At 65.2% G+C, this 57,671-nt stretch carries 54 protein-coding genes, 1 other RNA gene and 1 pseudogene (1 of these 56 running past the window's edge); 42 read left to right on the forward strand and 14 right to left on the reverse strand.

The genetic code is table 11. The features are described 5' to 3' along the window. Both EXR94_04255 and EXR94_04260 read left to right on the forward strand, forming a co-directional pair. The coding region (locus EXR94_04255; protein ID MSR01940.1) for a two pore domain potassium channel family protein at positions 1-191 on the forward strand (191 nt) is incomplete at its 5' end. 817 nt (positions 192-1,008) lie between these two features. After that, positions 1,009-1,323, forward strand: a complete 315-nt coding sequence (locus EXR94_04260) for a DUF3047 domain-containing protein (GenBank protein ID MSR01941.1) — start codon at positions 1,009-1,011, stop codon at positions 1,321-1,323. 39 nt (positions 1,324-1,362) lie between these two features. On the opposite strand, the gene EXR94_04265 is transcribed toward EXR94_04260, so the two are convergent. Beyond that, positions 1,363-1,623 (reverse strand): hypothetical protein, encoded by a 261-nt coding sequence (locus tag EXR94_04265; protein ID MSR01942.1) that lies wholly within the window; start codon positions 1,621-1,623, stop codon positions 1,363-1,365. 237 nt (positions 1,624-1,860) lie between these two features. Between EXR94_04265 and EXR94_04270 the strand changes: the two are divergent. The 36 genes and pseudogenes from EXR94_04270 to guaA all read left to right on the forward strand — a co-directional run bounded on the left by EXR94_04270 (position 1,861) and on the right by guaA (position 41,042). Continuing rightward, positions 1,861-2,234, forward strand: a pseudogene (locus EXR94_04270) (IS3 family transposase). Positions 2,235-2,600: 366 nt separating this feature from the next. Beyond that, complete coding sequence (gene aroA, locus EXR94_04275) at positions 2,601-3,911, forward strand: 3-phosphoshikimate 1-carboxyvinyltransferase (protein MSR01943.1); 1,311 nt, start codon at positions 2,601-2,603, stop codon at positions 3,909-3,911. Continuing rightward, a complete protein-coding gene (cmk, locus tag EXR94_04280) occupies positions 3,908-4,573 on the forward strand; it encodes a (d)CMP kinase (GenBank protein MSR01944.1) in 666 nt (221 codons plus the stop codon). The genes aroA and cmk overlap by 4 nt, the downstream gene beginning before the upstream one ends. Before the next feature lie 119 nt (positions 4,574-4,692). After that, positions 4,693-6,399: a 30S ribosomal protein S1 gene (locus tag EXR94_04285; protein MSR01945.1), complete on the forward strand. Its 1,707-nt coding sequence runs from the start codon at positions 4,693-4,695 to the stop codon at positions 6,397-6,399. A 114-nt stretch (positions 6,400-6,513) separates the two neighbouring features. Continuing rightward, positions 6,514-8,067, forward strand: a complete 1,554-nt coding sequence (locus tag EXR94_04290; GenBank protein MSR01946.1) for an acyl-CoA carboxylase subunit beta — start codon at positions 6,514-6,516, stop codon at positions 8,065-8,067. A gap of 11 nt (positions 8,068-8,078) precedes the next feature. Next, a complete protein-coding gene (locus EXR94_04295; protein MSR01947.1) occupies positions 8,079-9,578 on the forward strand; it encodes an acetyl-CoA carboxylase biotin carboxylase subunit in 1,500 nt (499 codons plus the stop codon). Positions 9,579-9,581: 3 nt separating this feature from the next. Next, positions 9,582-10,820: a class I SAM-dependent RNA methyltransferase gene (locus EXR94_04300; GenBank protein MSR01948.1), complete on the forward strand. Its 1,239-nt coding sequence runs from the start codon at positions 9,582-9,584 to the stop codon at positions 10,818-10,820. Then, on the forward strand, positions 10,817-11,329 hold the full coding sequence (locus tag EXR94_04305; protein ID MSR01949.1) for an acetyl-CoA carboxylase biotin carboxyl carrier protein subunit: 513 nt from the start codon (positions 10,817-10,819) through the stop codon (positions 11,327-11,329). The genes EXR94_04300 and EXR94_04305 overlap by 4 nt, the downstream gene beginning before the upstream one ends. 110 nt (positions 11,330-11,439) lie before the next feature. Beyond that, positions 11,440-11,883 (forward strand): 50S ribosomal protein L13, encoded by a 444-nt coding sequence (locus EXR94_04310; GenBank protein ID MSR01950.1) that lies wholly within the window; start codon positions 11,440-11,442, stop codon positions 11,881-11,883. After that, positions 11,880-12,281, forward strand: a complete 402-nt coding sequence (locus EXR94_04315) for a 30S ribosomal protein S9 (protein MSR01951.1) — start codon at positions 11,880-11,882, stop codon at positions 12,279-12,281. The genes EXR94_04310 and EXR94_04315 overlap by 4 nt, the downstream gene beginning before the upstream one ends. A gap of 173 nt (positions 12,282-12,454) precedes the next feature. Next, positions 12,455-13,375, forward strand: coding sequence for a 30S ribosomal protein S2 (gene rpsB, locus EXR94_04320; GenBank protein MSR01952.1), 921 nt, complete (start codon positions 12,455-12,457; stop codon positions 13,373-13,375). A 101-nt stretch (positions 13,376-13,476) separates the two neighbouring features. Next, on the forward strand, positions 13,477-14,394 hold the full coding sequence (gene tsf, locus EXR94_04325) for a translation elongation factor Ts (protein ID MSR01953.1): 918 nt from the start codon (positions 13,477-13,479) through the stop codon (positions 14,392-14,394). After that, positions 14,394-15,104: a UMP kinase gene (locus EXR94_04330; protein MSR01954.1), complete on the forward strand. Its 711-nt coding sequence runs from the start codon at positions 14,394-14,396 to the stop codon at positions 15,102-15,104. Before tsf ends, EXR94_04330 begins: the two co-directional genes overlap by 1 nt. Then, positions 15,101-15,655 (forward strand): ribosome recycling factor, encoded by a 555-nt coding sequence (locus EXR94_04335; protein MSR01955.1) that lies wholly within the window; start codon positions 15,101-15,103, stop codon positions 15,653-15,655. The genes EXR94_04330 and EXR94_04335 overlap by 4 nt, the downstream gene beginning before the upstream one ends. A 71-nt stretch (positions 15,656-15,726) precedes the next feature. Further along, complete coding sequence (uppS, locus tag EXR94_04340) at positions 15,727-16,404, forward strand: di-trans,poly-cis-decaprenylcistransferase (GenBank protein ID MSR01956.1); 678 nt, start codon at positions 15,727-15,729, stop codon at positions 16,402-16,404. A gap of 16 nt (positions 16,405-16,420) precedes the next feature. After that, positions 16,421-17,302 (forward strand): phosphatidate cytidylyltransferase, encoded by an 882-nt coding sequence (locus tag EXR94_04345; protein ID MSR01957.1) that lies wholly within the window; start codon positions 16,421-16,423, stop codon positions 17,300-17,302. Next, a complete protein-coding gene (locus EXR94_04350) occupies positions 17,302-18,393 on the forward strand; it encodes a 1-deoxy-D-xylulose-5-phosphate reductoisomerase (GenBank protein MSR01958.1) in 1,092 nt (363 codons plus the stop codon). Before EXR94_04345 ends, EXR94_04350 begins: the two co-directional genes overlap by 1 nt. Positions 18,394-18,399: 6 nt before the next feature. Next, a complete protein-coding gene (gene rseP, locus EXR94_04355; protein MSR01959.1) occupies positions 18,400-19,767 on the forward strand; it encodes an RIP metalloprotease RseP in 1,368 nt (455 codons plus the stop codon). 27 nt (positions 19,768-19,794) lie between these two features. Continuing rightward, positions 19,795-21,030 (forward strand): membrane dipeptidase, encoded by a 1,236-nt coding sequence (locus EXR94_04360; protein MSR01960.1) that lies wholly within the window; start codon positions 19,795-19,797, stop codon positions 21,028-21,030. Between the two features lie 51 nt (positions 21,031-21,081). Then, positions 21,082-22,176 carry an NAD-dependent epimerase/dehydratase family protein gene (locus tag EXR94_04365; protein ID MSR01961.1) on the forward strand — a complete coding sequence of 365 codons (1,095 nt, stop codon included), beginning with the start codon at positions 21,082-21,084 and terminating at the stop codon, positions 22,174-22,176. Between the two features lie 130 nt (positions 22,177-22,306). Next, positions 22,307-22,567 carry a 30S ribosomal protein S15 gene (gene rpsO / locus EXR94_04370; GenBank protein MSR01962.1) on the forward strand — a complete coding sequence of 87 codons (261 nt, stop codon included), beginning with the start codon at positions 22,307-22,309 and terminating at the stop codon, positions 22,565-22,567. A 111-nt stretch (positions 22,568-22,678) separates the two neighbouring features. Then, entirely contained in the window at positions 22,679-24,760 is a 2,082-nt protein-coding gene (locus EXR94_04375; protein MSR01963.1) for a polyribonucleotide nucleotidyltransferase, read from the forward strand. Beyond that, the gene (locus EXR94_04380) at positions 24,757-26,016 is read left to right on the forward strand and encodes an insulinase family protein (protein MSR01964.1); all 1,260 of its coding nucleotides are present in this window, start codon (positions 24,757-24,759) and stop codon (positions 26,014-26,016) included. Before EXR94_04375 ends, EXR94_04380 begins: the two co-directional genes overlap by 4 nt. Positions 26,017-26,047: 31 nt before the next feature. Beyond that, a complete protein-coding gene (gene ald, locus EXR94_04385; protein ID MSR01965.1) occupies positions 26,048-27,160 on the forward strand; it encodes an alanine dehydrogenase in 1,113 nt (370 codons plus the stop codon). A gap of 3 nt (positions 27,161-27,163) precedes the next feature. Beyond that, a complete protein-coding gene (locus tag EXR94_04390; GenBank protein ID MSR01966.1) occupies positions 27,164-27,601 on the forward strand; it encodes a dUTP diphosphatase in 438 nt (145 codons plus the stop codon). A gap of 63 nt (positions 27,602-27,664) precedes the next feature. After that, positions 27,665-28,699, forward strand: coding sequence for a rod shape-determining protein (locus EXR94_04395; GenBank protein MSR01967.1), 1,035 nt, complete (start codon positions 27,665-27,667; stop codon positions 28,697-28,699). Position 28,700: 1 nt separating this feature from the next. Beyond that, the gene (locus tag EXR94_04400) at positions 28,701-29,519 is read left to right on the forward strand and encodes a rod shape-determining protein MreC (protein ID MSR01968.1); all 819 of its coding nucleotides are present in this window, start codon (positions 28,701-28,703) and stop codon (positions 29,517-29,519) included. Further along, positions 29,516-30,013: a rod shape-determining protein MreD gene (gene mreD / locus EXR94_04405; GenBank protein ID MSR01969.1), complete on the forward strand. Its 498-nt coding sequence runs from the start codon at positions 29,516-29,518 to the stop codon at positions 30,011-30,013. The genes EXR94_04400 and mreD overlap by 4 nt, the downstream gene beginning before the upstream one ends. Beyond that, the gene (gene mrdA / locus EXR94_04410) at positions 30,010-31,860 is read left to right on the forward strand and encodes a penicillin-binding protein 2 (protein ID MSR01970.1); all 1,851 of its coding nucleotides are present in this window, start codon (positions 30,010-30,012) and stop codon (positions 31,858-31,860) included. The genes mreD and mrdA overlap by 4 nt, the downstream gene beginning before the upstream one ends. Then, positions 31,860-33,095, forward strand: coding sequence for a rod shape-determining protein RodA (rodA, locus tag EXR94_04415; protein MSR01971.1), 1,236 nt, complete (start codon positions 31,860-31,862; stop codon positions 33,093-33,095). Before mrdA ends, rodA begins: the two co-directional genes overlap by 1 nt. A 106-nt stretch (positions 33,096-33,201) precedes the next feature. Continuing rightward, positions 33,202-34,077: an acetyl-CoA carboxylase carboxyltransferase subunit beta gene (locus tag EXR94_04420; protein ID MSR01972.1), complete on the forward strand. Its 876-nt coding sequence runs from the start codon at positions 33,202-33,204 to the stop codon at positions 34,075-34,077. Further along, positions 34,074-35,327: a bifunctional folylpolyglutamate synthase/dihydrofolate synthase gene (locus EXR94_04425; protein ID MSR01973.1), complete on the forward strand. Its 1,254-nt coding sequence runs from the start codon at positions 34,074-34,076 to the stop codon at positions 35,325-35,327. The genes EXR94_04420 and EXR94_04425 overlap by 4 nt, the downstream gene beginning before the upstream one ends. Further along, positions 35,293-36,672, forward strand: a complete 1,380-nt coding sequence (locus EXR94_04430; GenBank protein MSR01974.1) for a histidine--tRNA ligase — start codon at positions 35,293-35,295, stop codon at positions 36,670-36,672. The genes EXR94_04425 and EXR94_04430 overlap by 35 nt, the downstream gene beginning before the upstream one ends. Positions 36,673-36,704: 32 nt before the next feature. Beyond that, on the forward strand, positions 36,705-38,156 hold the full coding sequence (locus EXR94_04435) for a proline--tRNA ligase (protein ID MSR01975.1): 1,452 nt from the start codon (positions 36,705-36,707) through the stop codon (positions 38,154-38,156). 99 nt (positions 38,157-38,255) lie between these two features. Beyond that, complete coding sequence (lysA, locus tag EXR94_04440; protein MSR01976.1) at positions 38,256-39,485, forward strand: diaminopimelate decarboxylase; 1,230 nt, start codon at positions 38,256-38,258, stop codon at positions 39,483-39,485. A 6-nt stretch (positions 39,486-39,491) separates the two neighbouring features. Next, positions 39,492-41,042 (forward strand): glutamine-hydrolyzing GMP synthase, encoded by a 1,551-nt coding sequence (gene guaA, locus EXR94_04445; protein MSR01977.1) that lies wholly within the window; start codon positions 39,492-39,494, stop codon positions 41,040-41,042. Here the strand turns inward: guaA and EXR94_04450 are convergent. Continuing rightward, positions 40,953-41,495: a PTS sugar transporter subunit IIA gene (locus tag EXR94_04450; GenBank protein ID MSR01978.1), complete on the reverse strand. Its 543-nt coding sequence runs from the start codon at positions 41,493-41,495 to the stop codon at positions 40,953-40,955. The genes guaA and EXR94_04450 overlap by 90 nt on opposite strands. A 105-nt stretch (positions 41,496-41,600) precedes the next feature. Here EXR94_04450 and dusB point away from each other — a divergent pair, with 105 nt between their 5' ends. The 4 genes from dusB to ssrA all read left to right on the forward strand — a co-directional run bounded on the left by dusB (position 41,601) and on the right by ssrA (position 44,716). Further along, complete coding sequence (gene dusB, locus EXR94_04455; GenBank protein ID MSR01979.1) at positions 41,601-42,584, forward strand: tRNA dihydrouridine synthase DusB; 984 nt, start codon at positions 41,601-41,603, stop codon at positions 42,582-42,584. Beyond that, positions 42,581-43,336, forward strand: a complete 756-nt coding sequence (gene larB / locus EXR94_04460; GenBank protein MSR01980.1) for a nickel pincer cofactor biosynthesis protein LarB — start codon at positions 42,581-42,583, stop codon at positions 43,334-43,336. Before dusB ends, larB begins: the two co-directional genes overlap by 4 nt. A gap of 3 nt (positions 43,337-43,339) precedes the next feature. Then, entirely contained in the window at positions 43,340-44,266 is a 927-nt protein-coding gene (locus EXR94_04465) for a hypothetical protein (GenBank protein ID MSR01981.1), read from the forward strand. Between the two features lie 88 nt (positions 44,267-44,354). Then, positions 44,355-44,716: a transfer-messenger RNA gene (ssrA, locus tag EXR94_04470) on the forward strand. 134 nt (positions 44,717-44,850) lie between these two features. Here ssrA and EXR94_04475 read toward each other — a convergent pair. The 12 genes from EXR94_04475 to EXR94_04530 form a co-directional block, all read right to left on the reverse strand. Continuing rightward, positions 44,851-45,990 carry a 5-(carboxyamino)imidazole ribonucleotide synthase gene (locus tag EXR94_04475; protein ID MSR01982.1) on the reverse strand — a complete coding sequence of 380 codons (1,140 nt, stop codon included), beginning with the start codon at positions 45,988-45,990 and terminating at the stop codon, positions 44,851-44,853. Next, the gene (gene purE / locus EXR94_04480; GenBank protein MSR01983.1) at positions 45,987-46,457 is read right to left on the reverse strand and encodes a 5-(carboxyamino)imidazole ribonucleotide mutase; all 471 of its coding nucleotides are present in this window, start codon (positions 46,455-46,457) and stop codon (positions 45,987-45,989) included. Before purE ends, EXR94_04475 begins: the two co-directional genes overlap by 4 nt. A 26-nt stretch (positions 46,458-46,483) precedes the next feature. Beyond that, positions 46,484-49,147: a pyruvate, phosphate dikinase gene (locus EXR94_04485; protein ID MSR01984.1), complete on the reverse strand. Its 2,664-nt coding sequence runs from the start codon at positions 49,145-49,147 to the stop codon at positions 46,484-46,486. Continuing rightward, a complete protein-coding gene (locus EXR94_04490; protein ID MSR01985.1) occupies positions 49,147-50,544 on the reverse strand; it encodes an amidophosphoribosyltransferase in 1,398 nt (465 codons plus the stop codon). The genes EXR94_04485 and EXR94_04490 overlap by 1 nt, the downstream gene beginning before the upstream one ends. A gap of 2 nt (positions 50,545-50,546) precedes the next feature. Then, positions 50,547-52,706, reverse strand: a complete 2,160-nt coding sequence (gene purL, locus EXR94_04495; GenBank protein MSR01986.1) for a phosphoribosylformylglycinamidine synthase subunit PurL — start codon at positions 52,704-52,706, stop codon at positions 50,547-50,549. Between the two features lie 113 nt (positions 52,707-52,819). After that, positions 52,820-53,008, reverse strand: coding sequence for a hypothetical protein (locus EXR94_04500; GenBank protein MSR01987.1), 189 nt, complete (start codon positions 53,006-53,008; stop codon positions 52,820-52,822). A 143-nt stretch (positions 53,009-53,151) separates the two neighbouring features. Further along, a complete protein-coding gene (gene purQ, locus EXR94_04505; GenBank protein ID MSR01988.1) occupies positions 53,152-53,853 on the reverse strand; it encodes a phosphoribosylformylglycinamidine synthase subunit PurQ in 702 nt (233 codons plus the stop codon). Continuing rightward, entirely contained in the window at positions 53,853-54,104 is a 252-nt protein-coding gene (gene purS, locus EXR94_04510; protein ID MSR01989.1) for a phosphoribosylformylglycinamidine synthase subunit PurS, read from the reverse strand. The genes purQ and purS overlap by 1 nt, the downstream gene beginning before the upstream one ends. Beyond that, complete coding sequence (gene pssA, locus EXR94_04515; protein MSR01990.1) at positions 54,101-54,946, reverse strand: CDP-diacylglycerol--serine O-phosphatidyltransferase; 846 nt, start codon at positions 54,944-54,946, stop codon at positions 54,101-54,103. Before pssA ends, purS begins: the two co-directional genes overlap by 4 nt. A gap of 55 nt (positions 54,947-55,001) precedes the next feature. After that, positions 55,002-55,925 (reverse strand): phosphoribosylaminoimidazolesuccinocarboxamide synthase, encoded by a 924-nt coding sequence (locus tag EXR94_04520; GenBank protein ID MSR01991.1) that lies wholly within the window; start codon positions 55,923-55,925, stop codon positions 55,002-55,004. Next, positions 55,922-57,364 (reverse strand): adenylosuccinate lyase, encoded by a 1,443-nt coding sequence (locus EXR94_04525; GenBank protein ID MSR01992.1) that lies wholly within the window; start codon positions 57,362-57,364, stop codon positions 55,922-55,924. Before EXR94_04525 ends, EXR94_04520 begins: the two co-directional genes overlap by 4 nt. Next, positions 57,361-57,671, reverse strand: partial view of a PDZ domain-containing protein gene (locus tag EXR94_04530; protein ID MSR01993.1) — the 3' end only. 1,117 nt of this gene lie beyond the right edge of the window; only the last 311 of its 1,428 coding nucleotides appear in the window; its start codon lies off the right edge, out of view — the gene reads right to left on this strand; its stop codon occupies positions 57,361-57,363. The genes EXR94_04525 and EXR94_04530 overlap by 4 nt, the downstream gene beginning before the upstream one ends.

Genomic DNA, 57,671 nt, shown 5'->3' on the forward strand with positions numbered 1-57,671 from the left:
TGGCGACGGTCACCACCGTCGGGTACGGTGATCGCTTCCCGGTGACTAGCGAAGGCCGATTGGTCGGCGGGCTGCTCATGTTCAGTGGCGTTGGGTTGTTCAGCACGCTGGCCGGCCTCGTCGCGAGCTGGTTGGTGACCCCACCCCAGCCACCCGGAGACGGTACCCCAGAGAACCGGGCGTCGACGTGACAGTCGGAGTTTGTGGGTGATCAGAGGTGGTCGCCGCGTGACTGACGCCAGGATGGCGCCACGACCTGAAAAAACGTTAGGCGGTTACTGTGCCCGTACTGTGCCCGTCCGTGCTTGATTTGGGCACCGCCGGGGCTTGTGGAAAACCTCCCACTACCAGCCATCATGAGCGCGTAACCCCTTACTGGTGTTAGCGTAAGCTCGACACCCAGGCAGTCGGTGTTTGTCGGTGTTCGACGGGTGAATCGGACTTAAAATCCCTCGGGGGCAACCCCATCCGGGTTCGAGTCCCGGCCCGAGCATTCGAGTTACGCGTTTTGTCCACATGGGATTTTGGGTTACTGTGCCCGTACTGGTGGGTCGGCCGAACGGTCGGTGCGGTCTCATGGTTCGGCGTCAACATTGGGGAGCCGTTCAAGGCGCTGGTGTACGGGGCGCTCCGTTAGGCGGTCTCGGGGACGATCGATGAGTGACACCTGACCAGCAGCCGGAGCGAGACCATGCCCTTCACCCCATGGGGAGCGGGAGGCAGCGACCCTCGTCGCCTGGCACCAGCGGACTGGACGTCAGGGCTCAGGAGAACCCCCGGGAAAGCCGGCGCCGGAAGTGTCATCGCAGGATTCGCGCTGCTCACGGTAGTTGGTCACGGGCCCGGTCGGTGGCGTGGGCTGGAGGACGTCGCGTTTGCGACCCTCGAGTGGGTCAGTTGGTTCAACACGGCCCGCCTGCTGGAGCCGCTGGGGTATCTTCCGCCCGCGGAGTTTGAAGCGCAGTTTCACCGCACCCGCGAGGCGAACGCCCTGGCGGGGGCACTCACATACGAGCTCTCCGGGAAACCCGGGGCGATTCACTCGAGCCAGGCACGGGGTTCCGCTGCCCGTTGCCGGGCTGGGACACGCGCGAAACCCATGTCGTGGTTCGCTCCGGCAGACATGATCTCGGCCGGTGGCTCCGCGAAGACTGCAACATCCGGGTTCATTGTGCGCAATACGTCGGTGGCAGGCCGCCTGTCAGGATCGCCCATGTCTGGCTGATCGCCAACACGATTTTCCACCAGGGTGCCGGCGATGCCCGCCTCGGCGAGATCATTCTCGGCGCCCGCGGCAAGGGCAGGCGGACGCGGGTCCTCTAGGAACCGCCGCGCGTCCGCTGCTCTCAGTCGCTCAGTCGCTCAGGCCTTGGCTGGCGGCATGAGACGAGCCACGATGAGCTTGCTGATCACCATGATCGCGGCACCCGCCGTGACCGCGCCCATGTTGTTGTAGACTGCGGCGAGCGAGGTTCCCGCCGCCGGAATCGCCTCAAGATTCTTCGCAAACATGTTGAGGGCGATCGCTCCGGCGTAAATCCGCACGGAATCCTCCCGCGCCGCATCCCACCCGACGACGAGTCCGACTACCAACAGAATGGCGGCCAACTGCGGGATCGTCACGAAGGCTCCGGCTACACTCGCCAGTACACCGACCCAAACAGCAATCTTTCCTGGGGTCATCTCTTCTCCGACGTTGGGGTTTGCGTGAGCGCTTGTCGCGCTGTAGTGTGTAAAATGTACGGCGTGAACCGGGGCTTGTCAAACGGGGACGGGTGCGACGGCCTCAAAGGCTGCCGCGCTGAGTGTTTGAATCGCCCCGGGATTGCCGGAGACTCCATTCCATGAGAGGTGGGAGTCATGCCACGATCCTCACGGTATCCGCCGGAGGTGCAGGAGCGGGCGGTGCGGTTGGTGCGAGAACAAGCCGGTGCCCATGGGTCGCAGTGGGCGGCGATCAGCTCGATCGCGGGGAAGTTGGGATGTACCGCGGAAACATTGCGTCGGTGGGTTCGGCAGGCTGAGCGTGATGCCGGCCAGCGCTCGGGCCTGACGACCGACGAGCGCACTCGCGTGACGGCGTTGGAGCGCGAAAACCGCGAACTGCGCCGGACGAATGAGATCCTCCGCAAGGCGTCGGCCTATTTTGCCCAGGCGGAGCTCGACCGCCGCGGGACGTGAAGGTGGCGTTCATCGACGCCCACCGCACGACGTACGGAGTCGAGCCGATCTGTGCGGACGGCGACCGATATTTTCGGGCCAGCGACTCCGGAAGGAGCGTCGCCACCAGGGCATCGAGGCCGCTCAGGTCGGCCACCGGGACCTTGAACCGGATCGAAATCGTTTCGAGGATCTGGCGGTTGACGGCGTAGCCCCGGGGCACAACGCCGAGCCCAATGCACTCGCGCTCAACCGACCTTAGTTCGGTAGCCTGGGCCGGGGTGAGCACGCCGGCCGACACCAGCGGCTCGATCAGCCAGAGATCCTGGGGACCCTGGCCGGCCGAGGGAGGCGGGGCCGGCATTTCAGCGGTGATGGATCCGGTCCCCGGGTGGCTCACGAGGTCTTGGCTCGCATAGTTGGTTATTCTTAAGTACTTGATGCAGAACGGTCTAGCTAGCGGCAGCCGAAGCCGACCCCGGAGCCTGATGACCCGCTCGACCTTGATTATCGTCCCGGGAGACAAAAGCATTACCCACCGCGCCCTCCTGCTGGCCGCCATGGCCCGGGGCCCGAGCGTGATCGAGGGGGCGCTGGCCTCGCAGGATGCCCGCTCGACCGCGCGGGTCCTTCGCCAACTGGGGGCCGGCGTCGGCTCGATGGTGGCCGGCCGCCCGCTCACGGTCGTCGGTCGCGGTCGTCTCCGAACTGCCGCCGGCCCGCTCCACTGTGGCAACTCCGGGACTACCGCGCGGCTCTTACTTGGACTGCTCTCGGCTCACCGGTTTTCGACCGCGCTGACCGGCGACCGCTCGCTCCGCCGTCGCCCGATGCGACGGGTCACCGAGCCGCTGTCGCTGATGGGGGCCCGGTTCACGCCGCCTAACGCTGACCGGCTGCCCCTCGAGGTTCGCGGCGGTACCCTCGGCCCCCTCGACTGGGAGTTGCCGGTGTCGAGCGCCCAGCTGAAGAGCGCCTTGCTCTTCGCCGGCGTCGCCGGCAACGTCCGGGTGGCGGTCCGAGAACCGGCCGGGCTCTCCCGGGACCATACCGAACGAATGCTCGAGGGCCTCGGCTTTCCGATCGGAACCGAAGGAGGCTGGATCGTGCTGCGCGGCGGTGGTCCGGTGCCTCCCTTCGAAATGACGGTCCCCGGCGATCCGAGCTCGGCGGCCTTCCTGATCGGCGCCGGCCTGATTGGCAAGCGGGCGGTGACGGTGGGTCGCGTCGGCCTCAACCCGACCCGGCTGGGGTACCTCGAGGTGCTCCGTCGGATGGGCGCCCGGGTCACCGTGTCGGTCGAAGGCCAAACCCTCGGCGAGCCGTTCGGCACCATTCACGCCGAGCCCGGCGAGCTCCGCGGAACGGTGGTCGGGGCCGAGGAGATTCCCCGGTTGATCGATGAAGTGCCGTTGCTGGCGGCCCTGGCCGCCCGGGCGGAAGGGGCGACCCGATTCGACCAAGTCGGCGAACTCCGGGTCAAGGAGAGTGACCGTTTGGCGCAGATTGCCGGCAATCTCACGACCCTCGGGTACCGTGCCACCGGGGTAGGGAACACCCTGACCGTTCACGGCAGCGACCACCCACCCCGCGGGCGGGTCACCACCGACGGCGACCACCGGATCGCGATGGCCTTCGCGGTGCTCGGCACGGTGCCGGGTGCCCGGGTCGTCCTCGACGACCGCGACTGCGTCGCGGTGAGCTTCCCCGGCTTTTTCACCACGTTGGACCGGGCCAGAGGACGCCGATGAGCCGCGTCATCGCGATCGACGGGCCGGCCGCCTCCGGAAAGTCCTCGACGGCGGCCGCGGTGGCCAAGGCCCTAGGCGCGCTCCACCTCGACTCCGGCGCCCTCTATCGGGGGCTGACTCGGGTGGCGCTCGATGAGGGAACGACTGATCCGGACGGCGTGCTCGAAGCGGCCGCCCGGCGCCAGTTGGTGCTCCGCCTCGACGGCGCCGAAATCGCCCCCTACCTCGACGGGGCGCCTGCGGAGCCGCTGATTCGCTCGCCTGAGGTAACGGCCGGAGTGTCCGAGATCGCGGCCATTGGCCCCTGCCGCGACTGGGTCAACGCCAGGCTTCGGGCCGCCGGGGGCGGTGACCGAGTCTTGGTCCTCGATGGCCGGGACATCGGCACTGCGGTCTTCCCGGACGCCCGGCTCAAGGTGTTCCTGACCGCTTCTCCCGAATCCCGGGCCCGACGCCGGCTGGCCCAACGGGGTGAACTGTTCGACGCCCAGAGCGTAGCTCGCGAAACGGCCTCTTTGGCTGCCCGGGACGCCACCGATTCGAGTCGCCCGATCGCTCCGCTCCGCCAGGCCGACGATGCCGTCGAAGTCGACACCACCCACCTGACCTTTCGTGCCCAGGTCGACCTGATCGTCGGCCTTGCCGCTAAGGTCTTGTCCTAGATCGACTTCCGCTCTATAATACCCGGCTATTCCCGACGCGCTCCGAGTGGCGTTCGGGGCAACCACCACCCTTATCCGGGCCCAGGCGTTTGTCTGGCGGGCCCCGCGAGTCTCCTCCTATGTCCAAGCGCACCAAAGGCGCGTCGCAGTTTGCCACCGCCACCGGGCTTCGGGTCCGGACCGACCTGTACGACGAGACCTATTCCGACTCCGACTACGAAACCATGCTCTCGATGTACGAGGGCACGATGGCGCAGATCGTCGAGGGCGAGATCGTCAAGTCGAAGGTTCTCCGGATCACCGACAACGCGGTCATCCTCGACGTCGGCTTCAAGTCCGAGGGGTCGGTACCCCTCGATGAATTCAAAGAACCGCCGCAAGTCGGCGAAGAAGTCGAGGTCTTCCTCGAGCATCTCGAGGACCAAGAAGGCGCCGTCGTGTTGTCGAAGAAGAAGGCCGACTTCATGCGGGTCTGGGAAAAGATCCGAGTGGCCCACGAGAGCGACCAGCCGGTGCAGGGAACCTTGATGAAGAAGATCAAGGGCGGCGTGGTGGTCAACGTGATGGGTGTCGACGCCTTCTTGCCGGGATCGCAGATCGCCCTTCGCCGGGTGCCGAACATTGACGAACTCCTCGGCCAGGACTTCGAGTTCAAGATCATCAAGCTCAACAAGCGGCGGCGGAACATCGTCGTGTCGCGCCGGGTCATCCTCGAGAACGAGCGGGCCAGCAAGCGCGAGCACCTGATGAAGGAGCTCCAGCCCCAGCAGGTCCGGAAAGGCATCGTCAAGAACATCACCGACTTCGGCGCGTTCATCGATCTCGGCGGAGTCGACGGCCTTCTCCACATCACCGATATGTCCTACGGGCGGGTGTCGCATCCAACCGAGTTGGTCCACATCGGCGCCGAAATCGACGTCAAGATTCTCGACATTGATTGGCAGCGCGAGCGGATTTCGCTCGGTATGAAGCAGCTCCAGCCGTATCCGTGGAAGGACATTGCCGAGAAATATCCGGTCGGCACCCGGGTCCAGGGCAAGGTCGTGTCGATCACCAATTATGGTGCGTTCATCGAACTCGAGGCGGGCATCGAGGGCTTGGTCCACATCTCGGAAATGAGCTGGACCCGGAACGTCCGCCACCCGTCAAAGATCGTGTCGATCGGCGAGACGATCGAGGCCGTGGTGCTCAAGGTCGACGAGACCGAGGAGAAGATCTCGCTCGGGATGAAGCAGACCGAACAGGATCCGTGGATGATTCTGCCGCAGCGGTATCCGGTCGGCACCCGGCTCGCCGGCAAGGTTCGCAACTTGACCAGCTTCGGGGCCTTTGTCGAAATCGAAGTCGGGATCGACGGCCTGATCCACATCTCCGATATGTCCTGGACCAAACGGGTCCAGCACCCGTCGGAAGTGGTCAAGAAGGGCGATGCCGTCGACGTCGTGGTGCTCAATATCGATGCCGAGAACAAGCGGATTTCTCTTGGACTCAAGCAGGCCGAGGAAGATCCGTGGCTCAAGATCAGTGAGAACCTGCCGGTCGGCACCATGATTCGGGGCCGGATCGTCCGGATGATGGACAAGGGCGTGGTCGTCGATTTGGGGAACGACCTCGAGGGCTTCGCCCCGATGTCGCAGCTCCTGTTCCCCGACGTCCAGAACCCGGCCGATGTGGTCAAGGAAAATCAGGTCGCCGACGTCGAGGTTCTCGAAGTCGACCCGATCCATCATCGGATCGTCGTGGCCGTCAAGGAGTACACCGACGACGAAACCGGCGCGCCGCCGAAGCAGGCGCCGTTGCCGCCCATCACCGATTCTGAGATGTAGGGCCCGGCACTCGGCACTTGGCACTCGGCGGGCGGCGTGCAGGTGGGCGCCGCCCGTTGGGCGTTCGGGGGCCTTTCCTTTCCACGATGCGTTGGGGCGCTTTACTTTCTTGCTATGACTAAGTCTCGGCAGTTGCTCGAGGATCTGCACCGCCGCCAGTCGGCCGCGGAAATGGGCGGCGGAGCTGCCCGGATTGCCCAGCAGCACAAGAAGGGCAAGCTCACCGCGCGGGAGCGGCTCGATCTTTTGCTCGACGAGGGGAGTTTCGTCGAGCTCGACCGCTTCGTTACCCACCGGGCCACCGACTTCGGCTTGGCCGATCAGGTGGTCCCCGGCGACGGGGTGGTCACCGGGCACGGCCGGATCGACGGCCGGCTCGTCTATGTGTTTTCCCAAGACTTCACGGTGTTCGGCGGCTCGCTGTCCGAGACCCACGCCGAGAAGATCTGCAAAGTCATGGATCTCGCGGTTCGAAACGGCGCGCCGGTCATCGGCCTCAACGATTCCGGGGGAGCCCGGATTCAGGAGGGCGTCGCGTCGTTGGGCGGGTACGCCGACATCTTCCTGCGGAACACCCTGGCGTCGGGCGTGGTGCCGCAAATTTCCGCCATTCTCGGGCCCTGTGCCGGTGGGGCGGTCTACAGCCCCGCCATCACCGACTTCATCTTCATGGTGCGGGGCGTGAGTTACATGTTCGTCACCGGCCCGAACGTGGTGAAGACGGTTACCCACGAGGAAGTGACGTTCGAAGACTTGGGTGGCGCCGACATCCACGGTGAAGTGTCGGGCATTGCCCACCGGGTGGCGTTGTCGGAACCGGAGTGCTTGGCCTCGATTCGCGAACTGGTCGGTTTCCTGCCATCCAACAACCTCGACGACCCGCCCAACCGGCCCACCGACGATCCCGACGACCGGCGAGAGCAATCGTTGCTCGACGTCATTCCGGAATCGCCGGCCAGTCCCTACGACATGCATGAGGTCATCCGGGCTATCGTCGACCACGGGCAGTTCTTTGAGATCGCTGGGGGATTTGCCGGCAATATTCTGGTGGGCTTTGCCCGGCTGGGTGGTCGGTCGGTTGGGATCATCGCGAACCAACCGGCAGTGCTGGCCGGTGTCCTCGATATCAACAGCTCCACCAAAGCGGCTCGCTTCGTCCGGTTCTGTGATGCCTTCAATATCCCGATTATCACGTTGGTCGATGTACCCGGGTTTCTGCCGGGCGTGGCGCAGGAACACGGCGGGATCATCCGGCACGGGGCTAAGCTCCTCTACGCCTATTGCGAGGCCACGGTGCCGAAGTTGACGGTCATTACCCGGAAGGCCTATGGGGGCGCCTACGACGTGATGAACTCGAAACACATCCGGGCCGACCTCAACTTGGCGTGGCCCACCGCGGAAATCGCCGTGATGGGCCCGAAGGGGGCGGTTGAAATTCTGTTCAAGGACGAGATCGCCAAGGCCGCCGATCCGGCCGCCGAAACCCAGAAAAAGATCGCCGAATACACCGCGACCTTCGCGAATCCGTACAAAGCCGCGGCCCGGGGGTTCGTCGACGACGTGATCGACCCCCGCGATACCAGGCCCCGCTTGATCGATGCGCTGCGGGTCCTCGCGACCAAACGCGACCGCAATCCCCCGAAAAAGCATGGCAACATTCCCCTGTGACCGGCCAACCGATGCAGATCACCAGGGTGTTGGTTGCCAACCGGGGCGAGATCGCGCTCCGGATCATTCGCGCCTGTCACGAAGAAGGTCTCGAGGCCGTGGCCGTGTACTCCGATGCCGACCGGTCCACGCCGTACGTCCGAGCCGCCGACGCCGCCGTCCCGATCGGACCGGCGCCAGCGGCGCAGAGCTACCTGCTGATCGATCGGATCATTGAGGCGGCCAAGGCCTCCGGGGCCCAAGCGATTCACCCGGGGTTTGGCTTCTTGTCGGAGCGGGCGGCCTTTGCCCAGGCGGTGGCGGATGCCGGCCTGGTGTTCATTGGTCCGCCGGCCAGCGCCATCCGGGCCATGGGCGACAAGACCGAAGCCCGCCGCCGGATGGAGGCCGCCGGGGTCCCGGTCGTGCCCGGCGCCATGGCGGCTCTCGAAGACTCGGTCGTCGCCGCGGAGCTCGCCAAGGTGTTAGGCTATCCTGTCTTGGTCAAAGCGGCTGCGGGCGGCGGCGGCAAGGGGATGCGGGTGGTCCGCGCCGAGTCCGAACTGGCCGGGGCGCTCACCTCGGCCGCCTCCGAGGCCCTGAAGGCATTCGGCGATGCGGCGGTGTACCTCGAAAAGTTCATCGAACGCCCCCGCCACGTTGAAATCCAGGTCCTGGCCGACCACGAGCGGACTATCCATCTGGGCGAACGCGAGTGCTCGGTCCAACGCCGGCACCAGAAACTGTTGGAGGAGGCCCCGAGCGTGGCGGTCGATCCCGCCCTGCGGGAGCGGATGGGAACCGCGGCGGTGGCGGCGGCCAAAGCGGTCGGCTACCGAAGTGCCGGCACTTGCGAGTTTCTGCTGGCCGCGGACGGGTCGTTCTATTTCCTCGAGATGAACACCCGAATTCAAGTCGAACACCCCGTCACCGAATTGGTGTATGGCGTTGATCTGGTGCGCCAGCAACTCCGGATTGCCCGGGGTCTCCCGATGACCGTGGCGGCCGGCCCCCTGATGCCGCGGGGCTGGTCCATGGAATGCCGGATTACCAGCGAGGATCCCTCCAATGGATTCCTGCCGTCGACCGGGAGGATTTCTTACCTCCGGGCCCCGGCCGGTCCCGGAATCCGGTGGGACAGCGGGGTCGAGACCGGTGACGAGGTCACGCTCTATTACGACTCGATGCTGGCCAAGCTGATCGTCCACGGCGCCGATCGCGAGGACGCCATCGTCCGGATGGAACGCGCCCTCCGGGAGTTGGTCGTCGTCGGGGTCGCCACCAACCAGTCGTTCCACCTCCGGCTGTTGGCCGACCCGGAGTTTCGGGCCGGCCGGATCGACATTCAGTTCCTCGAACGGCGCCCGGATTTGGCGCTCTCGGCACCAACCGACGACACCATCGGCCGTCTGGCGGTGGCGGCCGCGCTCGCGGAGCATGACCGACGGCAACAGCAGAAGCCCGCGGTGTCGGTCGATGGCCAGGGCCGGAGCCTGTGGTCGGCCGCCGGTCGTCGCGAGGGGCTGCGGTAGGTCGTGGAAGAGGTCGTCCGAATCGAACGGATCGCCGCGGGCGGCGACGGGGTCGGGCATCTGGCCGACGGCCGGGCCGTCTTCGTGCCGCGGGCGGCCGCGGGCGATCTGGCCCTGATCTCCATTACCAGGCAGGCCACCCGATTCGCCCGGGCAAGAATCCGGGAGTTGGTCGAGCCGGGGCCGGACCGGATCGAGCCGCTCTGCAGCCACTATCGGGATGATGACTGCGGCGGCTGCCAACTCCAGCATTTGAACGCCGCGAGCCAGCGGGAGGCCCGGCGGCGGATTGCCGGGGACGCGCTCCGCCGGATCGGCAAACAAACGGTCGAGGATCCGGTCCTCACCCCCGCCGCCGCGGATTGGGGCTATCGGACCAAGATCACCCTGACGCGCGGAACCAGCGGCCGGCTGGGGTTCCACCGGGTCGACCGCCCCGACAGCGTTTTCCCGCTCGATCGCTGCCCGGTGGCCGCCCCGGGAGTCAACGACCTCTGGGTTCGGTTTCGCCAATCGCGGGGCTTGTGGCCCGCCTCCCTGGCCCGGGTCGTTCTCCGGTTGGACCGAACCGGCGGCGAGCACGTGATCATCGAAACCGGTGAGGGCCCGATCTGGACCGGCGGCAAGACGCTCCAGGCGGCCGTCCGCCGGGCCGCATCGCTCACCGTGTGGTGGCGCCCGTTTGAGGGCGCCGTCCGGGCGGTCGGCGGATCCGACACGGCCTACCCGGCCGCCGCGTTTGAACAGATCAACCCGGCCATGGGCGACCAGGTCCGGGCCGCCGCCATCGCGGCGTTAGGCAACGTGACCGGCCAACGAATCTGGGATCTCTATGCCGGTATCGGCGAAACCTCGGCGCTGCTGGCGGAACGCGGCGCCCGGGTCCAAAGCGTCGAGTGGGACCGCCGGGCCGTCGAAGAAGCCGAACGCCGGCACCGCGAAGCCGGCCTGACCGTCGACCGGGTCGTCGGGAGCGTCGAAGCCGCCGTGGCCTCGCTCGGCCACCCCGACCAAGTCATCACCAACCCCCCCCGGACCGGCATGGACCCCCGCGTGATCGAAGCCCTCAAAACCCGCGCCCCCGCCCGAATCGTCTACATCTCCTGCGACCCCGCCACCCTCGCCCGCGACATCGCCCGTCTCGCCTCGAGTGCCGAGTTCCGAGTGCTGAGTGCCGAGTGTTACGACCTCTTTCCCCAAACCGCCCACGTCGAATCCGTGGCCGTGCTGGAGCGAGTATGAAATACGTGGTGACCATCGCCGGGCACCAGGTTGACGTCGACATCGACGGGGAGCAGGTCCTCGTGAACGGTACGCCCCACCATGCCGAGCTTCGCCCCGTGTTCGGCACCCCGGTCATGAATCTCCTGCTCGACGGCCAATCGTGGATCATCCCGATGGAAGCCACCGGCCGCGGCACCTGGGCCATTCAACGGCGCGGTGATCGGTTCGATGTCGAGGTCGTCGACGAGCGGACTCGGTACATCCGGTCCCTGGTGGGAGAGGGCCGCGCCAACCTCGGGCCCGCCGCCCAAAACGCCCCGATGCCAGGCCTCGTTGTCAAGGTTCAAGTTGAGGTTGGGCAAGAGGTTACCGCCGGACAGCCGGTCCTGGTGCTCGAGGCGATGAAGATGGAGAACGAGCTCAAAGCGGCCGGCCCTGGTGTCGTCGACCAGATTCTCGTCAAGCCCGGGCAAGCGGTCGAGAAGGGGGCCGTCCTGGTCACCTTCCGGCCCCTCCAGACCGCCTGACCGATCCGGTCTTCGGATCGGGAACTCTTGACCTAAGTCCGTATCAGGCGCTATTATCCGCAGCTCCGCCACACGGCGGATTTCACGCTATTTCGGGAAGTCTCAGGGCCATGAAGACCTTTTCGGCCAGGACCCAGGATGCCAGCCACGATTGGCACGTCGTCGACGCGAGCGGAGTTCCGCTTGGTCGGTTGGCGAGCATGGTCGCTCAGCTCATTCGCGGGAAGCATAAGCCCACCTTTACGCCGCATATCGACGGGGGCGACTTCGTCGTCGTCGTCAACGCCGACAAGGTGAAGTTCACGGGCAACAAGCTCGAGAACCGGCAGATCTTTCGCCACACCGGCTACATGGGCCACGAGCGGTTTACTCCGCTCAAGGTCATGATGGCCAAGCATCCGGACCGGGTCATTGAAAAGGCCGTGTTCGGCATGCTGCCCAAGAATTCGCTCTCCAAGCAGCGGCTTCGCACCAAGCTCAAAGTCTACGCCGGCGAAACCCATCCGCACGCCGCGCAGGCTCCGAAGGCCTTTCTGATCAAGGTGACTGCATGACTCCGACTCCCGAACTTCGCTGGCACGGCGTCGGTCGCCGCAAGACCAGTGTCGCCCGCGTGTATTTGAAGCCCGGCACCGGGAAGTGGGAGGTCAACGGCCGGACGTTAGGCGATTACTTCCCGCGTCCGTCGCTGGTCCAGCACATCCAGCAGCCGTTCTCGGCCACCGACACCCTCGGCGCGTTCGACGTCATGGCCCACTGTGACGGCGGCGGCGTCACTGGCCAGGCCGGCGCCATGCGGCTCGGGATTGCCCGCGCCCTGCTCGCCGTCGACGGCGTCCATCGCACGAAACTCCGGGCCGGCGGGCTGCTGACCCGGGACGCCCGGGCCGTTGAACGCAAGAAGCCCGGCCGCCCCGGCGCCCGGAAGCGGTTCCAGTTCAGTAAGCGATAACAGCTCGGCACTCGGGGCTCGGCACTCGGCTCATTCCGCCGAGTGCCGAGCCCCGAGTGCCGAGAACCCCACACATCGCCGGATCGGTTGCGGGGTGCCCCTCAGGGGTTCGCGGCCGAAACGATGGCGGTGGCGGATCAACCCAACCATTTGGAAGGAATTCGGTACTTCGCATGGCATTGCCGCAACTGCAGGAACTGCTCGAAGCGGGCGTTCATTTCGGTCACCAGACCCGGCGCTGGAACCCCAAGATGCGCCGGTTCATCTTCGCCGAACGATCGGGCATCTACCTCATTGACCTTCAGAAGACCCAGGCCCAGATCGCCAAGGCCCAGGAGCTTTTGCGCGGGGTCGTCATGAAGGGCGACAGCGTGCTGTTCGTGTGCACCAAGAAGCAGCTCAAGGCGCTGGTCCAGACCGACGCCGTGGCCTGCGGTGCGCTCTACGTGACCGAACGGTGGTTGGGCGGCACCTTGACCAACTTCCAGACCATCAAGAAGCAGATTCGTCGCCTCCGCGAGCTCGAGCAGGGCGCGTCGGACGGTGACTTCGACAACTATACCAAGAAGGAAAAGCTCCTGTTCGAACGGGAGCGGGTCAAGTTGTCGCGGTATCTCGAAGGCGTGAAGAACATGAGCCGCCTTCCAGGTGCCCTCTTCGTCGTCGACGCCAAGAAGGAGCGGATCGCCATCCTCGAAGCCAACAAGCTTGGGATCCCGGTCGTGGCAATTGTCGACACCAATGCCGACCCCGACGTCATCACCATCCCGATTCCCGGCAACGACGACGCCATTCGGTCGGTCGGATTGATCACCCAGGCCCTCGCGGACATTCTCCGCGAAGCCCGGGTGGCTGCCCCGGCCCGAGAGGGAGGCGAGGACGGTGACGCCCAGACCTACAGCACCGGCGAAGGAACCGAGGGCGATGCCGACGACCGGCGCCGCCGCCGATCGGCCGGGACGGCCGCTCCGGCTGCCGCGGCTCCCGGTGGCGCCCCGGGTGGGGCGGCCGCCGCGGCCCGCAAGCGCCGGCCGAAGCCGGAAGCCATCGCGGCCCGCCTCAAGACCGAGGCTGACCCGCCGGTCGAAGGGTAAGGGACATCGCTCGGTTTGTCGGGTTCGGAAGAGGCACCCCGCCGCGCAATGACCCTTGGGTTGTTCGCGGCGGCATCGTAATCAGGACGTGACCCGGCACGATGCCGGATCCGGTCGAAGACAAACATCTCAACGAATGCTTGGCGGTCATGAGCTATAAGGCGAATTCCAAAGACATCAGTGAACTCCGGGCCCGCACCGGCGCCGGGATCGGCGATTGCAAGGCGGCGCTCGAAGAGTCAGAGGGCAATATGGAGAAGGCCGGCGAGTCGCTCCGCAAGAGAGGCATCGCCAAAGCGGAGAAGCGGGCCGGCCGGACGGCTACCCAGGGACTCGTGGTCATCGAGTTGGCGGCCAATGGAGCCTCCGGCGGGATGGTTGAGCTCAACTGCGAGACCGATTTCGTGGCCAAGACCGATGACTTCCTGGGGCTTGCCAAGGACCTCGGCACCCACGTGGCGGAGCATGCCCCGGACGGCATTGGCGTCGCCGGTTCGATCGACGCCCAGCCGTTCCGGGATAGTACGGTCTCGGTCGCCGTCAAGACGGTTTCCGGGAAGACCGGCGAGGCGATGACGTTGGCTCGGTTTGCCCGGTTCTCGGAGGCGCACGGCGTCGTGGTGTCCTATCTCCACCACAATGGCCAGGTGGGCGTGTTGCTCGACGTCGAAGGCTCCGCCGGCGAGGCGCTGACCACCCTGGCCAAGGATGTGGCGCTGCACATCGCCTCCGCCGATCCGATGGGCATCTCGGACGCCGATATCCCGGCGGAGGTGCTGGGACGCGAGCGCCGGATCTTCGAGGAGCAGGTGGCGGCTGAGGGCAAGCCGGAGGCCATTCGAGGCAAGATCGTCGATGGCAAGCTCCGGAAGTTCGTCGCCGAGCGGACCCTGACGGGACAGCCGTTCGTGAAGGACGAGAGCCAGACGGTCGGCGAAATGATTCAGGCCGTCGCCAAGCAGCTCGGCGGGACGATCGTCGTCAAGCGGTTTGCCCGGTTCAAGGTGGGAGAAGGCTGATGGCGTTGGCCTACCGCCGGGCTCTCCTCAAGATCTCGGGAGAAGCTCTGGCAGGCGATCGCGGCCAGGGCCTCGACTATGGCGTCGTCGAGGGCTTGGCCGGCCAGATCAAGGGCGTCCACGCTCAGGGTATTCACGTCGGGCTCGTGGTCGGCGGCGGCAACATCGTTCGGGGCACCCACGCCAGCAAAGAGGGGCTCGATCGGGTCAACGCCGACTATATGGGCATGTTGGCCACCGTGATCAACGCCTTGGCGCTTCAGGATATCTTGGAGAAAATGGGCGTCCAGACTCGGGTCATGACGGCAATCCGGATGGAATCGCTGGCCGAGCCGTATATTCGCCGGCGGGCCGTTCGGCATCTCGAAAAGGGCCGGTTGGTCATCTTCGCCGGCGGAACCGGGAATCCGTTCTTCTCGACCGACACGGCGGCCGTGCTCCGCGCCCTCGAAATCGAAGCCGAGGTTATTCTCAAAGCCACCGGCGTTGACGGGATCTACACCGGCGACCCGAAAAAAGATCCCAACGCGACCTTCATCCCAGAGCTGTCGTTTCAAGAGGCGATCGTGAACGGCTACGCGGTCATGGATGCGAACGCATTCGGTCTCTGTAAGGACAACAAGTTGCCGATCGTGGTGTTCAACATCAACAAACCCGGTGCCATCGCTCGGGTCCTCTCGGGCGAGCGGGTTGGGACAATCGTGCGATGAGTACCATCCCGGATTTCGTGAAGCATGCCAAGGAAGGCATGCAAAAGGCCGTCGAGAACGCCAAGAAGGAGTTCACCGGCATTCGGAGCGGCAGGGCCAGCACCCATTTGCTCGATGGGGTTCGAGTCGAGGCTTACGGCGGGCATGTCCCGATGAACCAGGTCGGACTGGTGTCGGCGCCGGAGCCCCGGATGCTGACCGTCCAGCCGTTCGACAAGTCGCTGATCATCGCGATCGAAAAGGCGATCCGGGAGTCGCAGCTCGGGCTCAACCCATCGACCCAGGGCAACCTGATCCGGATTCCGATTCCCGCGCTGTCGGAAGAACGGCGGAAGGACCTGGTCAAGGTCATTCATAAGTTGGCCGAAGAGGCTCGGGTGGCGATTCGCCACGCCCGGACCGAGGCGCTTCAGAAGGTCAAGAAGATCGAGCGCGTCTCCGAGGACGAGAAGTCCCGAGCTGAAAAAGACGTCCAAAAAATTACGGACGAGCATACCAAACTGATCGATCAGCTGATTCATACCAAAGAAGCGGAGATCATGGAGGTTTGACCGCCTCTGCGGACGAGCTGCTCGCACGCCTCAAGGTCCAGGGCGCCATACCCGGGCATGTGGCCGTCATTATGGACGGAAACGGCCGCTGGGCCAAACGACGGGAACTTCCGAGAACCACCGGGCACCAGGCCGGCATGGCCTCGGTGCGCCGGATCGTCGAATCCGCCATCGAGGCCGGGGTCGAAACCCTCACGTTGTTCGCGTTCAGCCAAGAAAACTGGCAGCGGCCCCCCGAAGAAATTGATGCCCTGATGGCCCTGCTGGAGGAATATGTGTCGACCCAGTCGACCGAGCTTCGCGGCCAGGGCGTCCGGGTCCGGATGCTGGGCGATCTGTCCCGCCTGTCGGAGACGGCCCGTCGGGCGGTCGACTTCGTTGAGGGCGTCACGGCGGCCGGCGAAACCCTCGCCCTCAATATTTGTATTTCCTACGGGTCCCGGGCCGAGTTGGCGCACGCGGCCAGGCTCATTGCCGACGCAGTCGCGGCCGGCCGGTTACGGCCCGACGACGTGACCGAGGCGACCATAGCCGAGCGCCTGTACACGGCCCCATGGGGCGATCCGGATCTGCTGATCCGGACCTCGGGCGAGTTCCGGATTTCGAATTTTCTGCTCTGGCAACTGGCCTACGCCGAGCTGTACGTGACGCCGACCCTCTGGCCGGACTTTGGGCGGGAGGACTTCTTCCTGGCCCTGCTCGACTACCAGCGGCGCGACCGCCGTTTCGGGCGCGTCGCCACCTCATAACCTGACGGGCGGACCCATGTCGAATCACCTCCAGCGGGTCCTGTTCGCCGTGGTGGCCATCCCGATTGCGATCGGGATCGTCTACTGGGGCGGGTTACCGCTTGCGGTCCTGGTGGCGATGATCGCCGCGCTCGGAGCTCACGAACTCGTGTCCATCGCCAGGCGCCAACAAATCGAGCCGTTGTGGCGCCACGCGTTGATCTTCAGTGCCCTGATTCCGCTCGGGGTCTGGGTCAGCTACGGCGGAGCCTTGCTGGCATGGGGAGGAGGGGACTGGGCCGCGGCCCTGCCGTCGACCTCGTTTGCCTTGGCTGGCACGGTCATCTGGGTCATGACCGCCACGCTGATCCGTCGCGGGCCCTCCGACCGACCGTTAGGCGCCGCCAGCGTCACATTGCTGGCGCCGTTGTATTGTGCCGTCTTGCCAAGTTTCCTGCTGGGCATTCGGTATGCCACCGGACCGGGCCGGAGCTGGCCGGCCACCTGGGCGGTGTTCTTCCCACTGGTGGTCACCTGGATCTGCGACAGCGCCGCGATGTATGCCGGCCGGTCCATCGGCGGTCCAAAGCTCGCTCCGACGGTCAGCCCCGGAAAAACCCGAAGCGGGTCGGCAGCCGGTCTGGTTGGGGGCGTGCTGGCGGCGGTCATCTTTAATCGGCTGGCGATGGGGCCGTCGGGCTTCGCGATCTCCGATTTCCAGGCGGTCGTCTTCGGGGCAGTGCTGTCGGTGGCGGCGCAAGTCGGCGATTTGGCCGAGTCGCTCTTCAAGCGAGAGGCCGGCGTCAAGGACTCGAGCCATTTGATTCCCGGGCATGGTGGGGTCCTCGACCGGTTCGACGCCTTGTATTTCGTGGTCCCCGTGGCCGCGATGCTGTATCGCCTGTTCGGCGTCCTGTAGTGCGGGGCGTCGCGGTCCTCGGCTCGACCGGCTCGATCGGGCGCGCCACCCTGGAAGTCCTCCGCCGTCATCCTGACCGGTTTCGGCTGGTGGCGCTCACGGCCGGTAGGGACCAGGCGGCGCTCGACGCCCAAGTGGCCGAGTGGCGTCCCACTTATGCCGGTCTTGCCAACGGAACGCCGGCCGCGCTGATCGAGGCCGCCACCCGGCCCGATGCCGACATCGTCGTCAACGCCGTGGTCGGGTTTGCCGGACTCGAGGCGACCCTGGCGGCGCTCAGGGCGGGGAAACGGGTCGCCCTCGCCAACAAGGAATCCCTGGTCGTGGCCGGCGAGTTGGTCGAACGGGCCCGGATCGAAGGGGGCGGCGAACTGGTCCCGATCGACTCCGAGCACAGCGCGGTGTGGCAGTGCTTGGCCGGCGCCAGAAGCCAGGCTTGCCGGCTCATCCTGACCGCCTCAGGCGGCCCGTTTCGGAACTGGCCTGCCGACCGGGTGGCAGCGGCATCGGTCGCTGAGGCACTCAATCACCCAACCTGGCGGATGGGCAGCAAGATCACCGTCGACAGTGCCACGCTCGTGAACAAGGCCATGGAGGTGATCGAAGGCCACTTCCTGTTCCAACTGCCGTATGACGCGATCGAGGCGGTGGTCCATCCCCAGAGCATCGTGCATGCCTTCGTGGAGTTTGCCGACGGGAGTGTCCTCGCGCAGATGGGGTTTCCCTCGATGGAGCTCCCGATCCTGTACGCCCTCACCTATCCCGAGCGGGTGGCGGATGCGGGCGTCCGCCGATTCGATCCAGTGGCAGCGGGGTCGTTGACATTCGAGCCCCTTCGGGTTGACGTCTTCCGGGCCTTTGCGGCGGGGATCGCCGCGGGGCGGGCGGGGGGAACGGCGCCGGCGGTCTTCAACGCGACCAACGAGGTGGCAGTGGCGCGGTTCCTCGAGGGCCGGTTAGCCTTCGGGCGGATCGCCGAAGTGATCGAGGCCGTACTGGCCCGGCATTCGGTGGGTCGGGTCAATCAGTTGACGGACGCGCAGGCAGCCGATCGCTGGGCTCGGGTCGAGGCTGCCAAGGAAATCGGATAAATCGGGATGGGGTTAACGGTCATTTCGACCCTCGTGGTCATCGGGGTCTTGGTCTTTGTGCACGAGGCGGGTCACTTTCTCGCGGCGAAGTGGGCCGGGATATATGTCCACCGATTGTCGCTCGGACTCGGCGCCCCGATCAAGTGGTTGTCGTTCCGCCGCGGCGAAACCGAGTACTCGGTGTCGTGGCTCCCGCTCGGCGGCTACGTGAAGATGGCGAGCGCGTTGGAGGAGGGGGCCGGCGGCTCGCTCGAGGGCGGGAAGGAGGCCGGTGTCGAGGTCCCTCCGGACCGGATGTTCGAGTCGAAACCGGTGTGGGTCCGGATGGTGGTGATCTTGGCGGGGGTCGTCATGAATGCCGCCTTTGCCTGGCTGATCCTGGCCGGGGTCCTCTACGTCAATGGAGTCCAGGTCACCCCGGTCACGGCCATCGGCTCGGTCGATACGGCCGGACTCCCGCCGGGTTCGAGGGCCCTTGCGAGCCTCACGTTAGGCGATACGATCGTGACCGTCGACGGGACGCCGGTCCGGTCGTGGGAAGCCTACCTCCGCCGGGTCGTGGAACCGGTCGGCGACTCGGTCCGGGTCGGCCTCGCGAGCGGCCGGACGGTTGCCATCGCGGCCGGGTCGATGGATGATCGCCGAGCCACCGCGCGAGCGATCCGGCCCTTCCTCCCTCCGGTCATCAGTGACGTCGTCGCCGGCCGGCCGGGTGCCGAGGCGGGTCTGGTGGTTGGCGATACCATCCTCGCGTTCGACGGCGCCCCGGTCACCCAGTGGTTGGACATGGTGGGCCAAATCGAGTCGCGGGCCGACCGGGAGACCGAGATCTTGGTGGGCCGCTCCACCGGCCGGGTGACGATCCGCGCCACTCCGGGATTGGAGCAGGTCAAGGACTCGGTGACGGGAGCCACCCGCGCCGTTGGCCGGCTGGGCATTGCCGGGCCGGCGCAGCCGGAAGCCCGGGAGCCGGTGGCGCTCGGGGCCGCCCTTCTTCAGGGGGGCAAGCAAACCTGGTTCGTAGCGACCCGGATCGTCGGCACGGTCCAGGGCCTGTTCGCGGGCCGAATTTCGACTCGGGAAGTCGGCGGACCGATTGCGATCGGGATTGCCGCCGGCGAAAGCGTAAGGCGGGGCGGGGAGGACTTCCTGTTCTTCATGGCGCTGATTTCCGTCAACCTGGCCGTGATCAACTTGCTGCCGATTCCGATTCTCGATGGGGGCCAGTTCCTTTTCCTGCTCGCCGAAGCGGTAATGCGGCGGCCGGTCACCGGTCGGGTTCGGGAATGGCTGACCATGGCCGGATTCGTGGCGATCGCGATGCTCATGGTACTGGCCTTCTCGAATGACATCCGCCGTTTGCTTGGCTTCTAACTAAAGTTCTCCGGAGGAATTCCCATGATGGCGCGATGGACGGTGGTGCTGGTCGGGCTCTTGGTCGGGGGCGTCGTGCCCGGTGCGGCGCAAACCGACGCCGCGCTGGCGCGCGCACGGCGCATCCTCAGGGCCTCGCCGCTCGTCGACGGCCACAATGACCTCCCGCTCGTGATCCGGGAGGACGCCAATGCCCCCGGCGATGTCGCCGCCTATGACCTTCGGCGCCGAACCACCGGCGACACCGATCTCGAGCGGCTCCGCCTCGGACAAGTCGGGGCCCAATTCTGGTCCGTGTACATCCCCGGCGAGATCAAAGACTCCGGGTATGCCAAGGTCCAGCTCGAGCAGATCGACATCGCCCGTCGAATCATCGAGCGGTACCCGGAGGCGTTGACGCTCGCCACGAGCGCCGGCGACGTGAGGGCGGCGTTTGCTCGGGGCAAGATCGGCTCGCTCCTCGGGATGGAGGGCGGCCATGCGATCGAGAACTCGCTCGGCGCGCTCCGGGCCTACTATCGGCTCGGCGTGCGCTACATGACGCTGACCCATAACGTCACCCTCGACTGGGCCGACGCCGCGATGGACGCGCCCCGTCACAACGGGCTGACGCCGTTCGGTAAGGAAGTGGTTCGGGAGATGAACCGGCTTGGCATGATCGTCGATATTTCCCACGTCACGCCGAAGGTGATGCACGACGTCCTCGACATCGCCGAATCGCCGGTGATGTATTCGCATTCTTCGGCCAAGGCGTTGACCGACCATCCCCGGAACGTGCCGGACGACGTGCTTCGGCGTTTGGCCAAGAACGGCGGGGTCGTCATGGTCACCTTCATCCCGGCGTTTGTATCCCAAGCGGTGGCGGATTGGGATCTCCAGGTCCGCGAGGTGACCAAGGGCAATCCCTCGCTGTCCGACGTCGAGCGGATCAAGACCGAGTACGCCAAGACCCACCCGAGGCCGGTAGCCACCCTCAAGAATGTGGCCGATCACATCGACCACGTCCGGAAAACCGCGGGGGTCGATCAAGTTGGCATCGGAAGCGACTTCTACGGCAGCCCCGACATGCCGCAAGGCCTCGAGGATGTCTCCAAGTTTCCGGACCTGTTCGCGGAGTTGATCACCCGGGGCTGGACCGATCGGGACCTGGTCAAATTGGCCGGCGGGAACATCCTTCGGGTCCTCCGGCAGGTTGAAGTGAATGCGGCCCGCATCCAGGCCCAGCGACCGCCCTCGACCGCCACGTTCGAACGGATGCGCTAGCCCCCACCCGGCTGTGTTGACGGCTGCGACGTTTCGAACCAAGTTACCCCGATGACCCACACTCGTCGCGACTTCGTTCGGATCGCCGCCGGCGCCGGGATCCTCGGTGCCGGCATCCTGATCCCGCGCTTCCGCCGGGCCCCGCTCAAGATTCTCATTTTGGGTGGGACCGGATTCATCGGCCCCTATCAAGTTCAGTACGCCCTCGATCGTGGTCACACGGTCACGCTGTTCAACCGGGGCCGCACCAACCCCGGGCTCTTCCCGACGGTGGAAAAGCTGATCGGTGACCGGGCCACCGATCTCAAGTCACTCGAAGGGCGGCAGTGGGACCTCGTGATCGACAACTCCGCCACGGACCCGCTCTGGGTCGAGCGGTCGGTGGCGCTGTTGCAGAACTCAGTCAAACGGTACTGCTTCGTGTCGACCCGGTCGGTGTACTTCGACACCAGCCGGGTGCCGATGACCATCGACGCGCCCGTCTGCACGCCCGAGAACACCCCGGTGGAGGCGGGCAAGCCGCTCCCCTACTGTCTGGCCAAAGCCCTCTCGGAAAACCTCGTCCGGAAGTACTTCGGCGACCGGACGCTGATCGTCCGGCCGTCTCTGGTCGTTGGCCCGGGCGACCTGACCGACCGGTTTACCTATTGGCCGGTCCGGATCGAGCGGGGCGGGGAAATCCTCGCGCCCGGCGACGGGAACGACTACGTCCAGATCATCGATGCCCGGGATTTGGCGGAGTGGATGATTCGGCTGGGGGAAATGGGCACCACCGGGACCTATAACGCATTGGGCCCGAAGACGCCCCGGCTCTTTTCCGAGGTCCTTCACGGCATCAAGGCGGTGACTACCTCCGACGCGACCTTCACTTGGGTTGACGCCGACTTCCTCGAGAAGCACCAGGTGCGCCCCTACCAGGAAATGCCGGTCTGGATGCCGTCGAAAGGCGCCCGGGCCGGGTTCGGGCGGTTCGACATCAGCCGTGAGGTGGCCCTCGGTCTGACCTTCCGCTCCCTGGCGGCCACCACCCGGGACACCCTCGACTACTACCACGCCCAGCCCGCCGACCGCCAAGAGAAGCTCAAAGCCGGCATCACCCCGGCCCGGGAAGCCGAAGTCCTCCAAGCCTGGAAAACCCGGCCCTAACCCTCCGCCGAGCGCCGAGTGCCGAGTGCCGAGCCCGTCCCCTTGCCTCCCGGCCCCTCGTGCCCTATACTTAGGGGCTACAAGCACTTACGCAATTACACCAAGCCAGAGAGCAGCCGAGGAAAGCAGAATGGGGTACGACAAGCAGGGCATCATGACGAAGCACCGCCAACACGAAACCGACACTGGGTCGGCCAAGGTCCAGGTGGCCCTTCTCACCGAGCGCATCAACTCTCTCACGGATCACTTCCGGGCCCACGCCAAAGACCATCACGGTCGGCGGGGTCTGCTCAAGATGGTCGGTCAGCGGCGGCGTCTCTTGACGTACCTTCGCAACACCGACTTGGTGACCTACCGAGCGCTCATTCAAGATCTCGGGCTCCGACACTAAGCATCCATCACGACACGGGGGCGTCCACGACGATTCGGGACGCCCTTGGTGTATTGGTGGGTGCTCAGGGTGGACGTCCGTCCATCCTGATCACTGACGAGGAATATCGCTGTGCATCGCATTGAAACGACGTTCGCCGGCCGGCGTCTCATTCTCGAGACGGGCCGCCTAGCCAAGCAAGCCGCAGGATCAGTACTGGTTCAGTTCGGGGACACGGTGGTACTCGCCTCCGTCACGGTCAGCCCGAACCAATCCCACCTTCCGTTCTTCCCGCTGACGGTCGAGTATCGCGAAAAGACCTACGCCGCAGGCAAGATCCCCGGCGGGTTTCTGAAGCGGGAGGGTCGCCCGTCGGACAAGGAAATCCTGGCCGCCCGGATCATCGACCGGTCGATCCGGCCGCTCTTTCCTGAAGGCTTCAAGAACGAAATTCAGGTCTTCATTACGGTGGTGTCGGCCGATCAAGAACATGATGCCGACGTATTAGGCGCGTTTGCCGCCTCGGCGGCGCTTTCGATTTCGCCGATCCCGTGGAACGGCCCGTTGGCCACCGTCCGGGTGGGCCGGGTCGACGGCAACTGGATCCTGAATCCGACCTTCCACCAACTCGAGTTTTCGGACCTCGATATCTCGGTCAGCGGCAGCGGCGAGTTCGTCGACATGGTAGAGGGCGGCGCGCTGGAGGTCTCCGAGGCCGATGTCCTCGAAGCGCTCCGGGTGGCCCAGAAGGGAATCGTCGAGCTCCGGGGTCACATCAAAACCCTGGTGGCCAAAGAAGGCCAGAAGAAGATGTCCTGGGTCAAGCCGGAGTACGACAAGGCCGTGACCAAGCGGGTCAAGGAACTGGCCGAAAAGGACATGACCAAGGCTATCAATCACAAGGACAAGGCTGGGCGGGCCGCGCAGTTGAAGGCTGTTCGCCAGGCGGCGATGGCCACCATTGCCACCGAGTTCCCCGAGAAGATCAAGGACGCCGAGCACGAGTTCGAGGAAATCGAATACCGGGTCATGCGAGCCCAGGTCCTCGACAAGGGTGAGCGGATCGATGGCCGCGCTCTTGAGACGGTCCGCCCGATCTCGATCGAAGCCGGTTGGTTGCCGCGGGTCCACGGCTCGGCCCTGTTTACCCGGGGTCAGACCCAGGCGCTGGTGGCCGTCACGTTAGGCACCTCCGACGACGAGCAGCGGATCGACTCGATCGACGTCCCCGGCGAGTCGACGAAGTCGTTTATGCTCCACTACAACTTCCCGCCCTACTCGACCGGCGAGGTCCGGCCTCTTCGCGGCACCAGCCGCCGTGAAATCGGCCATGGCGCGTTGGCGGAACGGGCCCTCCAGGCCCTGTTGCCGGACTTCGATGCCTTCCCCTACACCCTGCGGGTCGTCTCGGAAATTCTCGAGTCCAATGGGTCGTCGTCGATGGCCACCGTCTGCGGCGGATCGCTGGCGCTGATGGATGCGGGTGTGCCGATGAAGGCCGCCTGCGCCGGTGTGGCTATGGGACTGATCATGGAAGGCAAGAAGGTGGCGGTCCTGACCGACATCCTCGGCTCGGAAGACCACTTGGGCGATATGGACTTCAAGGTGGCCGGTACCGAGAAGGGCATCACGTCGATCCAGATGGACATCAAGGTCGAAGGCCTCAGCCTGGAATTGTTGGCGGACGCGCTCGAGAAGGCCCGTCGGGGCCGGCTCCACATCCTCGGCGAAATGAAGAAGGCCTTGGCGGCGCCTCGCGCCGATCTGTCGCCCTTCGCGCCCCGGATCTTTACGATCATGATCAAGCCCGACAAGATCGGCGATGTGATCGGACCGAAGGGGAAGACCATCCGCGGCATCCAGGATGCCACCGGCGCCAAGATCTCGATCGAGGACACCGGCTTGGTCACCATCGCGGCCGTCGGCGGGGAAGCCGGCGACAAGGCCCGGGAAATGGTCATGGCGCTCGTGGCCGAGCCCGTGGTCGGGATGATCTACGAGGGGCCGGTCAAGAGCACCACCGCCTTCGGTGCCTTCATCGAAATCATGCCGGGCGTCGAGGGGTTGCTGCATATCAGCGAACTCCAGCATGCCCGGACGGAAAAGACCGAAGACGTCGTCAAGAAGGGCGATGTCGTCCGGGTCCAATTGCTCGAGGTCGATGAGCGGGGCCGGATGCGGTTGTCCCGGAAGGCGCTGTTGCCGAAGGAGTGACCGTGGTCCGGGAGCAACTCGACGAGCGGCTCTTCCGAACCACGGCGCCGAACGGGCTCAACGTCCTCACCGAACACCTGCCCGGGCTTCGTTCAGCCGCGGTGGGGATCTGGGTTCGCTGGGCCAGCGGCCATGAAGGACCCGAGCAGATGGGCGTCGCCCATCTGCTCGAACACATGGTATTCAAGGGCACCGAGCGCCGAACGGCCAAGGAACTGGCTCAGGCGCTCGAGGTCCGGGGTGGCTCGCTCGACGCGTATACCAGCCGAGATCACACCAGCTACCAAGCCCATGTGCTCGACCAAGACCTCTCCCTCGCCGCTGACATCCTCACTGATCTGGTCCGCGCCCCGCTGATCCGGCCCGAGGATCTCGAGCTCGAACGCAATGTCGTGCTGGAGGAAATCAAAGGGGTCGAGGATACCCCCGACGACCTGGTGTTCGACCTCTTTGCCGCCCACCTCTGGCCCGAGCATCCCTACGGGTATTCGATTCTCGGCACCCCGGAGACGGTGGCACGGCTGACGGCCGCCGACGTCCGGAGCTATCACGCCGCCGGATACTACCCAGGCAACGTGGTCATCGCCGCGGCTGGGAATGTCGACCATGACGATTTGATCGAGGATCTGATCCGGTTGGGCTGGTTCGAGGGTAGCGGTTTTGTGGCGGCCAAACCGCCCGTGGCGCCGGCGCCCGCCGTCCGGTCCCGGCACCACCAAGTGGCCAGGGACTCGGCCCAGACCCACATCGTCTTCGGGACCGATACCTTCGAAAGCCGGGATCCGCGGCGCTACGGCATGGCGGTCTTGACGAACGTATTTGGCGGGGGCATGTCAAGTCGTTTGTTTCAGCGGATCCGCGAGGATCTCGGCCTGGCCTACGCGATTTCCGCCTTTCACCAGCCGTATCGGTCGGTCGGCCTCGTGGGGATCTACGTCGCGACCCAGCCGGGAACGGCGGCGGCCGCCAAGGAAGCGATTCAGGTGGAGTGTGCCCGCCTGGCCCGCGAAGGTCTGACGCCCGAAGAGCTCGCCGGCGGTCGCCAGCAGCTCAAGGGTCAGCTGATGCTGGCGCTCGAGAACCCCGGGAGTCGGGTCCACCGACTGGCGGGATTTGTCTTGAACGATGATCGTTATCGCAAGCCGGACGAGATCCTGGCGGCCATCGACCGGATTGAAGGCGACGAGGTCAACCAACTGGCCCGGGAGTTCTTTGATCCGGCCCGGTTGGCGGTGGTTGAATTGGGTGGGGAATGAGCCGAGAAATACTTTCCAGTCGGGGGATACCATGGTGATCGGCGTACCAAAGGAGATCAAGACCAACGAGAACCGCGTCGCGCTGGTGCCGGCGGGCTGCGAATTGCTGGTCGACCAGGGGCACACCGTCTTCGTCGAGCGAGGCGGCGGGCTGGGCAGCGGTTTTTCCGACGACGATTACGTCCGGGCCGGGGGCAAGATCCTCGACACGGCCGACGAGGTCTGGGCCAAGTCCGAGATGATCATGAAGGTCAAGGAGCCGATTGCCGTCGAATACCCGCGGATGCGGGCCGGTCAGGTCATCTACACCTACTTCCACTTCGCCGCCGGTGAGGAGCTGACCCAGGCGGTGATTGCGTCCGGGGCCATCGCGATCGCCTACGAGACGGTCCAATTGCCCACCGGCGAGCTGCCGTTGCTGACCCCGATGTCCGAGGTGGCCGGCCGGATGGCGGTCCAGGAGGGTGCCAAGTACCTCGAGAAGGTCTACGGGGGCCGGGGCGTGCTGCTCGGCGGCGTCCCGGGGGTGGCCCCGGCGGATGTGATCATCATTGGCGGAGGCGTGGTCGGTATCAATGCCGCCAAGATGGCGGCCGGCATGGGGGCCAACGTCACCATCCTGGACCTGTCACTGGAGCGGCTCCGGTACCTAGACGACGTGCTGCCACCGAACGTGACGACGCTCTACTCGAACCGCCACAATATCCTGGGTGCCATCCAACGGGCCGATCTGGTGATCGGTGCGGTCCTGATTGCGGGCGCCAAGGCTCCCCGGCTGGTCCGCCGTGAGGATCTCAAGCTCATGAAGCCGGGGTCGGTCATCGTCGACGTGGCGGTCGACCAAGGTGGCTGCGTCGAGACGATCAAGCCGACCACCCACGAAAACCCGATCTACTTGGTCGACGGCGTCCTCCATTACGCCGTGGCGAACATGCCTGGAGGCGTATCCCGGACCTCGACCTTGGCCCTGACCAACGCCACGCTCGGCTACGCCCAGAAACTCGCCAAGTTGGGCTGGAAGGCCGCCTGCCGACAGGACGGGGCCTTGAAGCTCGGGCTCAACGTGGTCGAGGGCAAAGTGGTCTATCCTGGTGTGGCCGAGGCGTTCGGACTGCCCTTGGTTAGCGCCGACAGCGTCCTGTAGGCCATGGTCTCCGTTCAGATTCAGCGCCTCCCGCACGGGGAGGGGCTCCCGGTGCCGACGCCCCAGACCGAGGGCTCGGCCGGGGCGGACATCGCCGCGGCGGAGGCCGGGCTCCTGGCCCCCATGGAGCGGCGGCTTTTTTCGACCGGGTTCGCGGTGGCGATCCCGGTCGGCTACGAGATCCAGATCCGGCCTCGGTCGGGTCTGGCGGTCAAACACGGCGTGACCCTCCCGAACACCCCGGCTACCATCGATAGCGACTACCGGGGCGAACTGAAGGTGGGGCTGATCAACCTGGGCTCGGAGCCATTCCAGGTGGAGCGGGGGATGAGAATCGCCCAGCTGGTGGTTGCCCGGGTCGAATCCGTGCGATTTGAGGCCGTCGAGACGTTACCAGCCACAGCCCGCGGCGACGGCGGGTTCGGGAGCACCGGTCGGTAGCGGCTTGTCGAAGTGCTTGTTAAACATTAACTTACCCTCCGGTCTGGGGGCGCCCGCAATCCAATGAAGTTTCCGTTTAAATTCGATTTCTTCAGTTCCGCGAATCAAATCGCGGTCGATCTCGGGACAGCCAACACCTTGGTCTACGTCAAGGGTGAGGGCATCGTGCTCAATGAACCGTCGGTGGTGGCGATCGACCGGGCCACCGGCGAGCCGAAAGCCTACGGTCTCGACGCGAAGCGGATGTTAGGCAGAACGCCCGAGGGCATCATCGCGGTCCGGCCGCTCAAGGACGGCGTCATCGCCGACTTCGAGCGGACCGAAAAGATGCTGCGCCATTTTCTCGGCACCATCATCAACAAGCATTTCTTTCGGGTCAAGCCGATGGTGATCGTCGCGGTTCCGTCGGGCATCACCGAGGTCGAGCGGCGGGCGGTCCGCGATTCCGCCGAAACCGCCGGGGCCAAGGAAGTCTACATGGTGGCCGAACCGATGGCCGCCGCGATCGGTGTGGGCCTGCCGGTGGAAACACCGACCGGTAACATGGTCATCGACATCGGCGGCGGGACCACGGAAATCGCGGTCATCGCGCTGTCCGGGATCGTCTGCGACACCTCGATTCGAACTGGTGGTGACGAACTCGACCAGGCCATCGTGCAGTTCATGCGCAAGAACTACAATCTGCTGGTGGGCGAACCGACGGCCGAAGCGATCAAGATCAAGATCGGGTCGGCGTATCCGACCGGCGACGAGCGGGAGATGGAGGTCAAGGGTCGCGACCTCGTATCGGGTATTCCGAAGACCGTTCGGGTGCATTCCACCGAAATCCGCGAAGCGGTGCAGGAGCCGATCCAGCAGATCGTCGATGCCGTTCGCCGCGCCCTCGAAATCACCCCGCCGGAATTGGCGAGCGATATCGTCGATCGCGGGATCGTCATGACCGGCGGCGGGGCGCTGATTCGGGGACTCGACCTGCTGCTCTCGCAGGAGACCGGGTTGCCGATTCACGTCGATGAAGATCCGTTGACGTGTGTGGTCCGAGGTACTGGGCGCATCCTCGACGAGTACGAAAAGTATCGTAGTGTACTGACGAGGTGACATGAACCGCGGACCGGGCCGGTCGCTCTCCCGAAGTGATACCGTTCTCCTGGTTGGCTGTCTCGTGCTGTCGGTCGTCGCCATGCTACTGCCCACGCCATGGGCTTTGGTCTTCGCGAGCGGGGTCCGGGCCACGGCGCTGGCCCCGGTGGTGTGGCTCCAGAACAACGGCGAGCAATGGCGAACCAGCCGGCTCGAGCTCCAGGTCATCTCGTCCGCGCGGGACTCGGCCTCACTCGCCGCGCAAACGCTCACGAGTCTTCGGGCTGAAAATGCCGGACTCCGGGGCCTGCTCGCGCTCAAATCCAAGATTTCCTACCGTACGGTTCCCGCCGAGGTCCTCCATCAAGCGACGGCCACTGAAGGCCGGACGCTCCTCCTCGGGACCGGGTCGAGCGATGGCGTGCACATCGGCAATCCCGTGGTATCGCCCGATGGGCTGCTGGGTCTGATTGTCAGCGCCGAGTCGAACTCGTCGGTGGCGATGACATGGGCCCATCCTGATTTTGCCGTCTCGGTGACCACGGCCGACGGCAGCGTGATGGGCATCGTCGCTCCGACTCCTGGATTCGCGGCGAGTGAATCATTCCTCGAACTTCGAGGGGTTCCGTATCGGGACACGGTACCCACGGGCACCCAGGTGCTGACGTCGGGGCTGACGGGCGTTTACCCGAACGGCATTCCCGTGGGGCGGGTGGTGGGGACCCGGCGGGAGGAGATGGGCTGGGAGCGGGTCTACCGGTTGACCCCGTCGGCCAATCCGGGACACGTGCGTCACGTCTTGATCTACCTGATTCGCGAAACGCGACTTGACCGATGAGCTTCGACAAGCGGGCCCGTCGCCGCCGGCTGGTTCTGGTCATCGCCATCCTGATCGCGGCGCACTTCTACATCCGGCCGTGGGTCGCGAGCCGGTTTGCGCCCGACCTGTTGATGCTGGCGATGATGCTGGTGGCCATTCGAAGCCGGCCGGGTGTGGCGGCGGTGGCGGGATTCTTGGTCGGTCTGACCGCCGATGTGCTGTCGCCAGCCCGGTTCGGGGCTGGAGCCCTTTCGCATACCATAGTAGGCTATCTCGCGGCCTACGGCCGGGCGGTGTTCTTTCCCGACAACCTGCTGGTGAATGCGGGCTTGTTCGCTGTCGGCGTCTGGCTCCGGTCGTTGATCGTGCTGCTGGCGAGCGGCGCCGGGCCGAGTGAACTCGCCAGCACGCTGCTGATCTGGGGGCCGATTCAAGCCCTGGTTACCGCGCTGGTGGGCGTGGTGGTCGTGGTGTTCTTCCGCGACTGGCTGGCGATTCGGTTGGACGAATGAGTATCGCCTTTACGCCGTTTCGGGTTCGCGAGCGAGCCGGAAGCGCCATTGTTGTCATTGGCGCTCTATTTCTGTTTCTCCTTGCCGCTTTCTTTCGAGCCCAGGTCATCGGTACCGCTGATTTCCGGCGTCAGAGCGACAACAACCGGCTTCGTCGCTTGATCTTGGCATCCCCCCGGGGCTTCATCCTGGATCGGAACGGGAAGCAGATCGCCGAGAACGCTCCGGGCTTCACTGTCAAACTCGTGGCCAGTTCGCGGGACTCGCTGAAAGCGGTCCTCAAGCGGATCGCGACCCTGGTGCCCGGGGCCGAGGAAATCGAGGGGCCGGTGGTTCGCCGCTATGACCTCGCCTCCTATCAGCCAGCGCTCGTATTCGCCAACGCCAGTATCGAGACGGTCGCTATCCTCGAGGAGCATCGCTACCAACTTCCGGGGCTCGTGATCCGGACCGAGCCCCGCCGGCTCTATGGCGCGGGGCAGGCCGTGGCGCATCTGGTAGGGTACGCCGGCGAGGTCTCCGACGACGAACTTACCCGAGGCCGCTTTCCCGGCGCCCGCCCCGGCACTATCGTCGGCAAGGACGGACTCGAGGCAAAGTTCGACTCCGTGGTTCGGGGTCTCGAGGGCGAGAGTTTCATCGAGGTGGACGCCCGGGGGCGAATGGTCCGTGACGAGAGCGAGTCGCAGGCCCTCAAGCCCGTGACCGGCGAGATGATCCGGACCACTATCGACCTCGAATTGCAGACCTACATCGACAGCTTGTGGTCGGCCGACCGGGTCGGGGTCCGAGGTGCCATGGTCGTGATGACCCCGGACGGCCAGGTGCTGGCGCTCTATTCGGCGCCGACCTTCGACCCGAACGAGTTGATCACCGGAGTCTCCTCCCGGCGGTGGGCCCAGCTCAACGGCGAAGCCAAGCCGCTGCAGAACCGTGCCATTCGCGGGAGCTTTCCGCCCGGCTCGCCCTTCAAACTCGTCACGGCCGCGGTGGCCTTGAAGCGTGGGGTCGTCGACTTTTCGAGCCGGATGCCGCAACCCTGCACCGGCGGGTACCGGTTCGGGAACCGGGTCTTCCATTGCTGGAAGAAATCCGGGCATGGGTCACTCGACTTGACGGGCGCCATCGCGAGCAGCTGTAACATTTATTTCTACCAACTCGGACTCCGCATCGGGCTGCCGAACCTCCTCGCGGAGGCGACCACCATGGGGCTCAGCTCGCCGACGGGGATTGATTTGGCCTCGGAGCGGAGCTCGTCATTTCCGCCGTCGACCGCCTACTACGACCGGCTGTACGGGGCCCGGGGGTGGAGCAATGCGGTGACGCTCAACTTGTCGATCGGGCAGGGTGAGAATGCCCAGACCCTGATGGGTTTGACCCGGTTCTATGCGGCGTTGGCCAGCGACGGGACGGTGCCGATCCCCTACGTCGTCGAGAAGCCGACCGGTTCCCGGCGATCGTTAGGGCTGACCCCGGAGCAATTGGCCGGCCTTCGGACCGCCCTCGTGGCCGTCGTTGACCGGGGGACGGCGGCCGCGAGCGGAGGGCGCGACCTTCGGGTCGCGGGCAAGACCGGAACCGCCCAAAATCCCCAGGGGCCCGATCACGGTTGGTTTATCGCTTTTGCGCCGGCCGAGAAGCCTACCGTGGTGGTCGGGAGTCTCATGGAGTTTGCTCTCCACGGCACCGCCGTGGCGCCCTATGTGGTCAAGGTCATTCGCCGATACCTCGAAAAGACCGATCCCACGCTGGCGAAGGCCAGGACCAAGATGGTGATCCAGGAGGATTCGGCCACCGCCGTGTCCGAATTGATCGCGGATTCCGCCGCCCCGCCTCCGCCCCGCTGATGCGCACCACCCTTGACCGTCCGCTCGTCCTGACGCTGTTGGCCCTGGCCGCCTATGGCTTGGCCATGGTGTATTCCGCCGGCCAAACCGACCTCCCGACCGCCGCCGAACGCGCCTGGGTTCGGCAGCTGGTCTGGATGGTGCTCGCGATCGGGATGGGTGCCGTGGCGTTTCGGCTCTCCTTCCGAATCCTCGAGTGGGTGGCGCCGGTGCTCTATGGGCTCGGGCTGGCCCTGCTGGTTGTGACGCTCGTGGTCGGCACCGGGGCAGGCACCGCCGCCGGAACAAAGAGCTGGTTGGCCATTGGTGGAGTCCGGATCGGTCAGCCCGTGGAGCTCGCCAAGATTGGCGCGATTCTCCTGTTGGCCCGCCACCTCTCGGGGCTTCGGCAACCACCGCAGACGCTCGTTGATTTGGTCCGGCCCGGGCTGATTGCGCTCGGTCCGTTCCTCTTGGTCATGCTCCAGCCTGACCTTGGCAGCGCCATCGTCTTCATCATGATCCTGTTTGCCATGCTGTTTTGGACCGGCGTCAAGCCGTCTCTGCTCCTGTTGCTGGCCTCGCCGATCATCAGCCTGCTCCTGGCGGTCGACACCCGATGGTGGGGGGCCTGGATCTTCCTGCTGACCGTGCTGCTCCTGCTGTGGCGCACCTACGTGGCCGAGGGGGTCCTGATCTGGCTGGTCAACTCCGCGATGGGTGTGGTGGCGATCATCCTCTGGAACGGACTGAAACCGTACCAGCAGAAGCGCTTGATGTCGTTCGTCAATCCGGAGGCCGATCCGGCCGGATCGGCCTATCAGGCGATCCAGTCCAAGGTGGCGATTGGGTCCGGCGGGTGGTTCGGCAATGGGTACCTTCACGGGCCCCAGAAGCGGCTCGCGTTCCTGCCGGAGCAACCCACCGATTTCATTTTTTCCGTGGTGGGTGAGGAGCTTGGTTTCGTTGGGGTGGTGGTGGCCTTGGCCCTCTTCCTCGCCCTTTTTCTCCGACTGGTGCGGATCGCCCGGCGCGCCACCAACCCCTTCAGCAGCCTGGTGGTGTTTGGGATTCTCGGGTTGCTCTTCGCGCACGTGTTCGAAAATGTCGGCATGACGATCAGTGTGATGCCGATCACTGGCATCCCGCTGCCATTCTTTTCGTACGGAGGTTCGTTCGTCCTGGCCTGCGGCATCAGCATGGGGCTGGTGTTGCGGGTTGCCTACGATTCGCGGTCCAGCGGTTATCTCGAATGATGACAAGGACTTGCAAGTTAGGGTCTAGCGCGTTTGTCCTGGGCAGTCCAAATTGATGGTCCCTTCTCCATAGCGTGTGTGGATCCGTGTCATTCTTGGCGAGTCAATGGCTGTGAGCGCGTGGTTTAAAAAGGAACGGAAGCCCCGGCTGTCCCAACGCGCTCGGCTCGAGATTCCCAAAGATGCCTGGGACAAGTGCGAGTCCTGCGGCCACGTCGACATTCGGGGGCGGTTCGAGCGGGAGCTCAATGTCTGCCCGAACTGTGGCCACCATCGGCGTTTCCTGGCTGAGGAGTACGTGGAGCTCTTGAGCGATGCCGGTACCTGGCGCGAGCTCAACGCCAACCTCGGACCGCTGGACCCCCTCTCCTTCGAACACTATGCCGATCGGTCGAAGTCGTCGCAGGCCAAGACTGGGCAGTTGGATGCCATTTATACCGGGTTGTGCCGGCTCGAGAAGATTCCGCTTCACGTCGGTGTGATGAACTTCGCCTTCATGGGTGGTTCGATGGGGTCGGTGGTGGGGGAGAAGATCGCCCGGCTGGCCCGCCGTTCATCCGATAAGGGTGTCCCGCTGGTGCTGGTGTGTGCCTCGGGCGGGGCCCGGATGCAAGAAGGGGTGCTCTCCCTCATGCAGATGGCCAAGACGTCGACGGCGATCGCCGAGCTGAAGCGTGAAGGGGTGCCATATCTGACGGTCCTGACCAATCCGACGACCGGTGGCGTCTCGGCCAGCTATGCGATGCAAGGTGACGCGATTCTAGCGGAGCCGGGCGCGGTGATCGGGTTCGCGGGCCAGCGGGTCATCAAGCAGACCATCGGGCAGGATCTGCCGGAGGGATTTCAGACCGCCGAGTTCTTGCTCGAGCGGGGCCAAGTGGATGAGGTCGTTCCGCGCGGCGCCCTCCGGGAAACGGTGGCGAGGCTCCTCAGGCACATGCTGGGCCACAAGTCCGAGGTGGAGGCGAGGAGCGAGGCGTGAGCCTTCGGCGTCACGACCGATATCAGCGGACCCTCGATTTTCTCTATCCACGAACCACCACGATTAAGTTCGGGCTCGATCGCACGGAACTCCTCCTGGCGGCGTTAGGCAACCCACATCACATCATTCCGGCAATTCATGTCGGCGGCACCAACGGCAAGGGGAGCGTGACGGCCTTGGTTGCCGCCGCGTTGGAAGCGTCCGGCCACCGGGTCGGGGTGTATACGTCGCCTCATTTGGTGGATTTCCGGGAGCGGATCACGGTTGGGGGCGTGCCGATCTCGGCCGCGGCGACAGCAATGTGGACCGATCAGCTCCGCCCGCTGATCGAGGAATCCGGCGCTACCTTCTTCGAAGCGACCACGGCCCTTGCCTTTGCCGATTTGGCCAGCCGGGGCGCGGATGTGGCCGTCATCGAGGTGGGGCTCGGCGGCCGCCTCGACAGCACCAACGTCGTCCGGCCGATGGTGAGTGGGGTTACCAAGATCGCGCTCGACCATCAGAAGTACCTTGGGCACACGCTGGAAGCCATTGCCCGAGAGAAGGCCTGGATCGCCAAGCCCGGCGCCCCGTTCATCATCGGCGAGTGCGATCCGGCTCTCGTCGCGGTGTTGAAGGATGAGGCCCGCCGCTCGGTCGAGGCGATCGAGCCCGGTGGGAGGGCTGATCTTCGGGTCCTGCCACCGGAATACCTCTGGGAAGGACCGCTCGGGTTGGCCGGTCCGCACCAGCGCCGGAATGCGGCGGTGGCCCACGGGATCGTGATGGCGCTGCCGGAGCGGTTCAGGCCGGCCCACTCGGCGATCGAACGGGGGTTTGCCTCGGCGTTCGTGCCCGGCCGGCTCGATCGACGGGGCCGCTGGCTCTTTGACGTGGCCCATAATCCGGATGGGGTCCGGGCCCTCGTGGCGGCGATTGCCGGACAAGATCCGCCTCGACCGCTCCATGCCCTGGTCTCGATTTTGGGCGACAAGGAGTGGCCCGAGATGCTGGTGCTGCTCGACCAGGTGGTCGACCGGGGCATCCTCACCGTCGCCCCGACCGCGGAAGGCCGAAAGTGGGATCTGTCGTGGCTCCGGCGGTGGCTCGACCGGCCCGACCGGCCCCCAGCCCGGGCCGAATGGCGCTTGATCGAGGACTTTCCGGAGGCGCTTGAAGCGGCCTCCGCCGGCGCGGGGACGATCCTGGTCACTGGCTCCTTCCATACCGTCGGGGATGTCCTGGCGGCCCGGGGTCTCGCCCCGATTTGACCGGAACGGGGGCCCTCGGCCCCGCTTATATTTAGGCATGTCGATTCAGGCCCTTCCCGGTTTCCGTGATTTCTATCCCGACGAGCTTGCCATCCGGTCGCACGTGTTCGGTTCGATGCGGCGGGTGGCCCTGCGGTACGGGTTCCTGGAGTATGATGGGCCGCCGCTCGAGTCGCTGGAGCTGTATACCCAAAAGAGCGGTGACGAGATCGTCGGCCAGCTTTATCATTTTCGCGACAAAGGCGAGCGGGAGGTGGCGCTCCGGCCCGAGATGACGCCGACGTTGGCCCGGATGGTGGCCCCGAAGGCATCGTCGATGAAGAAGCCGATTCGGTGGTTCTCGATTCCCCAACTGTTCCGGTACGAACGCCAACAGCGCGGCCGGCTCAGGGAACACTTCCAACTCAATTGCGACTTGATCGGGGAGCCGGGGCCGGCGGCCGATGCCGAGATCATCGCGTTGGCCATTGACGTGATGCGGGATCTTGGCCTTGGGCCGGCGGACATTCGGGTCCGGGTGTTCGATCGGCGGGTACTGCAGGCCCTATTGGAGAGCCTGGGTGTCCCGGCCGAGCACCTCGGTGTGGCCTACCAGGCCATCGACAAGATTGGTCGGCGCGAGTTCGCATCGCACAAGGAGAAGCTCGCCCAAGTGGCGGCCTCAGTGGCCGCGTTGGATTTCGTGGAGCGCCACCGAGGCGTCACTCGGTGGGCGGAGATGGAAGCACTCCTCGCTCCGTACCCGGCGGTGCTGGAGGCCGCCGCGCCGCTCCGAGCCACGCTGGCGGCGTTGGAGGCGATGGGGCTCGGCGATTTCGTGGATCTTGACCTCACGATCGTTCGAGGCTTGGCCTATTACACCGGGACGGTGTTCGAACTGTTCGACGCTCAAGGAACCTTTCGAGCGATCTGCGGGGGCGGGCGGTACGACAATCTGCTCGCGGCGCTGGGCGGGGTTGACCTGCCGGCGCTCGGATTCGGGATGGGGGATGTGGTGCTGACCGAGCTGCTCCGGGATCGCGGGTTGCTGCCGGCGCCGGGGCCGAGCGCGGAGGTGTTCCTGGCGGCGGTCACGCCGGAGGACCGTCCGTTTGTCCTGGGTTTGGCCCATGAACTTCGGGACAGTGGCTTTCGAGTCGAGTACGCCTTGGTTGACCAAACGGTGGCCAAGCAGTTCAAGCTCGCCGACGCTCGGCGGGTCAAAGTCGTGATCGTCGTTGGGCCGGATGACCGAGCCCGCGGCGAGGTTGTGGTCAAGGATCTCACCGCCGGAGCCCAACGCGCGGTTCCTTGGGCCGGGGTCGTTTCGGCGCTTCGGGCGCTCGGTGCTGGCCCTCAGCCGTAATTGTCACCCTTCTAGGCAGAAACGACGGTTCGATGTCGGACAACAAGGCACTACCTACCCGGGCCGCGGACTTCAGCGCCTGGTACAACGAACTCATCGCCCGGGCCGAACTGGCCGACTACAGTCCGGTCCGCGGCTGCATGGTTATTCGGCCGAATGGCTATGCGATCTGGGAGCAGATGCAGGCCGCGCTCGACAAGATGTTCAAGGACACCGGCCACCAGAACGCCTACTTCCCGTTGTTCATTCCCCAGAGTTTCCTGGCCAAGGAGGCGGAGCACGTCGAGGGCTTTTCGCCCGAGACCGCTGTCGTGACGCACGCCGGTGGCAAGGAGCTGGAGGAGCCGCTGGTGGTTCGGCCCACGTCCGAAACGATCGTCGGGGCGATGTACGCCAAATGGATTCAGAGCTATCGAGACTTGCCGGTGCTCTTGAACCAATGGTGCAACGTGGTGCGATGGGAGATGCGGACCCGGCTCTTTCTCCGGACCACTGAGTTTCTCTGGCAGGAAGGCCATACGGCGCACGCCACGGAGGCCGAGGCGGAGGCTGAAACCCTCCAGATGCTGGGCGTCTATCGGACGTTCCAGGAGCAGTACCTGGCGTTGCCGGTCATCACCGGCAGGAAAACCGATTCCGAACGGTTTGCCGGCGCGCTCCGCACCTATGCCCTCGAAGCGATGATGCAGGATCACAAGGCCCTGCAGATGGGCACCAGCCATAACCTTGGCCAGAACTTTGCCAAGGCGTTCGAGATCTCGTTTCAGACCGCTGAAGGCACGATCGATCATGTGTGGAGCACCTCGTGGGGTAGCTCAACTCGGATGATCGGGGGCATGATCATGGCCCACAGCGATGACGCCGGATTTGTCTGCCCGCCCCGGTTGGCGCAGTGGCAGGCCGTGATTGTCCCGATCTACAAGACCGATGCGGAGCGCGGTACCATCCTGGAGGCCGCGAACCGGGTGGCCGTCGACCTGCGGGCCGGAGGGATCAGGGTTCATGTCGATGGTCGCGAAGGGATGAAGCCGGGGGCCAAGTACTATGAGTGGGAGGGGCGAGGGGTTCCATTTCGGCTCGAGATCGGTCCCCGAGATCTCGCCTCCGGCACGGTGATGCTGGCCCGGCGGACCGGCGGCCCGAAGACGTCCTTGCCGATGGTCGGCCTCGCCGCCGCCCTGGCCCTCGAAGTCGAGGCCATGCAGGTGGCGCTGTTCGAGGCCTCCAAGGCCCGGCGGGAGGCCCATTCGCTCCGCCATCCGAAGAGCAAACAAGAGTTCATCGATTTCATCGAAGGGAACGGTGGGTTCGTCTACGCCGGTTGGTGCGGCGATCCGGCGGTCGAAGCAGAAATCAAGGAGGCCACCAAGGCCACGATCCGGGTGATTCCTGATCCGGAGTTCCTCCAGGGCGAGTCGCCGAAGACCTGCATTTGGACCGGACGGCCCGCGGTCGCCGAGGTCATCTGGGCTCGGGCGTACTAGATGGGCCAAGCGGTGGTAGGCCCCGGGGGCTCTGCGGTCGATCCGCGCGAGTTGTTTCGCGATGCGGGGCTCGAGCGGGGACCCGATGGACTGCTGCGGATGGGCGGGGTGTCCCTCGAGGCGGTCCTCCGGGATGTCGGATCGCCGGCGTACGTCTACAACGGCGGAGCGATTCGCGAGCAGTACCAGGCCATCGCCTCGGCATTTGCCGGGACCCCGCACCAGGTTCACTTCGCCGTCAAGTCGAACAGCAGTCTGGCCGTGCTCAAGATTCTCAAGGATCTCGGCGCCGGAGCCGACATCGTGTCCGGTGGAGAGCTCCGGCTGGTCACCCGGGTTGGCTTCGATCCGAAGCGGGTCGTCTTTAGCGGGGTCGGGAAGACCGACGCCGAACTGGAAGCGGCCATCAGTTGCCGGATCGGCGGTATCAACATCGAGTCGGGGGAAGAACTGACGGCCCTCGAACGCATTGTCGGTCGGCGGTCGGTGGACTATCCGATTCGGCTCGGGATCCGGGTCAATCCGGATGTCGCGGCCGATGCCCACCCGTATATCACCACGGGAGCAGGTGGCAACAAATTCGGGGTTCCCACTGAGCAGGTTCTTGGGCTGGCGCGCCGGATTGCCGGCAATCCCCGGTTCACGCTGGTCAGCCTTGCCATGCACCTCGGGAGCCAGTTGCTCGATCCAGCCCCGTTTGCCGATGGGGCAACCAAGCTCATCAGGTTGATCGACGACATCGCGGCCCTCGGGATTCGCTCGATTGAAGCAGTCGATGTCGGAGGCGGACTCGGGATTCGCTACCGGGACGAAACACCCCTCAAGCCTCGCCAATTGTCTGAAGTGTTGACGCCGATCATTGCGGGGCGGGGCCTGACGCTCCATCTCGAGCCGGGCCGTTTTGTGACCGGCAGCGCCGGCGTGCTGTTGACCAAAGTGCTCTATCGGAAGCGCTCGGGCGGCAAGGACTTCGTGGTGGTCGATGCCTCGATGACCGATCTGGTTCGCCCCAGTCACTACCACGCCTACCACGAGATCACCGAGGTGGTGGCTCGAGGCCGGCCGGTTCAGACGGTCGATATCGTCGGCCCGGTCTGCGAAACGGGCGACTTCTTGGCGTTGGACCGGCCGCTCCCCGGTGTCGAAACCGGCGATCATCTGGCCATTCTCTGTGCCGGCGCCTACGGGTCGGTCATGGCCTCGAACTACAATAGCAGACTCCGGGCGCCCGAAGTCCTCATTGATCGCGGACGTTATGGAGTCACCCGCGTTCGGGAGACCCTGGAGGACTTGCTCCGGGGCGAAACCGACGATCCCTTCCACCGCTGAAAGCCTGTGACCAAGAACGCTATCCTGATCATCGACTACGGCTCTCAGTTCACGCAACTCATTGCCCGACGAGTTCGTGAGGCGCATGTCTACTGCGAGATCCACCCGCCGACCCGATCGCTCGAGTGGATCCGGGAGTGGGGTCCGACAGGCATCATTTTGTCCGGGGGGCCGAACTCGGTCTATGACGAAGGAGCACCCACCGCGCCCGCTGAGTTGCTGAACCTCGGCGTACCGGTCCTCGGTCTGTGCTACGGGATGTACCTCGTGGCCCAGATGGCGGGGGGTACGGTGGTGGCCGCCGGCCGGCGCGAGTATGGGCGGGCCCAAGTGTCGGTTCGCGGGGGCCGGCTGTTCCGGGGCTTCGATTCGGGCGAGACGACAACGGTCTGGATGAGTCACGGCGACCGGGTCGAGAACGTACCGCCCGGCTACCGTGTCACCGCCTCGAGCGAAAACTGCCCGATCGCGGGGATCGAGCACGAGACGTTGCCCCTGATGGCGGTCCAGTTTCATCCCGAGGTCGCTCACACCGTTCGGGGCGGGGAAATCATCAACGCGTTCTTGTTCGATGTGTGCGGTGCCGTGGCGGATTGGACGCCCGCGCACTTCATTGAAACGGAAATCGCCAAGATCCAGGCCCAGGTTGGTCCGACGACCCGGGTCATTTGCGGCTTGTCCGGTGGGGTCGACTCCGCCGTGGCAGCGGCCCTGGTGCACCGCGCCGTGGGGAACCGGCTCACCTGCATCTTCGTCGATCACGGCCTGCTCAGGCTCCATGAGCGGGAGCAGGTCGAGGTGACGTTTCGCCGGCACCTCGGAATCGATCTCAGGGTGGTCGATGCCAGCGATCAGTTCCTCAGCCTCCTCGCCGGGGTCACCGATCCGGAGCGGAAGCGGACGATCATTGGACATACCTTCATCGATGTGTTCGAAGCCGCGGCCAAAGTCGTGGGCGACGATGTGGGTTTCTTGGTGCAGGGCACCCTCTATCCCGATGTGATCGAGTCGTTCTCGCCTCGGGGCGGGCCGTCGGTCACCATCAAGACCCACCACAATGTCGGGGGCCTGCCGGAGCGATTGCCTTTCAAGCTGATCGAACCCCTTCGCGAACTCTTCAAGGACGAGGTCCGGGCGGTTGGCCGCGACCTCGGCCTCCCCGAGGAGATCGTCGGACGTCACCCGTTCCCGGGTCCCGGACTCGCCATCCGGATTCTCGGTGACATCACCCGGGAGTCACTCGAGACCCTCCGCAAAGCCGATGCGATTTACTTGGAGGAGATCCGGTCGGCGGGGTTGTACGACGAGATCTGGCAGGCGTTCGCGGTCCTGCTGCCGATTCGTTCGGTGGGCGTCATGGGCGACGGCCGGACCTACGATCAAGTCATCGCCCTCCGGGCGGTCACCAGCCGGGACGGGATGACGGCCGACTGGTACCCGTTTCCGCCCGAGGTTATGGGACTGATGTCAAATCGGATCGCCAATGAGGTGCGGGGGGTCAATCGGGTCGTCTACGATGTCAGCTCGAAGCCGCCGGCCACGATTGAGTGGGAGTGATTCATCCGGCTCGTTGATCGAGTAGCCGGAAAAATGATCGACCGTTTCCAGACGCGCCAATCGGTCGGGCGGGTCGGGTTCCTTGACCAATTGGGCGATCTGCGCGAGTACCGCCAAGTATTGGTTGGTCACTTCCGTCGGTGGTGCCGCGATCAAGAAGAGGCTGGTCACTGGTCGGCGGTCGATGGCGTCGTACTCGATTCCGGTCCGGAGCCGTCCAAAGGCGAGCCGGAGCCGGCTCACGGCCAATGATCGGCAATGCGGCACCGCCACTCCCCGCCCAATCCCCGTCGAACCAAGTTGCTCTCGCCGCTGGATCAGGCGGAGCAATGTATGCTGGGCGCAGTCATCGACCCGGAGAAGCCGGACCATCTCGGCAAAGACCTCGTCCTTGGTTGCGCCCGTGAGTTCCAGGTCAATTGACCCCGGGTCGAAGTAATCGCGAAGCTGGATAGGGCGGGAAGTTTACGGCGCTCCTCTGGAAAACTCAAACGGGATTCGCGACGGCTTTAACTTGCGGGGTTGGCCTCTCTAGGGTTCTGCAAGTAGCTTTCGGGTATGCGGTTACCGTATGCCCCCGGAATCGAAATCCCCCTCATTCTGGCCCCGATGGCCGGGGTGTCGGAGGGGCCGTTCCGGCAAATATGTCGGAGCCTCGGGGCCGACGTGCTGATGACTGAGTTCCTGGCTGCCGAAGCCATCCGGCGGGGCATTCAAAAGACCCTTGAAGGATGCGAGTTCGGCGAATCGGAACGGCCGCTCGGCGTCCAGATCTACGGTGCGGATGCCGAGGCCATGGGCCGGGCGGCCGCCATCGTCACCGACGTATACCACCCGACGTTCATTGACATCAATTTCGGCTGTCCGGTCAAGAAGGTCGTGCAGCGGAACGGCGGCTCGGGCTGTCTCCGCGACCTCAACCTCGTGAGCCAGATCATCCGGGCCGTGGTCGCGGCCACCCACCTGCCGGTGACGGTTAAAACCCGGAGCGGATGGAGCGAGGATACCAGGAGCCCGGTGGACATCGCCCTTCGGATGCAGGATGCCGGCGCCAAAGCGTTCACCCTTCACGCGCGGACCCGGACCCAGATGTTTACCGGGAAGGCGAGCTGGGATGAGATCGCCAAGGTGGTGGAGGCGCTCGACATCCCGGTCATCGGGAACGGCGATATCGAAACGCCTGAAGACGTGATCCGGATGCGGGTCCATACCGGATGCGCCGGGGTGATGATCGGCCGAGGGTCTTTCGGGAACCCGTGGATCTTTCGGGAAAGCCGGGCTCTTCTCGACGGCACCCACCGGCCGCCCCATCCGGGTCCGCAAGAACGGTTTGCCGTGGCGCTTGAACACGCGGCGCTCGCCCTCCGGTTGCAGGGCGACCACCGCAAGACCGTGATCGAGTTCCGCAAACACCTCGGCTGGTACGCCAAGGGGTTACCGCAGGCCAGCGCGCTCCGGGAAAAGCTCTTCCAGGTCGAGACGATGACGGCGGCCCAGGCCATCTTTCAAGACTATCTCGAGACCCGACCGGTCTCAGTGTGAAGGCGCAACTCGCCGAGTGGCTCGCCTCGGTTGCGGATGGTTCGCTCAGCGTTTCCGACGCGCTGGAGCGGCTCCGCCATTTTCCCGGAGAGGACATCGGCCTGGCCAAGGTGGACCATCACCGAAGCCTCCGGTACGGCCATCCTGAGGTGGTGCTGGCCAGCCACAAGACCGTGGCTCAGCTGATCGCCATCACTGAACGATTGGAAGCGGTCAGCGGTTCTTTCCTCTGCACCAGGGTTACCGGCGAACAGGCGCGGGCCCTCGCCGACCGATTCCCCGGCGTCAGGCTGCATCTTGAAGGTCGAACCGCATGGCTCGCCCCGGCAACTCCAGTGCCGATCTTGGGCACGGTCGCCGTGGTCACGGCCGGGACGAGCGACATCCCCGTGGCCGAGGAAGCCGCTGTAGTTGCGGAAGCCTTCGGCGCCGTGGTGACCCGGGTATTTGACGCGGGGGTTGCCGGTCTCCACCGCATCTTGTCGGCCAGGCCGGAGATCGACCGGGCCGACGTCGTCATCGTCGTGGCCGGGATGGAGGGTGCCTTGCCCAGTGTCGTCGGAGGCTTGGTGGGCCAGCCGGTGATTGCGGTACCCACGAGCGTCGGGTATGGCGCCTCGTTCAACGGGCTCGCCGCCTTGCTTGGCATGCTCAACTCCTGTGCGGAAGGCGTGACGGTCGTCAATATCGACAATGGCTTTGGGGCCGCCGCGGCCGCCGCAAGGATCCTTCGCTTGGCCCGAAAGGAATAACCCATGCGCCAGACGGTGGTTCATACCGGCGCACCGAGTTTCACCTGGATCGACCTGGTGGCCCCGGACCGGGCCGAGTTGTCGGCCTTGGCTACCGAGTTCGGTTTTCACCACACGTCGGTTGAGGATTGCCTCGACCCGTGGCGTTTGCCCAAGCATGAGCGGATCGGCGACACGACCTTCGTGATCTTGCGGGTGTTCGATGCCGGGTGCTCTCCCGAGGCATCGAGCGTGCAGGAGACCACCCGAAAAATCGCCGTGTTCTACCGGGCGGGCCTCGTGGTAACCGTTCATCGAGCCGATCTCGCCGTGGTTCAGGCGGCGCGGACCCGATTTGGGGCCGACGTCAAGGATCTGTGCACGGAAACCGCCGTGCTCGGCGCCCTGTTCAATGGCGCCCTGGATTCCTTCGACGCCCCGCTCGACCAGGCGGAGGTCGTGGCGGGCGAGTTCGAGGATGCGGTCCTCGATGAGACCAAGCGCTCGCCGAATCTCACGGCGATCCACAACTTGAAGCGACGAGTCAATGTTATCAAGCGGGTGCTGTGGCAAACCAATACGGTGGTCCAACGGTTGGTCCCGCCCCAGGAGCGGACCGGCGCCGTGTTTCAGGATGTCAAGGAGAACGCCGAGAGCTACTACTTCTACGCCGACCAGCTGCTGGAGGAGATCAACAACCTGATCAGCATCCACGTGGCGCTCTCGAGCCATCGAACCAATGAAGTGATGCGGGTCCTGACCGTGTTCTCGGCATTCTTCCTGCCCCTGACGTTCATCGTGGGTGTTTATGGGATGAACTTCCGCTTCATGCCTGGATTGGAGCGCTGGTGGGGGTACCCAGCGATTTTAGCCCTCATGGCTGGGGTCTGCGTCGCCATCGCCTTGTGGTTTCGGAAGCGGGGGTGGCTCGGCGGCAATCCTCAGGCGTAAGCCGTTGAGGAGCAATGAGTTAGGCGCTTGGTAGCCGGGCCGATCCTCTTGTCAAGCCGGGGGCGGGTCGTTATGATGGATGCACCCGGGGGGCGACTGGCTTCGACGGGTCAGGAGAATGTGGAGACGCGTGCCCAGGACCAGGCCCTGGTAAAACACTTGGAAAATTTTATCTGCCAACTCTAACTTGGCATTGGCTGCGTAAGCTGAGCTAAGCTCGCTTACCGCACCACCGGAGAAGGGAGCCTGCCTGGGGCGCCTCAACCGGACCGCAAATTCAGGCTGGCTCGTGGCGGCGTCCTCACGTCCCGAGTAAGAAAACGAGGGCTCGGCTCGACGAAGGATGGCCGGTAGCCGGCGTCGGACTAGCGCACGAAGATCGGCCTACGCACGTAGTGGCTTTGCTGGATGCTGATTCGGACCAGGGTTCGATTCCCTGCGCCTCCATTGGATAAAGGACCGGCCTTCCCTCGGGAAGTCCGGTCCTTTGTTTTCTGCCCACATCGGCTTCGTCATGTTCCAAGGTAATTCAGACAAATGAGCTTATCTGATCCCAAGTCTTGTTACCGCAGTTGTTTGTACATCTAGGATATGACCGATTTGTTCAGCACTGCGAACGCCTGCCGAGCCACGTCGAGCGCTTCACCCGGAGACCGGGCGAGGCAATTGAGGTGTCCCATTTTGCGGCCGAGCCGGGCCTCCTTTTTACCATAGAGGTGGAGCCGAACCCCGGGGATGGCGAGTGCGGCGGCCCAATTGGGTTCGCCGCCGGCCCAGCGGTCGCCCAAGAGATTGACCATGCAGATCGGCGACAGGAGCCGGGGTTCGCCTAGCGGCAGGCCGGCCAGGCAGCGGACCTGTTGCTCGAATTGGTCCACTCCGCAGGCGTCCATCGTGTAGTGTCCGGAGTTGTGGGGCCGGGGGGCCAATTCGTTGACGAAGATCCGGCCCCCCTCCGCGACGAACATCTCGACGCCCAGGACCCCGACGTAGTTGAGCCGATTCGCGACGGCCATTGCCGTGTGGACCGCCTCGGTGGCGAGTTCGGGTGCCACGAGGGCCGGCACGACGGTCGTGTGGAGGATGCCGCCGACGTGAACATTCTCGCCCACCGGGAACGGCGCCACGGAGCCGTCCTGGCCCCGAGCCAGGACGACGGAGATCTCGGATGCGAGGGCCAACCGGCGTTCGAGGACGCAGGGGACCTGTCGGAACCGTTCGAACGCCGCTTCGGTCTCGTCATACCGAGTGACGACCGCTTGCCCTTTGCCGTCGTACCCGAGCCGGCTGGTCTTCAGCACTGCCGGCGCCCCGATTCGATCCCAGGCTCGGCGAAGGTCGGCGATCGATTCGACCGCCTCAAAATCAGCGGTGGCGAGGCCGGCCGATCGAAGGAATGTCTTCTCGGTAATCCGGTCCTGGCAGATGGCAACGGCGGCGGCCGAGGGGCGGCACACGGTGTGAGTGCTGAGATATTCGAGGGCTGCCGCCGGCACGTTCTCGAACTCGGTGGTCACCGCCGCCGCGGAGCGGGCCAGATCCTCGAGCGCGGCTCGGTCGTCGTACGCCGAGCGGATATGGCGGGTGGCGACGGCGCCTGCCGGGGACAACGGATCGGGCTCGAGGACGACCACCTCGTAGCCCATCTCCCGGGCTCGCAGCGTGAACATCCGGCCGAGCTGACCGCCACCCACCAGGCCGAGGGTTTGCCCCGGCGGGATCATAGCGAGGGCGGCGGGAGGGTGGCGGCCAGAACGTTGGCTTCTTGGGCCTTCCGAAACGTCTCGAGCCGGGTGGCCAGGGCTTGATCGTGCCGCGCCAGCATGGCGACGGCATACAGGCCGGCATTGTGGGCCCCCGGCTCGCCGATCGCAAAGGTCGCGACCGGGATCCCGGCCGGCATCTGGACGATCGAGAGCAACGAATCGAGCCCCTGAAGGTACGTGCTCGGAACCGGGACGCCGAGGACCGGAACAATGGTTTTGGCCGCGAGCATGCCGGGAAGATGGGCGGCTCCGCCGGCCCCGGCGATAATGCAATGCAAGCCGCGACCGAGCGCTTCGGACGCATACTGGAACAGCAGGTCAGGGGTGCGATGGGCGGAAACGACCCGGGTTTCGTGCGGGACGCCGAAGTCATCGAGGCGCTTGGCGGCGTGCCGGAGGGTGTCCCAGTCCGAGGCCGATCCCATCACGATACCGACCAATGGGGAGCGGCTCACAGGGTACCCCGGGTGCGATCCATCGTGCCGCGCTCCGCCAGTGCGGCTTGGGCCGCCGCGAGGCGGGCGATCGGGACCCGAAACGGCGAACAGGAGACATAGTTCATCTTTTGAGCCTCGCAGAAGGTAATCGTCTTCGGCTCGCCGCCGTGCTCGCCGCAGATCCCGATCTTGAGATCCTGCCGAGTGCCGCGGCCTAATTGCACGGCCATACTGATCAGTTTGCCGACCCCGGCGATATCGAGTTCCTGGAAGGGGTCGGCTTCGATGATGTTCCGTTCGACGTATGATGGGAGGAACACCCCGGCATCGTCCCGGGACAGGCCCCAGGTGGTCTGGGTCAGGTCGTTGGTGCCGAAGGAGAAGAACTGGGCCTCCCGGGCAATTTCATCGGCCGTGAGGGCCGCTCGGGGCAACTCGATCATGGTGCCTAACAAGTAGGGCACCGTGATCTGTCGTTCCCGGAACACTTCCTCGGCCACCTGCCGGACAATCAGCGCTTGTTTCCGGAATTCGATCACGTGGGCCACCAGAGGGATCATGACCTCGGGTTGGACCCGGCCCTTCCGTTCCGCCACGGTGCAGGCGGCCTCGAAAATGGCGCGGGCCTGCATCGCGGTAATTTCCGGGTACATGATACCGAGCCGGCACCCGCGGAGCCCGAGCATCGGGTTGACCTCGCTCAGGTTGTCGATGATTCGCTGGACGTCTTTGACGGTCTTACCCATCTGCCCGGCCAACTCGGCGATCTCCTTCGCCGCCTTGGGCAAGAACTCGTGGAGCGGCGGATCGAGGAGGCGGATCGTGACGGGGTACCCCTCCATCGCCCGGAAGATGCCTTCGAAGTCCGCCCGCTGCATGGGCAGGAGCCGGGCCAGCGCTTTCTTCCGGCCGGCTTCGTCCTCCGCCAGAATCATTTCGCGCATCACGGGCAACCGTTCGCCCTCGAAGAACATGTGCTCGGTCCGGCAGAGGCCAATTCCTTCGGCTCCGAAGTCGCGGCCCCGGTGCGAGTCGGCCGGGGTGTCGGCGTTGACGCGGATCCGGAGGTGACGCATGCCGTCGGCCCAGCCCATCAGTTTGGTGAAGTGCTCGCTGAGCAGGGGTGCGACCAGTTTGGACTGTCCGCCGAAGACTTTGCCCGTGCTCCCGTCGACGGTGATCCAGTCGCCTTCGGCGATCGCCCGGCCGAGGACCGTAAACTGGCCGGCCGCCTCATCGACCTCGATCTCCTGGGCCCCCGCAACACAGGGCTTGCCCATGCCTCGGGCCACGACGGCCGCGTGAGACGTCATCCCGCCCCGGGCGGTCAAAATGGCCCGGGCGGTGACCATGCCGTGGAAATCCTCGGGGCTGGTTTCCCGCCGAACCAGGATGACGGCGTTGCCCTTCTTGCCTAACTCCTCGGCCCGGTCGGCACTGAAGACGACGGTCCCGCTGGCGGCCCCGGGCGAGGCCGGGAGCCCGGTGGTCAAGTAATCGATGGGCGCGTTGGCGTCGATGGCCTGGTGGAGGAGCTGATTGAGGTCATTGGGAGGAATCCGGGCCACGGCTTCCTCTTCGGAAATCGACCCCTCCGCCACCATCTCGACGGCGATCCGGACCGCCGCTTGGCCGGATCGCTGCCCCCGCCGGGTCTGCAGCATGTAGAGTTGGCCGCGCTCGATCGTGAACTCGAGATCCTGGACGTCTCGAAAATGCCGCTCGAGGGTCCGGGCAACCCGTTCGAGCTCGCCGAACACGTGGGGCATCCGGTCCTTCAGTGCCTCGATGTGTTCCGGAGTCCGGGTGCCGGAGACGACATCCTCGCCTTGGGCGTTCATCAAGAACTCGCCGTAGAGCATGTTCTCCCCGGTTGAGGGATCCCGGGTAAACGCAACCCCGGTCCCGCAGTCCTCTCCCATGTTGCCGAACACCATGGCCACGATGTTCACGGCCGTTCCCAGGCTGTTGGGAATGTCGTGAAGCTTGCGATAGTCGATGGCCCGCCGGGTGTTCCAGCTCTCGAACACGGCCTCGATCGCCCCCCACAACTGATCGATCGGGTTTTCCGGAAAGGGTTTGCCGGTGTCGGCCTCGATCAGCGCCTTGTATTCGCGGACCAGGGCCTGGAATTCTGCCACCGGCAGGTCGATGTCGCGGGCCACGCCAAGGCGGTGCTTCCGGGCCTCCAGGCGTTCCTCAAACCGCTTCTTCGGCACCTCGAAGACGACCCCGCCATACATCTGGACGAAACGGCGGTAGGAGTCCCAGGCAAAGCCTGGATTTCCGCTCAGCTTCTCGAGTCCCTTAACGGTGTCGTCGTTCAAGCCAAGGTTGAGAATGGTTTCCATCATGCCCGGCATCGAGAGCGCCGCACCGGACCGGACCGAGACGAGCAGCGGGTTGTCGGCGGCGCCGAATTGCTTGCCGGTGGCGGCTTCGACTCGCAGCAGCGACGCCTCGACTTGGGCCTTGAGCCGAGGCGGGAACTGGTGCATGGCCAGATAGGTTCCGCATACTGTTGAGGCAATGGTGAATCCGGGCGGGACCGGGATGCCGAGATTGGTCATCTCGGCTAGGCCGGCGCCTTTGCCACCCAACGTTTCCTTCATGGCGGACGTCCCGTCCGCCCGGCCCTGACCGAAAAAATAGACGAGGGGTTGCGTCTGGCTGTCGATCACGGCGCGCTCTCGACGAAGGGCGGCTGATGGTGCATTTCGACCGGTGGGGTGGTCGGCTGAATCGGATATTGCCCGGAAAAGCAGGCGTGGCAGAAGCTGTTCCGGGTGCCCGCAGCCTGAACCATGCCGGCCAAGGAGAGATATCCGAGCGAGTCGACGCCAAGGTATGTCGCAATCTCCTCGATCGAGTGATTGGCAGCAATCAGCTCGTCTCGGTTCGGCGTGTCGATCCCGTAGTGGCACGGTCCGGTGATCGGCGGTGAACTCAGTCGGAGGTGCACCTCCCGAGCCCCCGCCCCTCGGATCATCTGGACCAGTCCCTTACTCGTGGTTCCCCGGACCAAGCTGTCATCCACGACGACGACGGACCGGCCGGCGATCACGTGGCGGACCGGGTTGAACTTGATCTTGACCTTGGCGACGCGGAGGGCTTGGGTCGGATTGATGAAGGTCCGGCCCACGTAGTGGTTCCGGATCAGGCCATGCTCCAGCTTGAGGCCGGACTCATCTGCAAACCCGAGTGCCATCATGTTGGCGCTGTCGGGAACGCTGAATACCACGTCGGCGCCGGGGGCGGGGTGTTCCCGGGCCAGCTGCCGCCCCAGTTCCCGCCGGACCCGGTCCACCGACTCGCCGAAGACGGTGCTATCGGGCCGGGCAAAGTAGACCAACTCGAAAATGCACCGCATCGGCGCCGGGGCGCACTCGAGTTTCGGTAGGTCCCGCACCATGCCGTCGATAATCTCGAGAAAGTCCCCCGGGCCAAGTTCCCGGATCAGGGTCGCGCCGACCAGGTCGAGGGCGCAGGTTTCCGAAGCCACGACGACGCCCTGGCCGATCCGACCCACCGCCAGGGGCCGAAACCCAAAGGGGTCGACAGCGCAATACAAGGTCCGGCCGACGGCAATGACGAGGCTATAGGCGCCTTCGATCTTGCCCAACGCCTCCCGGATCTGGGCCTCCGGCGTCGTCGCCCGCGACCGGGCGATCAGATGGACGATCACCTCGGAGTCTGAGGAGGACTGGAAGATGGCGCCCTTATCAACCAACTCCCGTTTGACGGCGGGCGCATTGGTGAGGTTTCCATTGTGCGCGAGGGCCAGCGGCCCTCCGTGGTAATTGGCGACGCAGGGCTGCGCGTTGGCCAGCACCGACGAACCGGCTGTGGAATAGCGGGTATGGCCGACGGCAACATCGCCGTCGAGTTCGGTGATCTCTGGTGCCCGGAAAATGTCGCCGACGAGGCCCATGCCACGGACCAAGTGCGGAACGCCGCTGTCGTCGACCGTGACGATGCCGGCGCTTTCCTGGCCTCGGTGCTGAAGAGCGTAGAGGCCGAGATACGCGACGCGAGCCGCGTCCGGCACGTTCGATACCCCGATGACTCCGCACATAGTTAGGCCGACATTCGTCGTGGAATAGCGGTGAAGTAGGTCCGGCGGAGGTCGCCGGTCTGCCACACCATGGATAGGGTGCCGACGGTGATCCGGAGGTCCCCCCCCGCGGCCCCGACACTTCCGGCTACGGCAAATGGCACGCCGTGTTCCTGGGCCAAGGCCCGAAGGGGGTCGACCATGCCGGGGTCGAACGAGATGACCGCCCGGGCGCCATCCTCGCCGAACAACAGAGCGTCCGCCTCGAGACCCGGACGTTGTTCGAGGTGAATTCCGGCGCCCAAGGTGCCGTGGCCGTGCGGAGCGCCCAGGCAACATTCGGCGACCGCCACCGCCAAGCCGCCGTCGGCGCAATCATGGGCCGACCGGAGGAGCCGCGCCGTGGCGGCCGCCGCCAAGAATCGCTGCAGGTTCCGTTCTGCGGCCAGATCGCAGGGCGGGGGCGGGCCGCCAAGGAAGTCCCGAACCAGCCACCAGTACATCGACCCGCCCAGGTGCCCGGCGGTCGAGCCGAGGAGTCCGACCAAATCGCCGGTATGCTGGAACCCACTCGGGATCCGAGTCGTGACGTCCTGGAGCAGTCCGACGAGCCCGACGGTCGGAGTGGGGTCGATGGCGCCGGTGGGGCTCTCGTTGTACAGCGACACGTTGCCGCCGGTGACCGGCGTATTGAAGACGCGGCATGCGTCTCCCATACCCCGGACCGCTTCTTTGAATTGGAAAAAGATGTCCGGTTTGTCCGGGTTTCCGAAATTGAGGCAGTTGGTAATCCCGAGCGGAACGGCGCCGGTACATGCCACGTTTCGGGCCGCTTCCGCGACGGTCATCTTGCCGCCTTCATACGGGTCGAGCGCGACGTAGCGGTTGGGGCAATCGACCGATACGGCCAGGCCGAATGTGGTGCCCTGAACCAGGAACACGCCGGCGTCGCCACCGGGGCCAAGCACGGTGTTGGCCTGGATCGTGGAATCGTACTGGTCGAACACCCACCGCTTGCTCGCAATGGTCGGGTCGTCGAGCAGAACCGACAGGGCCCCGGTCAGGTCGACCTTCGGGGGGGCCGACGGCTCGGCGGCCCGCCGCGCAATCGCGTCGGGCGACTCGACGGCCTCCGGGTGGTACATCGGCATCCCGTTGACCAAGCGCTCACCTGGTATAGCCGCGACCGTGATGCCGTCGTGCACGACCCGGAACAGGCCGTCATCCGTGATCGTGCCGATGGCCGTTCCGTTGAGTTCCCATTTGGCGCAAATGGCCTGGACCTCGCCGACCCGGTGGGGCTCCACGACGAGCAGCATCCGCTCTTGTGACTCCGAGAGCAGAATTTCGTAGGGCGTCATCCCCGCTTCGCGAAGCGGGACGCGGCTGGTGTCGAGCTCGACCCCGACGCCGCCGCGGGCGGCCATCTCCGACGACGAACTGGTCAGGCCGGCCGCCCCCATGTCCTGGATCGCGACGATGGTTCGGGAGGTAATCAACTCGAGGCTGGCCTCGAGCAGGAGCTTCTCCGTGAACGGGTCGCCGACCTGGACTTGGGGACGGCGGGCTTCGCTTTCCGCCGACAAGTCCTCGGAAGCAAAACTCGCCCCGTGGATCCCATCCCGCCCGGTCCGGGCGCCGACGGTCATCAGAATGTTGCCGACGCCCTCGGCCCGCGCGGTGATCAGGTCGGCTTCGCGGAGGATCCCGACGCACATGGCGTTGACGAGCGGGTTGCCGCTATAACCCGGCGCGAAGGTGACCTCGCCGCCTAACGTCGGAACCCCGACGCAGTTGCCGTAGTCGCCGACCCCCTTGACGACCCCCGCAAACAGATAGCGGTTGCGGGGGTCATCCAAGGGGCCGAACCGCAGGCTGTTGAGGACCGCCACCGGGCGGGCGCCCATGGTAAAGACGTCGCGAAGGATGCCGCCGACGCCGGTGGCCGCGCCCTGGTACGGTTCGACGGCCGAGGGGTGGTTGTGCGACTCGATCTTGAAGGCAACCGCCCACCCATCCGGCAGCCGGAGGACCCCGGCATTTTCGCCCGGGCCTTGGACGACCTGCGGCCCGTCGGTCGGGAAGGTCCGGAGCACGGGCTTGGTATGCTTGTACGAGCAGTGCTCCGACCAGAGGGCACTGAAAACACCGAGTTCCGTCATGGTCGGAGTCCGGCCCAGCATGGCCAGAATTGCGGCGTACTCGCGCTCGTTCAGCTTATGCTCGCGCACCAACGCCTCGGTGACCGGAGGCTCCCCGGGAAATGGGTTGGCGGCCGGAGGCGTGGTCACCGACGTCACGTCTTCTTGAGACTCGAAAAGAGGTCGCCGAATACCTTGCCCATGAACCCGGGGTCACGGTGCTTCGTGGCCACATCGAGTTCCCCGGCGTCGAACCAGATCCCGAGGCAGTCGGGGCATTGGTCGATCTGCACGCCGTGGAGGTCGGTGGTGACGAGGTGCCCGCCGCATTTCGGGCACCGCATGTGATGGCTTCGCTTCTCGGAGTCGCCGGCGGCCCGGTCCTGGGCCATCCGCTGTTTCTTGGTCAGCTCGGCGTCGCGAAGGGCGAAGTACTCGTCCTCGTTCTGACTCGGTTTCTCAGTCATGGCAGTGCTTTGGGCTAAGGCTAAACATGAGCGGCCAAGGGCCGCTTCCAACGAACCAAGGAACTGAAGACTCGGGTGCCGGCGGTACTCCCGAGCAACGGATCGGCGAGGCGCTCAGGGTGCGGCATCATGCCGACAACATTGCCGTCCCGATTCGAGATCGCGGCGATGTCTCCCATGGCGCCGTTCGGGTTGGCCGGGCTGTCCGGCATCCCGGTGTTGACGTACCGAAAAACGACCCGACCTTCCGACTCGAGAGTGGCCAAAACATCCTCCGAGGCGGCATAGCGGCCATCGCCGTGGCCGATCGGAATCCGGATGATTTCATGCTCGCGATACCCGGCGGTGAACGGCGTCCGCCGCCGCTCCACCCGGAGGTCCACCGGCCGCGAGAGGAACTGGAGGCCGGCATTGCGCATCAGGGCGCCCGGGAGGAGGCCGGCCTCGCAGAGCACTTGGAATCCGTTGCAAATGCCGGCGAGCGGCTTGCCGTCGGCCGCGTGACGCTCGATGGCGGCCATGATCGGACTGAAGCGGGCGATGGCCCCCGCGCGGAGGTAGTCGCCGTAGCTGAAACCACCCGGAATGATGACCGCGTCCGCATCGTGAAGATCGGTCTCCCGATGGAAGACGTAGTAGGCCGCCCCGCCCTCGCGTTCCACGGCTCGATAGGCGTCGGGCTCACAGTTGCTGCCGGGGAACCGGATGATCGCAACTCGCATCAGCCGACCTCCACCTTGACTTGAAAGTCTTCGGTGACGGGATTGGCGAGCAGTTTGTCGCACATGGCCTTGGCGTCCGCGGCGGCGGCCTCGGCGGTGGGTGCCTCGAGATCGAATTCAATCGCCTTGCCGACGTGGACGTTGGCGGCCTGGTCGAACTGGAGCGCCTTCAGGGCATGCTCGACGGCCTGGCCTTGCGGGTCAAGCAGGCCCCGGCGAGGCATGATCCGGACATGGATACGGAACTTCATCGGTCCTCCCGGCGAATCCGGTCGGTTAGGGAATGGACCGGGGCCTTCAAAGGGGCGTCCGGCCCCTCCGCGAGCGGCTGGCCCCGCTCGAGCAGACTGAGGACGGAACTTCGGAGCATGCCGCCGACCATGTAGGTCAGGCCCAAGGGGAAGAAGAATGATCCCGGCGAGATGATGGCGCCGGCGATGATGCCGAGGTGGATGAGGAGCCCGACCACACCGGACAACGACCGGAGTCCGATCCGCGGCCACCGCGGGTATTTCACATTGCTGACCATCAACGCGGCCAACAGGAGCACCAGGACGGTGAGGCCCTCGTGCTGGAGGTCGAGGTACGCCACCGACGTCTTGTACCACGAGGACTGGCTGAACGGGTAGTATGCCGCGAGGGTCATGCCCGCGGCCGGCGACGGCAGCCCGGTAAACCAGTTGGAGTGGGGCGCGCCGTGCGAGGTCACGTTGTAGCGGGCCAGCCGGAGAGCGGCCGCCACCACGTAGAGGTAACAGACCACCCACCCGAACTTGCCCGCGGTCGCAAATTCCAGGTAATACATCACGAGCGCCGGTGCGACGCCGAACGACACAATGTCGACCAGCGAATCCAACTCGGCACCAAACCGGCTTCCAGTGTTCGACAGCCGGGCAATCCGCCCGTCGAACATGTCGAGGATCCCGGAAAACACGATAAAGAAACCGGCCCATTTGAAGTTGCCGTTCGTCGCCATGACGATGGCCCAGAACCCGAAGAACAAATTGGCCAGCGTGAAGAAACTGGGCACCACGACGACCACGCGGCGGATTCCGCGCCGGGTCCGCCGTTCTTCAACCGGTACGTCTACCATAGGGCCACCCCGGGTTGGTTGGTCCTCAACGGCTCATTAGCGATCCAGGCCCCGGTCATTGGCCGGACTCCGGCAGGGGGGATCCGGTCAGAAGCTGATATGCCTCAAGGTAGCGGGCGCTGGTGGCGGCGATGACCTCTGGGGGCAGGGTGGGCCCCGGTGCCTCCATGTTCCACTCGCCGCGGTCGTGGAGTACCTGGAGATAGTCCCGAAGCGGTTGCTTGTCGAAGCTCGGTTGTGACCGGCCGGGCTGGTATCGGTCGAGGGGCCAGAACCGCGACGAGTCCGGCGTCAGGATTTCGTCGATCAGCCGGAGGTCGCCGTTGGCGTCGGTGCCGAACTCGAACTTCGTGTCGGCAATGATGATGCCCCGGCTCAAGGCGTATTGAAGGCCGGCCGTGTAGATGGCAAGGCTTCGGCGGGCCAGTTCGGTCGCCATCGGCTCGCCCAATTCCCGGCCGACCGTCTCGGGGGTCACGTTGATGTCGTGGCCGGTCTCCGCCTTGGTCGCCGGCGAAAACACTGGGGCGGGGAACCGGTCGCTTTCCTGAAGCCCGGTGGGGAGCGGGCTCCCGGCCAGGGTCCCGGCGGTCCGGTATTCCTTCCAGGCCGAGCCGGAGAGATAGCCCCGAATGACGCATTCGAACTGGATCGGGTCGGTGCGCCGCACCAGCATCGCCCGGCCGGCGATCTCTGCGCGATTGCCTTGGAGGCCCGGAATGTCGCGGAGGATCTCGTCCGCGTCGGCGGTCAGAAAGTGGGTCGGCCCCAAGGGCCCGAGTTTCTTGAACCAGAACGCCGACAATTGGGTCAGCACCGCGCCTTTCCGGGGGATCGGCTCGGTCATGATGACATCGAACGCACTCACCCGATCGCTCGCCACCAAGAGCAGGCGATCGGCGCCGACCTCGTAGACCTCCCGGACCTTCCCGCGCCGAAGCAGCGGGAGCGGGAGTGAACTTCGGGTCACGACCGTCATACCGTCACCTCCGCGGCGGGGGCCTCGGCCGCGAGCGCGGAGGCCGTGGCGAGCAAAGGCGTCAGGTATTCATTCAGGAATTCGTGGGTTTGCTCCGGCGCCCGTCCAACGTACCGGGCCGGATCGAGTTCGGCGCGGAGTCGGTCGGCCCCGAGCGAGGCAAACTCGGGGGCGCCCGAGAGCCGCTCCAGAAGGTCGTTCGGTCCACCCTCGCTGACCTGCTTGGACACCAGGTGACTGGCCTGGCGAATGACCTCGTGGAGCGCCTGGCGGTCGCCCCCGGCCTGAACACCAAGCATCATCCAGCGCTCCGTCGCCATGAAGGGCATCTGATCGGCCACGTGGCGACCGATGACCGGTTCGCGGACCTCGATCCCGCTGACGATGTTGGTGGCCAACACCAGAATCGCGTCGGTGGCGAGGAATGCCTCGGGCAACGTCAACCGCCGGTTGGCGCTGTCGTCCAGGGTCCGTTCGAGCCACTGGGTGGCGGCCGTGTGGGCCGTGTTGCCGGTCAGGGAAATGACGAACCGGGCCAGCGCGTTGATGCGTTCGGCCCGCATCGGGTTTCGCTTGTAGGCCATTGCACTCGAACCGATCTGCTCCGCCTCGAACGGCTCGAGCAACTCGCCTTCGTGCTGTAGCAGGCGCAGATCGGAAGCCATCTTGGAGGCGGATTGAGCAATGCCGCTCAGAACATCCAGCGCCATACTGTCGAGCTTCCGGCTGTAGGTCTGGCCGGTGACCGGCAGCGAGGCGGAAAACCCCAGCCGTCGAGTCACCTGGCGGTCCAACTCCCGGACCTTGTGGTGGTCGCCGCCGAACAGTTCGAGAAAGGACGCCTGGGTGCCGGTGGTGCCCTTGCACCCCCTGGTGCGGAGGGTGCCGAGCCGGTGGGTGAGTTCCTCGAGATCGAGGGCGAAGTCTTGGGCCCAGAGGGTGGCGCGCTTCCCGACGGTGGTGAGCTGGGCCGGCTGGAAGTGGGTGTAGGCCAGACACGGGAGGGCCGCGTATCGATCGGCAAATTGCCCGAGGGCGCGGGCCAGCGCCACCAACCGGCCGAGGAGGAGCTGAAGACTCTCGCGGATCACGATCATGTCGGCGTTATCGGTGACGAACGCGCTGGTAGCGCCGAGGTGGAGATACGGCCGGGCCGCCGGGGCTTGATCGCCCAGGGCATGGACATGCGCCATCACATCGTGCCGGAATCGGTGCTCGTACGTTGCCGCGACCGCCAAGTCGCAGTCATCGAGGTGGGCGGTGATCTCCTCGAGCGCCGCGGCCGGGATGTCGAGGCCCAATTCCCGCTCCGTCTCGGCGAGAGCCAGCCAAATTCGTCGCCAGAGGCCGATCTTGTGCCGCTCGCTCCAGAGGCGCTGCATGGCCGCCGAGGCGTAGCGGCTTCCAAGGGGCGATTGGTAGCGGGCGTCGTCGGTCATCGGAAGCTCAAGGTAGTCGACGCCACATTTCCCTGCCGTTCGAACGTGATGGTGAAGGCCTGCTGGGATCCGAGTGCTCCGAGTTCACTCTTGACCTCGGCCGCAGTGGCGATGGGCCGTCGATTGATCCATCGAATGACGTCGCCCTCGCGAAGCCCGGTGGCCCGGCTGACTTCATCGGTGATCCGGAAGATCAGAGCGCCCTGATCGGAACGGATTTGCCGCTCGGCCTGGACTCCGGGCGTCACCGTGATCAACTCGAGGCCGCTAATGACGCTGACCCGGGCGGCCGTGACGCTCGGCAAAT

The organism is Gemmatimonadota bacterium, assembly GCA_009692115.1.
In the GTDB taxonomy this organism is placed as follows: Bacteria; Gemmatimonadota; Gemmatimonadetes; order Gemmatimonadales; family GWC2-71-9; genus SHZU01.

Bases quoted from the DNA above. Each gene is read 5' to 3' on its own strand.
- aroA (MSR01943.1), top strand. From the start codon at position 2,601: ATGCAGAACGGTCTAGCTAGCGGCAGCCGAAGCCGACCCCGGAGCCTG.
- cmk (MSR01944.1), top strand. From the start codon at position 3,908: ATGAGCCGCGTCATCGCGATCGACGGGCCGGCCGCCTCCGGAAAGTCC.
- EXR94_04285 (MSR01945.1), top strand. From the start codon at position 4,693: ATGTCCAAGCGCACCAAAGGCGCGTCGCAGTTTGCCACCGCCACCGGG.
- EXR94_04290 (MSR01946.1), top strand. From the start codon at position 6,514: ATGACTAAGTCTCGGCAGTTGCTCGAGGATCTGCACCGCCGCCAGTCG.
- EXR94_04295 (MSR01947.1), top strand. From the start codon at position 8,079: ATGCAGATCACCAGGGTGTTGGTTGCCAACCGGGGCGAGATCGCGCTC.
- EXR94_04305 (MSR01949.1), top strand. From the start codon at position 10,817: ATGAAATACGTGGTGACCATCGCCGGGCACCAGGTTGACGTCGACATC.
- EXR94_04310 (MSR01950.1), top strand. From the start codon at position 11,440: ATGAAGACCTTTTCGGCCAGGACCCAGGATGCCAGCCACGATTGGCAC.
- EXR94_04315 (MSR01951.1), top strand. From the start codon at position 11,880: ATGACTCCGACTCCCGAACTTCGCTGGCACGGCGTCGGTCGCCGCAAG.
- rpsB (MSR01952.1), top strand. From the start codon at position 12,455: ATGGCATTGCCGCAACTGCAGGAACTGCTCGAAGCGGGCGTTCATTTC.
- tsf (MSR01953.1), top strand. From the start codon at position 13,477: ATGCCGGATCCGGTCGAAGACAAACATCTCAACGAATGCTTGGCGGTC.
- EXR94_04330 (MSR01954.1), top strand. From the start codon at position 14,394: ATGGCGTTGGCCTACCGCCGGGCTCTCCTCAAGATCTCGGGAGAAGCT.
- EXR94_04335 (MSR01955.1), top strand. From the start codon at position 15,101: ATGAGTACCATCCCGGATTTCGTGAAGCATGCCAAGGAAGGCATGCAA.
- uppS (MSR01956.1), top strand. From the start codon at position 15,727: ATGGACGGAAACGGCCGCTGGGCCAAACGACGGGAACTTCCGAGAACC.
- EXR94_04345 (MSR01957.1), top strand. From the start codon at position 16,421: ATGTCGAATCACCTCCAGCGGGTCCTGTTCGCCGTGGTGGCCATCCCG.
- rseP (MSR01959.1), top strand. From the start codon at position 18,400: ATGGGGTTAACGGTCATTTCGACCCTCGTGGTCATCGGGGTCTTGGTC.
- EXR94_04360 (MSR01960.1), top strand. From the start codon at position 19,795: ATGGCGCGATGGACGGTGGTGCTGGTCGGGCTCTTGGTCGGGGGCGTC.
- EXR94_04365 (MSR01961.1), top strand. From the start codon at position 21,082: ATGACCCACACTCGTCGCGACTTCGTTCGGATCGCCGCCGGCGCCGGG.
- rpsO (MSR01962.1), top strand. From the start codon at position 22,307: ATGGGGTACGACAAGCAGGGCATCATGACGAAGCACCGCCAACACGAA.
- ald (MSR01965.1), top strand. From the start codon at position 26,048: ATGGTGATCGGCGTACCAAAGGAGATCAAGACCAACGAGAACCGCGTC.
- EXR94_04390 (MSR01966.1), top strand. From the start codon at position 27,164: ATGGTCTCCGTTCAGATTCAGCGCCTCCCGCACGGGGAGGGGCTCCCG.
- EXR94_04395 (MSR01967.1), top strand. From the start codon at position 27,665: ATGAAGTTTCCGTTTAAATTCGATTTCTTCAGTTCCGCGAATCAAATC.
- EXR94_04400 (MSR01968.1), top strand. From the start codon at position 28,701: ATGAACCGCGGACCGGGCCGGTCGCTCTCCCGAAGTGATACCGTTCTC.
- mreD (MSR01969.1), top strand. From the start codon at position 29,516: ATGAGCTTCGACAAGCGGGCCCGTCGCCGCCGGCTGGTTCTGGTCATC.
- mrdA (MSR01970.1), top strand. From the start codon at position 30,010: ATGAGTATCGCCTTTACGCCGTTTCGGGTTCGCGAGCGAGCCGGAAGC.
- rodA (MSR01971.1), top strand. From the start codon at position 31,860: ATGCGCACCACCCTTGACCGTCCGCTCGTCCTGACGCTGTTGGCCCTG.
- EXR94_04420 (MSR01972.1), top strand. From the start codon at position 33,202: ATGGCTGTGAGCGCGTGGTTTAAAAAGGAACGGAAGCCCCGGCTGTCC.
- EXR94_04430 (MSR01974.1), top strand. From the start codon at position 35,293: ATGTCCTGGCGGCCCGGGGTCTCGCCCCGATTTGACCGGAACGGGGGC.
- EXR94_04435 (MSR01975.1), top strand. From the start codon at position 36,705: ATGTCGGACAACAAGGCACTACCTACCCGGGCCGCGGACTTCAGCGCC.
- lysA (MSR01976.1), top strand. From the start codon at position 38,256: ATGGGCGGGGTGTCCCTCGAGGCGGTCCTCCGGGATGTCGGATCGCCG.
- dusB (MSR01979.1), top strand. From the start codon at position 41,601: ATGCGGTTACCGTATGCCCCCGGAATCGAAATCCCCCTCATTCTGGCC.
- EXR94_04465 (MSR01981.1), top strand. From the start codon at position 43,340: ATGCGCCAGACGGTGGTTCATACCGGCGCACCGAGTTTCACCTGGATC.
- EXR94_04475 (MSR01982.1), bottom strand. From the start codon at position 45,990: ATGATCCCGCCGGGGCAAACCCTCGGCCTGGTGGGTGGCGGTCAGCTC.
- purE (MSR01983.1), bottom strand. From the start codon at position 46,457: ATGGGATCGGCCTCGGACTGGGACACCCTCCGGCACGCCGCCAAGCGC.
- EXR94_04490 (MSR01985.1), bottom strand. From the start codon at position 50,544: ATGTGCGGAGTCATCGGGGTATCGAACGTGCCGGACGCGGCTCGCGTC.
- purL (MSR01986.1), bottom strand. From the start codon at position 52,706: ATGCTGGGCCGGACTCCGACCATGACGGAACTCGGTGTTTTCAGTGCC.
- EXR94_04500 (MSR01987.1), bottom strand. From the start codon at position 53,008: ATGCGGTGCCCGAAATGCGGCGGGCACCTCGTCACCACCGACCTCCAC.
- purQ (MSR01988.1), bottom strand. From the start codon at position 53,853: ATGCGAGTTGCGATCATCCGGTTCCCCGGCAGCAACTGTGAGCCCGAC.
- purS (MSR01989.1), bottom strand. From the start codon at position 54,104: ATGAAGTTCCGTATCCATGTCCGGATCATGCCTCGCCGGGGCCTGCTT.
- pssA (MSR01990.1), bottom strand. From the start codon at position 54,946: ATGGTAGACGTACCGGTTGAAGAACGGCGGACCCGGCGCGGAATCCGC.
- EXR94_04520 (MSR01991.1), bottom strand. From the start codon at position 55,925: ATGACGGTCGTGACCCGAAGTTCACTCCCGCTCCCGCTGCTTCGGCGC.
- EXR94_04525 (MSR01992.1), bottom strand. From the start codon at position 57,364: ATGACCGACGACGCCCGCTACCAATCGCCCCTTGGAAGCCGCTACGCC.